Source organism: Rhodanobacter sp. BL-MT-08, from assembly GCF_054161255.1.
Window position 1 is genome coordinate 1,988,432 of sequence record NZ_CP167872.1, and the last position, 57,058, is coordinate 2,045,489.

Genomic DNA, 57,058 nt, shown 5'->3' on the forward strand with positions numbered 1-57,058 from the left:
CGTAGGTGTCGCCCGCGGCAAGCGACGGATCGAGATAGCCGCCGGCTACCAGTCGCGCACGCAGTGCGGCCACCCGCGGATCCTGCCTGCCTGGTTTCAGCGTGGCCCCAGCCGCCATGACCGGCCAACCGCCACTTTTCTGGATGGCCCGCAACTTTGCCAGCCCGTCGCGCAGGCGGCCGTAGATGACATTCTGCGGCGGCGCCTGCCGAAACGCCTGGCTGACGCGATGCGTGTTCACCGCATCCTCGATGAGTGCCAAGTCCTGCTTCGGATCAATCGTGGCTGGATCGAAATTCCACTGCATGTCGAGCTGCTTCGGATCGACCTTGCCGCGCCTGAGCTGCAGTAACGCGCTGATATAGGCGTGCGTGGCAGCGATATCGAAACGCGCGCGCTGCTCTGGCGCCGCTGGTGAGGCCTGCAGCGCTGCCTCGCCACTGGCCAGTTCATCGACGTGATAGTCGGCGGGGTAGAGCCCATCGAGCGCGGTGGCGCGAAGGCTGGCGATCAACTGCCGCGCGTTGTCGGGATCGGCCCATGCCGGAGCGTAATCCCGCTGCGCATAGAAATCCGCTTCGGCGACCGCGGGATCGATCGGCCGTACCGCAACTGCGCTGGACGACGGTTTCGCCGGTGCTGCAGCGCCTGCTCCTGCTAGGTACTGCCGGATCAGCATTGCCACGGGATCACCGGGCATGGGGCTGACGGCTGCGCCGGCTGGTGAGGTCTGAGCGGTTGGCGCGGCAGTGACGTCGCCAATGCCGGCCGACGCCAGGACGCAACACACGGCACGAAGCAGAGCTCGGCTCGGCATGGATACCTCCCGGATGGATGGCATCAGGCCGCTCTTTCGTCCCGATGTACCGAATTGCTTACGCCGCAGATGCTAGGGTGACCCATCTTCTGGATCGGCGGATCGACATGCCCACGGCGCGCTCTGCATTCGTCATATCGGTAATCATGTTGTTGGGGGCGGGCTTCTGCACACCAGCATGCGCTCAATCGCTGGAGAGTGCACTGGCCAAAGCGGCGCCGGGCGCGAACCCGCGGGTCATTGCGCTGGCGCTGCAGGCGTCACGTTGTACGGTGGCGCGTGGCATGCCTCCGGCCAGTCGGCTCGCGGTGATCGATTACTCGTTACCGTCTACCAAAGAGCGCTTGTGGGTTTTCGATCTGAATCACCGCACGCTGCTTTTCAACGAGCTGGTTGCCCATGGCCGCAACAGCGGCGACAACTTCGCCACGCGTTTTTCCAACGCGGATGAAAGCCTCTCGACCAGCGTCGGCCTTTATCGCACCACGAGTTCCTACAGCGGCCACAACGGCTACTCGCTGCGCATGCAGGGGCTGGAGCCGGGCTTCAACGATCACGCCATGGAACGGGCCATCGTGATTCACGGTGCGTCCTACGTCAGCGCCGACATGGCCAGGCAGCACGGCCGCATCGGCCGCAGCTGGGGCTGCCCGGCCGTACGTACCGCGGTGGCGCATCGCCTGATCGATACCTTGAAGGAGGGGCAACTGGTGTTTTCCTATTACCCCGATCCGCGCTGGCTCGGCTCGTCGGGCTATCTCAACTGCGGCGGCTCGGCCTCGGTGCAGACGGCCAAGGCCATCTAGCCTGCGTGGTGGTCAGTTCGAAACAGGCGGCTAGACCGCCAAAAAAATCCCGACTTTCGTCGGGATTTTTTCCTGAGAGTCGGTGGATATGACTCAGATGACGTAGAGATCCATGTATTCGTTGACCGGCAGCGCTTCCAGTTTTTCCTGGTCGAGCGACACGTCCAGAATGGTCTTCTGCTGCTTGGCCGGAAAGCGCCGCGCCAGGTTGATGCGGAATTTCTTCTCCAGCAGCGGAATGCCGTCAGCGCGGCGACGGCGGTGGCCGATCGGGTATTCGACCACGACTTCATCCAGCGTGCTGCCGTCGTTGAACTCGACGGTCAGCGCATTGGCGATGCTGCGCTTGTCCGGGTCGTGATAGTCCTTGGTGAACTGCACGTCTTCCACGCAGTCGATCTTGTCGCGCAATGCGTCGATGCGTGGATCGGCGGCGACGCCGTCTTCGTAGTCGCTGGCGGTGAGGTTGCCGAAAATCAGCGGCACGGCCACCATGTACTGGATGCAGTGATCGCGATCGGCCGGATTGTTCAACGGGCCTTTCTTGTCGATGATGCGGATGCAGGCTTCGTGCGTGCGGATGGTGATCTTCTTGATGTCGTCGATCGTCTTGCCCGCCGCCTTGAGCTGGCCGTGTAGAGTAACCGCGGCTTCCACCGCGGTCTGGCTGTGGAACTCGGCCGGAAAGCTGATCTTGAACAGCACGTTTTCCGATACGTAGCTGCCGTACGGGCGCTGGAAGGCGAACGGTTTGCCCTTGAACAGCACGTCGTAAAAGCCCCAGGTCGGCGCCGTCAGCACTGAGGGGTAACCCATTTCGCCGGTCTTGGCGATCAGCGCCAGACGCACGGCGCGGCTGGTGGCATCACCGGCCGCCCAGCTCTTGCGGCTGCCGGCGTTCGGCGCATGGCGATAGGTGCGCAGGCTCTGCCCATCGACCCAGGCCAGCGACACCGCGGCCAGGGTTTCCTCACGCGTCAGGCCGAGCATGCTCGACACCACGGCGGTGGAGGCCACCTTGACCAGCACCACGTGATCGAGGCCGACGCGGTTGAAGGAGTTTTCCAGTGCAATCACGCCCTGGATTTCATGCGCCTTGATGATGCCGGTGAGCACATCGCGCATCAGCAGCGGCGGCTTGCTCGCGGCGATGTTGTTGCGGCTGATCCAGTCGGCTACGGCGAGAATGCCGCCGAGGTTGTCCGACGGGTGGCCCCATTCGGCGGCCAGCCAGGTGTCGTTGAAATCCAGCCAGCGAATCATCGCGCCGATGTTGAAGGCGGCCTGGATCGGATCGAGCTGGAACTGCGTGCCGGGCACCTTGGCGCCGTTCGGCACGACCGTACCGGGAACGATCGGGCCGAGCAATTTGGTGCAGGCCGGGTACTCGAGCGCTTCCAGGCCGCAGCCGAGCGTGTCGATGAGAATGTTGCGCGCCGTGTCGTAGGCCAGCGTGGAGTTGACGGTGTAGTCGAGTGCGTAGTCGACGATGTCGACCAGGACCTGATCCCAGGCGGGTCGGACGTTGCTGATGTGGCTGGTCATGGGTGTCCTTCGGATACGGGGAAAAGTTGATGCATCTGCACAAAGCGCGGCGCGGCGCGTAAAGAGAGCTGGATGAGCTGCGCCGACGGTGAAGTGGAAGGGAGCGTCCGGCGTTGACCGCCACAGGGGGCATCCACACTCGGTACCTGCCAGCCGACACGCAATTTTGCCATTGATGCGTGGCTCAATACAGAGCAAACCCGAGATGGCTTCGAGATGTCTCCCTCACGAAGCGCGAGGACGACGCAGACCGTTAGCTTCCCGAACAGCTCCTGCCCGATATGCAGACCGGCGCCATTCACTCGCTTCTTGGCTGCGCACTCGCTAATCTTGCCATTCCGAGCGAAAAACCCGGGGTGCCGAGCGCTTCTTGGCGTTTTACCCGTTTGGAAAACAACCCAAGCTGTCCTACATTGCGCTAGCCGCAAAAGTGGCTCATTGAACCTAATAAATCCCGGGGAATTACATGGCAAAAGCTAAGAAAGCTGCACCTGCAAAAGCCGCGTCCAAAAGTGCGTCACCGGCGGCTGCTCACAAACCGATCAAGGAAGTGCTGAACAAGACGAGCTTGGTCGCCCATATTTCCGAAACCAGCGGCGTGGTGCCCAAGGACGTTCGCGCGGTGCTGTCGGCGCTCGAGGGTGCGGTGGCCGGTTCGGTGCACAAGAAGGGTGCCGGTTCGTTCACCTTGCCGGGCCTGCTGAAGATTTCTGCGGTGCACGTGCCGGCCAAGGCCAAGCGCAAGGGCATCAATCCGTTCACGAAGGAAGAGCAGTGGTTCGCTGCCAAGCCGGCGTCGATCAAGGTCAAGGTGCGTCCGCTGAAGAAGCTGAAAGACGCGGCAGCCTGAGAAATCCGGCTGCGCGGCTGACCTGCATTTCGACGAAGCAGGGTACAGGCGATACGCCTAGTCTGATTATCGGTCACCACAAACGAAAAGAAGGGCCGCTTGCGCGGCCCTTCTTTTTTGCAACGTGCAACGACTTACTTGAACGCGTATGTGCCGGTCAGGCTGACCACGTCGCCGTGGTCCTTGAACTTGCCGACCATCGTGCCCGCGCCGAACGCGACGGGATTGACCAGATTGACCGGTACGTCGCTGACGAACTGGTGCTGGTAACCGAGGTCAAAGGACACGCGCTGCGTCGCCTGGTAGCCAACGCCCAGGCCCACGATACGGCGCGAGCCGTCCGGAATACGCGGGTCGCGGCTGATGATGTTGGTCGGCGTTTCGTCATAGCCAAGACCTGCACGTAACGTCCACTGGTCGTTGAGCTTGTAATCGCCGCCGATCGAGTAGGAGAACGTGTCCTTGTATTTTTCTGGCAGGGCTACGAGGGCCTGTCCCTCAGACACCAGGGCGAGCTGCTGGAAGTTGGACCAGTCGGTCCACATCACGCTGGCGGCCAGGCTGAACTGATCATTGAACTTGTGCAGCCAGTCGATGCCGGCGGTTGCCGGCGTATCGAAGACGGAGCTCGCCGAGGCACCGTTGGGATTCAGCGTCGGCAGTCCGGCCGTCGGGAAAACCGTGGGAGCCAGCGTCAGCAGAGCGAGGCTTGCACTTGGACCGTACAGTTTGTAATCGCCGCTCAGCGTCTGCTGGATGCGCGAGTGGTAGTTCATGTCCACGCTGTCCTGCTGCGTGGGTTTCCACTCGAAGCCACCGAAGTAGCCAAATGCGAAGTTCTTCTTGACGTTGACGTTCAACTGCACGTCGCCGCTCTGCGGAGCGCCGAGAAGCGGAGCGCCGAGCAGCGCCGCGGCCGAACCGTAGGGATCCAGTACGGTGTTGAGCTGAGCCTTGGTGTGACGACCCTCGATACCGGCACCGATGGAGAACTCGTCATTGACCTTGAAGCCGGCCGAGATGCTGGCGGAGATCGATTGCACGCTGGTCTTGGTGCCGAAGTAGCGCCCTTCCCAGGTCGGGTTGTATTTGCTGACGAGGCCGTAAGGCACGGTGACGCTGCCGCCGATCACCAGACGATCGTTGACGGGAAGCGCCCATGCGACATCGGGGAAGGGGATGAACTTGCCGAAACCGTTGGGATTGCCACCTGTGGTCGGGTTGCCCTGCTGATCCTTGAACTGGCCCTGGAATTCCGAGCTCGGGCGAATGCCGGTACCGGTGACCTGCACCATCGGCGCATCGAAGAAGGCCATGGCCGCCGGGTTGTTGTAGGCGGCCGTGACGTCGTCCGGAAACAACGAGCCGCCGGCCCCGGCGCGGCCCCAGCCGGCAGCGTTGGTGGTCGGCAGCTGGAAGGAGCCAGCCTGCGCGCAGAGCGGCAGTGACAGTGCGGAAACGACGGCGAGGGCGAGACTGGCCTTGGCGCCGAAGCGGGTGAAACCTTGCGAGGTTTGACGGTTCACGGTGGTTCTCCTGTGACGACAAGCTGAAGTGATGCTTCAGAACAAAAGTCGTGTGGTGGGACTGAAACGATTGGGGAGTAGGCGACTGGGTCAGTGATGACCCGGTCGCTTACAAGCGTTCGAACTATTGTTGTTATTTAGAGGGCCAGCCTCCCTTCCTTGAGCCATTCCAGAATGCCCGGCACGGCACGCGTTTCGTCGACGGGTTCCGTAACTGTCCTGCGGCCGTTTTCAGCCGTCGCGTTATCCAGCTGCAGCACCTGCTCGATCACGCGAATCTGCTCCTCGCTGCCGAATGGCGCGGTGAGTATCGGCGAGATGAGCGAGATCAACCGGGCCAGCAATTCGCCGTCGCCGATGGTTTGACCCATGCTCAGATCGTCGATCAGTTTTTGCATGTCTTCGCCGGCAAGAATGCCCGACAGCGCCTTCAGGCCGAAATGCAGCCGCAGGCCAAGCTCGTTGCGCGGCAGGTCGGGCAGCGTGCGCGAAAACGCCTCGAAGAAACGCCCGAAGATCGGCTGGTAGTGCTCCTGCAGATAGCCCCGGACAAAGGGCGATCGATCGCTGTAGACCCGGCCCAGCAGCCGCATGAAGGATTTGCCACCGACGCTTTCATGACTGATCCGGAAAGCCGGAATGAAGAGCATGGCAAATACGGCGGTGGCATCCATGTTCTCGGGCCACTGCTTCTCGCAGCTGCTCAACAGATTCAGTCGTTCGAGATTCAGCCGGTCGAGTCGCTGCGAGAGCAGCTCGTGCATCAACGCTTCTTTGCTCCCGAAGTGATAGTTCACGGCGGCAAGGTTGGCGTGCGCCCTGGCGGTGATCTGCCGCAGTGACATCGCCTCGTAGCCGCATTCGATGAATAACGACTCTGTCGCCTCGAGCAGGCGCCTGCGCGTGTCGCCCGCACCGGCCCGCAGCGGCGTGCTCACGCGATGCAGTCCCAGATGGGGTGGAAGCCGTACAGGAGCATCGTATTCAAATCCGGGATTCAAACATGTGTGTGAACGTTAAATCCCGCATCAACTTGCGGCAAGCTGCACTGCACTAAAATTGTGGAAAGCGTCGTTTAAGGTACTGTCTGTGCGATGATTTCCGCCGGAACGTGGCTGCATCAAGCGATGCACCGCCAACGGTGGCCTCTTCATTTTTCGATCAAAAGCAAAAAGGGGCGAGCCGATGCCCGCCCCTTGCTGCAATGCAGCGACATGTCCGTTCAGTTACAGGCGAATCCGACTCATCCGGCCTTCTTTTTGGCCAGCCGCAGCCAGGTGTCGACGACGGTGTCCGGGTTAAGCGACACCGACTCGATACCCTGATCCATCAGCCACTCGGCCAGGTCAGGATGATCGGACGGACCCTGGCCGCAGATGCCGATGTACTTGCCCTTGGCGCGCGCCGTCTTGATCGCCATGGCGAGCAGCTTCTTGACCGCCGGATCGCGCTCGTCGAACAGGCTGGCGACGATGCTGGAGTCGCGATCGAGGCCGAGCGTCAGCTGGGTCAGATCGTTCGATCCGATCGAGAAGCCGTCGAAGATGTCGAGGAATTCATCGGCCAGCAGCGCGTTGGACGGCACCTCGCACATCATGATCACCTTGAGGCCGTGTTCGCCCTGGACGAGTCCGTTTTTCCTCAAAACCTCGATAACCTTCTTGCCTTCGTCCAGCGTGCGCACGAACGGAATCATCACCCAGACGTTGTCCAGCCCCATGACTTCGCGCACGTGCTTGACCGCCTTGCACTCCAGGCCAAACGCATCGGCGAAGCTTGGGTCAACGTAACGGCTGGCGCCGCGGAAGCCGATCATCGGATTCTCTTCGTGCGGCTCGTAGCGCGAGCCGCCCAGGAGGTTGGCGTATTCGTTCGACTTGAAGTCGGACATGCGCACGATCACCGTCTTCGGGTAAACCGACGCGGCAATGGTGGAAATGCCTTCGGCCAGACGATCGACATAGAAGCTCACCGGGTCCGCATAGCCGGCGATGCGCTCGTCGATCTTGGCTTTGGTGGCGGCATCCTGTTTGGCATATTCGAGCAGCGCCTTGGGATGCACGCCGATATGGCTGGCGATGATCATCTCCAGCCGCGCCAGGCCGATGCCGGCGTTCGGCAGCATGCCGAAGTCGAATGCGCGATCGGGGTTGGCCACGTTCATCATGATCTTCAGCGGCGCCTCGGGCATCGCACCCAGATCGGCGGTGACCCGCTCGAACTTCAGAATGCCCTCGTAGATCGTGCCGGTATCGCCCTCGGCGCAGGAGACGGTGACGTCGGCACCGTCGGGAATCTTCTCCAGCGCGTTGCCAGTACCGACCACGGCCGGCACGCCAAGCTCACGCGCGATGATCGCCGCGTGGCAGGTACGGCCACCGCGATTGGTGACGATGGCCGCGGCGCGCTTCATCACCGGCTCCCAGTCGGGATCGGTCATATCGGCGATCAGCACGTCGCCGGGCTGCACCTTGCTCATGTCGGCGAGTGTGCGGATCACGCGCGCCTTGCCGGCGCCGATTTTCTGGCCGATCGAACGGCCTTCGGCCAGCACCTTGCCCTTTTCGCCGAGGTGGAAACGCTCCAGCTGGGTGGCGTGCGCGCGTGACTTCACGGTTTCGGGCCGGGCCTGCACGATGTACAGCTTGCCGGTGTTGCCGTCCTTCGCCCACTCGATATCCATCGGGCGGCCGTAGTGCTTTTCGATGATCAGCGACTGGCGCGCGAGTTCTTCAACGTCGCTGTCGGCGATGCAGAACTTGCTGCGCATGTCGGCTGGCGTGTCCTCGGTGCGCACGCGCTCGCCGGCCGCGCTGGAATAGACCATGCGCAGCGCCTTGGAGCCGAGGTTGCGACGCAGCACCGCCGGCTTGCCGGCATTCAAGGTCGGCTTGAAGACGTAGAACTCGTCGGGATTGACCGCGCCCTGCACAACCATTTCGCCGAGGCCGTACGAGCCGGTGATGAACACCACGTCGCGGAACCCCGACTCGGTGTCCAGCGTAAACAGCACGCCCGACGCGCCCACGTCCGAGCGCACCATCAGCTGCACGCCGGCCGACAGAAACACGTCGTCGTGCTTGAAGCCCTGGTGCACGCGATAGGAGATGGCGCGGTCGTTGTAGAGCGAAGCGAAGACTTCCTTCACCTTGTGCAGCACGTCGTCGATGCCGACCACGTTGAGAAAGGTTTCCTGCTGGCCGGCGAACGAGGCGTCCGGCAGATCTTCGGCGGTGGCCGAGGAGCGCACGGCGACGGCGATGTCGTCGCTGCCGGCGTCCCTGCACAGCTTGATGTACGCGTCGCGAATCGCCTGCTCGAGTTCGGCGGGTAGGGCGGTGTCGACGATCCAGCCGCGGATTTCCTTGCCGGCGGCGACCAGCGTGTCCACATGGTCGACATCCAGACCGTCCAGGCGCTGCTGGATGCGTTTGGCCAGCCCGCTCTTTTCCAGGTACTGCTGAAACGCATCGGCCGTGGTCGCGAAACCACCCGGCACCGAAACGCCGAGCTTGGCGAGATTGCCGATCATTTCGCCAAGGGATGCGTTCTTGCCGCCGACCTTGCCCAGGTCGGTCATACGCAGTTGGTCAAGCCATAGCACCAGATCGTTCAAGGGTGTCTCCTCAAGAGCGCGGTAAAAAAGTGGGATTGGTGCAGGATGCAGTGCCAAAGCGGTCTGCAAAGAACTGGTATTGTCCGCTGCCGGTGATGCGCAGCACAAGAAGACCATTGCGTTGCGTGGGCACTCCACCTGCATACCAGTCAGCCCAGAGTCAATCGGCGACAGCCATTGGCGCTTGCGCTAAGGTGCGGACAAGCTCATCAAAACGATCAGGCGCGGCCATGCAGCGAACCGTTTTCTTCATCTCCGACTCTACTGGTATCACGGCAGAGACGATCGGCAACAGTATCCTGGCGCAGTTCGAGGGCGTGCAGTTCGACAAGCATCGACTCGCGTTCATTGACGATGCGCGCAAGGCCGAAGCAGCGTCGCTGCGCATCAAGACCCACTACGCGCAGACCGGCGAGCGGCCGATCGTGGTCAACACCATGGCCGACCGGGCGCTGTGCGAACTGGTTGCCGAAAGCGGCGCGCTGATGCTTGACGTGTTTGCGCCATTTATCGGCCCGCTGGAGGAAGAGCTCGGCGCGAAGCGCTCCGGTGCGGTCAACCGTTCGCACGGTATGGTCGATTTCGAAAAGTACGAGGCGCGCATCAACGCGACCAACTACGCGTTGACCCACGACGACGGCAGGGACTTCGACTACAGCAAGGCCGACCTGATTCTGGTGGGGGTGTCGCGCTCGGGAAAAACGCCGACCTGTCTCTACATGGCCTTGCATTACGGCGTCAGCGCCGCCAACTATCCGCTCACCGACGATGATCTAGATAAGCTCGAGCTGCCGAGAAGGCTTGTACCGTATAAAAGCAAACTCTTCGGTCTCACCATCGATCCACAGCGACTGGCGCAGATTCGCGAGCAGCGACTCGCCGGCAGCCAGTACGCCACGCTGAAGCAGTGTCGCTGGGAGCTGGAGCAGGCCGACAAGCTGATGCGAGATGCCGGCATCTCAAGCCTCAATACGACGCACGTGTCGATCGAGGAAATCGCCAGCAAGATTTTCTCCCGCTTCGGCATTGAGCGGACCATGTTCTGACCAGGCTGCATTCATGGCAGCCACTGAGGAGTTTCCGATACCGATGATCGTTTCACCCCGTCGACCCAACCTGCTGCCCGGGCGCTTCGAGTTCCTGATGGGGCTGTATGCGGAAAATTATCATCGGCTGGCGCGACTGTTCGGGCCGCAGGATCTAAGCCCCGGCCACTACATCTCCAATGTGGACGACCACCTGGACGTGCATCTGCATCTGCAGGAAGTGCACCCGTATACGATGGAGCTTGAGCTCACCTACGACTTTGTCGACGCGCATACGGGCCAGCGCTCACCGTCGGCGCAGCTGCGCATGTATACCGATGCACATGTCGCCGAAGCGCTGCATTGCCATTCGGGAAGGCATCTGTGGCAGGTGCTCGGTCCGTTTCCCGCGGCGACTACGGTTTTCCAGCATCGCCTGCGGATGAACAGTTTTCTGTCGCGCTGGCTGGAATATCTGGGCGAACAGGGGCACTCGATCGGGACGCTGGTGCGTCAGGAGCCGGAGGCCTGACGAAGTGACGTCGGGCAGATTCGCAGCGGTCAAATGACGCCCAACAAAAAACCCGCACTGGGCGGGCTTTCCATTGGTGGCGGAGCGGACGGGACTCGAACCCGCGACCTCCGGCGTGACAGGCCAGCATTCTAACCAACTGAACTACCGCTCCCCAGTTTCCAACACTTACTTTCCAGCAACAGCGTTTACAACATCTTCCAGCACTTGCGGGTCAACTTGGCGTCCCCACGGGGATTCGAACCCCGGTCGCCACCGTGAAAGGGTGATGTCCTAGGCCTCTAGACGATGGGGACAATTCAAGTTGGTGGAGCCAGGCGGGATCGAACCGCCGACCTCCTGCATGCCATGCAGGCGCTCTCCCAGCTGAGCTATGGCCCCGCTGCTGGAAGCCCGGAAGAATAGGTCCGAGTCACATATCCGTCAAGACTTTTTTGCGTCTGGCGACGAAGAAATCCGAATCAGCCGACCGGCGTGTCGATCCATCAGCGCCGCCGCCGGCGCGGCAAGTAAGACCCGAGCGCGAGCTTCGTTTAAGCTGCCTGTGACTTATGGATGTTGCGGACGAGGCATGCACGAAATCGGTTTTATTCGCGACCTTGCCATGGTGATGCTCGTGGCCGGCGCCACGACCATTCTTTTCCAGCGCCTGCGGCAACCCGTCCTGCTGGGCTACATTCTGGCCGGCGTGCTGATCGGCCCACACACGCCGGGCATGCTGGTTGCCGACCCGCAGGCGATTGACGACATCTCCAATCTCGGTGTGGTGCTGCTGATGTTCACGCTGGGACTCGAGTTCAGCGTGCGCAAGCTGCGTGAAGTCGGCATCAGCGTGCTGGCGGTCGCGGTAGCGGAAGTCGGCCTGATGATGTGGATCGGCGTCGGCCTGGGTGGCCTGTTCGGATGGAAGGGGATGGACGCGCTGTTTCTCGGTGCGATCATCGCGCTGTCGTCGACCATGGTGGCGACGCGCACCTTGTCCGAGAGCGGCCAGCGGCACAAGCCGTTTGCGCGGCTGGTGGTCGGGCTGCTGGTGGCCGAGGACATGCTGACCATCGTGATGCTGACACTGCTGACTGCCGTGGCTATCGGCGGTTCCGTCAAAGCAGAGACGGCGTTCACGCTGATTGGGCATCTGGGGCTTTTCGTGGTGGTCGGCATGATTCTCGGCCTGCTGCTGCTTCCGCGGCTGGTGGACTACGTGGCCGGTTTCGGGCGCAACGAAACGCTGCTGGTCAGTGTGCTGGGCATCTGTTTCGGCGCGAGCCTGCTGGCGGTGTGGATGGGCTTCAGCGTGGCGCTTGGCGCGTTTCTCGCTGGCGCCGTGGTGGCGGAGTCGCAGAGCGTCAATCGGGTGATGCGGCTGATCGAGCCGCTGCGCGACATGTTCGCTGCGCTGTTTTTCGTGGCGATCGGCCTGAAGATCGATCCGGTGATGCTGGTGCAATACGCGGTGCCTGCACTGATCATTGCCATCGTTGTCATCGTGGGCAAGACGCTGACATGCAGCCTGGGCATCTTCATCGTTGGTCACGACGCGCGCACCTCGCTGCGGTCAGGGCTGGGCATGGCGCAGATCGGCGAGTTTTCCTTCGTGATCGCCACGCTTGGTTTGTCGCTGCATGTCATCAGCGATTTCATCTACCCGATCGCGGTTGCCGTTTCGGTGGTCTGCATGGGGGCGTCGCCGTACCTCACGCGCTCGGCCGACGGTCTGGCCAATGGCCTGCGTGCGGTGACGCCGCGCTCCATGCGGCTGCTGGCGACCAGCTACAGCGGCTGGCTGGAGAATCTGAAGCCGGTCAATGAAAACGCCGCGATCGCGGCGATTTTTCGCCGACTCCTGTGGCATATCGCGGTCAATGTGCTGTTGGTGGTGGCGCTTTTCATCATCGGCGCCTATATCAACGCACATAACTGGGACTGGTTTTCCATGCTCGGCATCGGGCGCGATCTGCGGCATACGGTGATCTGGGCCTGCGCGCTGTTTCTGTCGCTGCCGATGCTCATCGCGGTTTACCGCAAGGCTGAGGCGCTGGGCATGGTGCTGGCGGAGCTCGGCATACGCGAGCGGTTTACCGGTTCGTATACGCAGGCGATTCGCGGCGTGCTGGCGCGGATCATTCCCTTGGCAACCCTGTTTGCGCTGGCTCTGCTGGTCAGTGTGCTGGGTTCGGCCATCCTGCCGCCCCGGGGAGTGGCCGTCCTGCTGATACTGGTCGGGCTGGTGCTGGCAATCGTGCTGTGGCGTGGCATGGTGAAGATGCATGCGCGGCTGCAGGCGGCGTTGAAGGAAACCCTTGAGAAGCCCGCACCGCCGTAAAGACAGGCGGCTGTCATCGTTGCCAGATCCACATCTATGGCCGCGAAGTGAACCTTTATGCCGACTGACGGTCTGTGCATAGCGACATTGCCAAGATCGGAAGAGCGCCTCACAATGTGTGGCCTGCCTCCATTGGGGGGGCCCGGTTGGCAAGGCCGGCAAAACCAAACACGAGGGAGTTACGAATGAAGCAATTTCTGCGTCCCACGCTGACAGCAGCCGCGATGGCTGTTGCGCTGGGCATGACTGCGAGCGTGTACGCCCAGGCTGCCAAACCCGGCGCCGCCGCCACGGGCACGGTCGACAAGGCAAAAGCCAGCTATGTTGTGGGTTGGGAGATCGCTTCCCAGGTGCCGCCGATCATGCGCGATGAGCTGGATCCGGCAGCTGTCGGTCGTGCCGTGCAGGCCGCACTGTCCGGCGGCAAGCCGACCATGAGCGACGCCGAGGCCAAGCAGGTGCATGACGCGTTCATGGCCAAGATCCAGGCCAAGTACAAGGAAGAGATGGCTCGCGTCGGTGCCAAGAACAAGGCCGAAGGCGATGCTTTCCTCGCCAAGAACAAGTCAGCTCCCGGCGTGAAGACCACGGCCTCGGGCCTGCAGTATCAGGTCATCAGCCAGGGTACGGGCGCACGCCCGGGTCCGAACGACACCGTGCAGATCGATTACACCGGCACCTTCGTCAACGGCCAGGTGTTCGACGCGTCGTCCAAGCACAACCCGCCGGGCCCGGCCTCAATCCCGCTCGCTGGCGTTATCCCCGGCTTCCGTGAAGGTCTGCAGCTGATGCAGGTTGGCGGTCACTACAAGCTGTTCATTCCTTCCTCGCTGGCTTACGGCGCCGAGCCGCAGCCGCCGATGCCGCCGAACGCCACGCTGATTTTTGACGTGACCCTGGTCAAGACCGGTCCGACCCCGGCGGGCGCTGCACCGGGTGGCGCCGCTCCGGGTGGTCCCGGCGGTCAGTAACAAAGCGAATCGAGTTTGACCAAACTCGAGACGGTAAAGGGCGCGAAGCGATTCGCGCCCTTTGCTTTTGGCCGACGGCGATGCGACGCGTTAGCAGCGGCTGGGTAGAATGTCGGACTGATACTTTGGAGAAGTTGTCCCATCCATGATGAAGATCACCATTTTTGGCACCGGCTATGTGGGGCTGGTCACCGGCGCCTGCCTCGCGGAGATGGGCAACCAGGTTGCTTGCGTCGACGTCGACAGCGCGAAGATCGAACGTCTGAAGCGCGGTGAAATTCCGATCTACGAACCCGGCCTGGAAGCCATCGTCAGGCGCAACCACGCCAGCGGCCAGCTGGATTTCACCACCGATGCGGCGGCTGCCATTGCCCACGGCGATATCATTTTCATCGCGGTGGGCACGCCGCCGGATGAGGACGGCAGCGCCGATCTGACCTATGTGCTGGAAGTGGCCCGTTCGATCGGCAGTCATCTGAATCGATACGCGGTCGTCGTCAACAAGTCGACCGTGCCGGTGGGCACCGCCGAGCGCGTGCGCGCTGCCGTTGGCGCTGAGCTTGCCAAGCGCAATGCCAGGGTCGAGTTCGACGTGGTGTCCAACCCTGAATTTTTGAAGGAAGGCGCGGCGGTGGAAGACTGCCTGCGGCCGGATCGCATCATCGTGGGCGCGTCGAGCGAGCGCGCCGTGGCCGTGCTGCGCAAGCTGTATGCGCCGTTCAATCGCAATCACGACCGCATGGTGGTGATGGACGAGCGTTCGGCCGAGCTGACCAAGTACGCGGCTAACGCGATGCTGGCGACCAAGATCAGTTTCATGAACGAGATCGCCAATATCGCCGAACGCGTCGGCGCCGACGTAGAGCTGGTGCGCCAGGGCATCGGCTCGGATCCGCGCATCGGCTATCACTTCATTTACCCCGGCGCGGGATACGGCGGCTCGTGTTTTCCGAAGGACGTGCAGGCGCTCGAGCGCACCGCCCGCAGCTATGGCTATGATGCGCAACTGCTCACAGCGGTCGAAGCGGTCAATCGGCAACAGAAGGACAAGCTGTTCGAGTTGATCACTCGGCATTTCAACGGTGCGTTGAGCGGACGGACCGTCGCCCTGTGGGGGCTGGCGTTCAAGCCCAATACCGACGACATGCGCGAAGCGTCGAGCCGTTTTCTGATGGAGGCCTTGTGGAAGGCAGGTGCGAAGGTTCGCGCGTTCGACCCGCAGGCCGGCGACGAAACGCAGCGGCTCTACGGCAATCGGCCCGATCTGGCGCTATGCCCGAACGCGTACGATGCGCTGCAGGGCGCCGACGTGCTCGCCGTTGTCACCGAATGGAAGGCGTTCCGCAGCCCGGATTTTCAGCGCATCGGCAGTCTGCTCGCCGAGCGGGCAATCTTCGATGGACGCAATCTCTACGACCCGGCTACGGTGGAAGATGCCGGCGTCGCGTATTACGGCATTGGCCGCGGCCGCAGTTTGCAATTGAACGCGCAGGTATGACCCGATGAATGCCTCGATCGATACGCTTGAACAGCGGCTGACCGAAATGGAGGTCAAGCTCACTTTCATCGACGACACGGTGCAGGCGCTGGCCTCTGCCGATGCCGACCAGTCCGTGCGTATTGCCTCGCTGGAGCGCGCGCTGCGCGATTTGCGCGGCGAGCTTTCATCGATGCGCATCGGCAACGCCGACGATCCGCACAGCGAACCGCCGCCGCCGCATTATTGATGCTCAAGACCACCGACCTCGATCACGGATAGCCAGCATGGCCGATTCTCTCCGCGACCTGCTGCTGAAAAGCGGCATCGTCAAACAGCTGCATGAAAGCAAGCCCAAGCCGCCGCCGCAAAGCAGCGGGCCGGCGTACAAAGGTGCGAAGCCGTCGAATAGCGGAGGTCAGCCGCATTCGTCGCAAAATAAAAAATCGCCGCGACCGCCGCGCAAGGATCAAGGCGAAATCGATCTGGCCAAGGCATATGCGATCCGCGCACAAACCGAGGCCAGCGAGCGCAAGCGCATCGAGCAGGAGGCGGCCGAGCAGGCGCGACTCAAGCGCGAGCGCAAATTGAAGATTCAGCAGCTGCTCGAAGGCAAGACGCTCAACAAGCCGGACGCCGATCAGCCGCGCAACTTCGAGTACGGCGGCAAGATCCGGCGCGTGCATGTGGACGAGGCGCAGTTGGTGGCACTCAATGCCGGTGAGCTTGGTGTGGTGCAGCAGGCGGGCCGCTATTTTCTGGTCACGCGCGACATCGCCGAACAGGTGCGAGCCATCGACGCGCAGCAGCTGGCCTTGCTGGTTGAACCGGGAAGCACCGGCGGCATGGGCGACGACGGCGTGCCTGATGATCTGATGTGGTAACCGGCAGCGGTTAGGCGGTACTCATCACCGCGCAATAGAAGCCCGACGCACGATCGGGCTTTTTATTGGATGATCGACGCCAATCAGGCAGCGGCTGCAGCAAACGACGCAGCCTGCTGATCCAGCGTTTGTGCGGCGAGCGCGGGGTGATCCCAGCCCTGCTTGGGGCGGAAGCGATCGCCGTAGCGCTTGGCCAGCTGTTCCAGCCTTTGCCTGAGCTGGTCCGCGCCTTCGGTGCGAACGTACTGGATCGGGCCGCCGCGGAACGGCGCAAAGCCGGTGCCGAAAATCACGCCGGCGTCGAGCAGGTCCGCGTCGTCCACCACGCCCTCGGCAAGGCATGCAATCGCCTCGTTGACCATCGGCAGAATCATGCGCTCCTGCAGATCCGGCGGCATGATGTAGTCCTTGTCTACTTCGGGTTTCTGCGGCTTGCCCTCGCTCCAGGTGTACAAGCCCTGGCCATCTTTCTTGCCGCGCTTGCCGACTTCCATCTTGTCTTCCAGTCCCGGGGGTACTTCCAGTCCCAGGAACGGTGCGAGCTCCTTGCCGACCGACGCGCAGACGTCCAGGCCGACGGTGTCGGCCAGTTCGATCGGACCCATCGGCATGCCGAATTTCTTGGCTTCGCGATCCAGCACCGGGCCCGGCACACCTTCGCTGTAGAGCCGCATGGCTTCGAGCAGATAAGGCATCAGAATGCGATTGACCAGAAAGCCCGGCGTGCCCTTCACGGCGACAGGCAACTTGCCAATCGCCTTGCAGAATGCCAGCGCGCGTTTCTCGATGGTCGGATCCAGCTGGTCGTGCCGCACCACTTCGACCAGCGGCATCTGCGCCACCGGATTGAAGAAGTGCAGGCCGAGGAAGCGCTGCGGCGCGGTGAGCCCCGTGCGCAGTTGGTCGAGCGGAATGCTGGAAGTGTTGGTGGCGAGAATCTGGCTTGCCTGGAACTGCGGCTCGATCTTGCCGTAAAGCTCGCGCTTGGCCTCGGCATTTTCAAAAATCGCTTCGATCGCCAGATCGGCGCCGGCCACGCCTGTGCCGTCGACGTCGGCGCGCAGGCGTCGCGTGGCCTGCTCGACTTCCTCCGGCGTCTTGAGCTTCTTCTCGTACAGCTGACGCGCGCGATCCAGCGCGGGCTGGATGAATTTCATCTCGCGATCCTGCAGGGTCACCTCGAAGCCACGAAATGCCGCCCAGGCGGCGATGTCGCCACCCATGACGCCGGCACCCACCACATGCACGTGATTGATCGCCGCATCCACGCCGGCGCCCTGGCTCTTGAGGCGCTCCTGCAAAAAGAAGATGCGGATTAGGTTCTGTGCGGTCGACGTTTTTGAAAGCTTGGCGACCGAGCGCGCCTCCAGTTTCAGCCGCTGAGCGATGTTCGGGCCGCCGCGCTTCCACACGTCGATCATGGCGAACGGCGCGGGGTAGTGTTCCTTGCGCACCCTCGCGGCGGTCTGCTTGAGCATCATCGGCGCGAGAATCTGACGGGCCAGCCAGGTGTTGGTTGCCCATGCCTTGGCGCGCAGCGCGAACGGCCGTTGCTGCGGCCGACGCAGCAAGTGCTTGGCCTCGGCGAGCAATTCCTCGGGCCGGCACAGGCGATCGACCACACCCATGTTGAAGGCCCGCTTCGCGGACAGTGCGCGGCCGGTCAGCATGATCGGCATCGCTTCGGTTGCGCCGATCAGCCGGGGCAGTCGTGCGGTACCACCCCAGCCGGGGTGGATGCCCAGCATCACTTCGGGCAGGCCGATCTTGGTCTTTTCATCGTCCGCCGCGATGCGCTGACGGCAGGCGAGGATCAGTTCGGTGCCGCCGCCCATGCAGGCTCCGTGGATCGCCGCAACCGTCGGACAGGGAAGTCGCGCCAGCGACTCGTACACGCGCTGGCCGTGTTCGATATTCTCCTGCACCGTGTCGTGCTTGGCGTATTCCAGGAACGCCTTGATGTCGGCGCCGACCGCGAATCCTGATGGCTTGGCCGAATGAATGATCACACCCGCCGGCTTCTCGATCGCCAGACGCTCGACGATCTGCTCCAGTTCGTTGAGCACGGCGCGAGAAATCGCGTTGACGCTGCTGCCTTCGCGATCAAGGCTCAGGGTGACAATGCCGTCGTCGCTCTGGCTGGTCTTCCAGTGGTTGAAACGCAGTCCTTCGAACATAAGCATGCAAACGTCAGTGGGAGAGATGGGAACCATACCGTTCCGTCGCCTTGATTGCGAGATGTGACCCGCGCACTTGACCGTAAAGTAAAGGCGGTGTGAAATCGCAAATCATCCCTGTCGGTTCGAACGCTGAAATTCCCGCGCAAGCGGTTCCGCGCGGGTACGGGTGCAGCCATTGCCTCCTCCGGGCTATTGAAAAAGAAGAACGCCTCGATGTGCCGTGTTTTGACAGCTCAAGCGCGATATCCGGCCGTGTTTTTGGACGATGCCCGATTCAGCGCGGCGCCTGCCGAGACTCTCGCGGCCGGTCGAATGGCGCGCCACCCATGCCGCCCGTCATGACCGCCTCGACACCGCAGGCGGCGGCGGAAATTCTCGACCGTGTCATGGAAGCCTCCAGCGGACTGGTGCTGCTGGACAGTGCCGATCCGCTGAGCCTGGTCGCGCAGTTCCGTGCCGTCGCGCGCAGTACCGGCCAGGCCATGTACCTGTGGCAACCCGACACCGGCCTGGGCAGCCTGCGCGAAGCGCATGTGCGCGTGCCGGACTGCCAGCGTCTGGGCAACGCGCTGCGGTACATGCAGCAGAGCATCCATTTCGGCATCTACTTTCTAGTGGGCCTGGAGCTGCCGTTGTCGGCAATGGATGCCACCTTGCTGCGTCAGCTGGCGCGCATGCCGAAGGAACACCTGCGGCGCGTCGTGCTCGTCGATGCGCCGGCAGCGCTGGCCGAGCACCTGGGCGAACTGGCCGTGCGCCTGAGCAGCGTCGACAGCTCACCGCGCCGACTGCGCCTGCGTGACGGCCGCTGGCTGGTATGAGGCCACCGTCGTGAATCTGCATGCCGGCATTCTGGTGGTTGCGGCCGAGCGCAATCTGCGTCGCCAATTGTTCGATGCGCTGGATCAGGCGGGTTATCCCTGCATCCATAGCGCACGCGATGCGACGCACGCGGCGATCCTGCTGGAAGGCCGAACGGCACTGCAGCTGATCATTACCGTATTTGATGGTGACGAGCAGCAGGCGCTGCTGACCTGCGCGCAGATGCAGGCCTTGCCCGGTGGGTCGGACACGCCCCTCATCGCCGTGCTGTCCGATGGCGTGTCGTTCGATCCCAGCGAGCTGCCTTCCTGCGTTTGCGACTGGCTGCACGCATCGCAAATTGCCAGCGAGCTGGCTACACGCTGGCGGCGTCTGCAGAGCCGTCTGCCAGCCAGCCCACCCGACCATCTGCACGTCACGTCGTCGAGCGACAGCGGGCAGGGCGATTATCGCTATCTATTCGACGAAAGCGACAGCGAATGGCTGATCGTCGATCCATCGTCGCAATGCGTGCTGGAAGTCAGTTCCACCGTGGTGCGGCACAGCCGTCTGCATGCCAGCCAGTGGGAAGGCATGCCGCTTGCCGAAGTGCTCCGTTTTGAAGGCGTCGCGATGGAGCAGGTACTGCTCGATGCCGACCGGCGCTGGTACCCGTGCCAGCGAAAGTCCGCGCAGGGTGACGATACCGGCCAGGCCAGCGCGCGCCGCATTCCCCACGCGGGGCGCGGCGCGCTGGCGCTGATGTTTCGCAGCGATCGCGCCGATCTGCGCGCCGAAGCGGCGCTGTCGCTGCTGTCGCGCATGTTTGTTTCAACCATCGGTGTCGACACGCAGATTGCCGCGGCCCGCCTGCTCTTCGACGAACTGGGCCTGGATTACCTCACCGTATGGTCGGCGCGTACCGGCGCCATCGATGCACCGAACCAGCTGCTGCAGCTGTGGAGCGGCGATGATCTGGATTGGCCGACGGCGCAGTGGCAGACGTCGCTGCAGTCGGTACTGTCCGGCAAACCGTTTCTCTATCGCACCGATGCAGTGAGCCTCGCTCCGGCGGATCCGCTGCTATTGCAGCTGGGCCTGACCGGATTTGCCGGACTGCCTTTGTACGACGAGCGGCATACCGTGCTCGGTGCCATGCTGGCCGGCAGCCGCAAAGCCTTCGGCGAAATGGCCATTGTTGAACCGGTCTTGCGCTGTGCGGCGGCGCGCTTCGCGCAGGCGATCGAACTCAATCGCACGCGTGCGCAGGGGCGTGCCGAGGGCCTGGTCGACGCGTTGACCGGTTTGCCCAACCGTCTGCTGTTCAACGACCGGCTCGACACGATCATCCATGAGGCGACGCGCAGCGGCGAATGTTTCGCCGTGCTCTTTGTCGACCTCGATCACTTCAAGTCGATCAACGACAGCCACGGGCATGCGTCGGGCGATCAGGTGCTGCGCGTCGTTGCCCAGCGCCTCAGCGCCAGCGTGCGTGCCTCCGATACGGTAGCGCGCTACGCCGGTGACGAATTCATCGTGGTGCTTCGGCACATCGTCAAGAACGACGACGTGCAGCGCGTGGCGGAAAAAATCGTGCAGGTCATGGGCACGCCGCTGAGCCTGGATTCGGGCATGGCGCTGCAGGTCACTGTGTCGATGGGCTTGAGCTTCTTCCCCGACGATGCCGGCGACACGGAAACCCTGCTGCGCCACGCGGACGAGGCGATGTACGCAGCCAAGAAGCAGGGGCGCAACACCTTCAAGATTTACGAGATGAGTCCGGAATACGCCAGGCAGCACGGTACCGTGCTGCGTTCGCGCCTGCGTCATGCCGAGAGCAACGGGGAGCTGCGCGTGGTCTACCAGCCGCAGGTCGATACCGCGAGCGAGGACATCGTCGGCATGGAGGCGCTGGTGCGCTGGGAGCATCCGGAGCTTGGCATGATCAGCCCGGCGGTCTTCATCCCGCTGGCCGAGGAAACCGGTTTGATCGTGTCGATCGGTGAGTGGGTCATGCGCACCGCGTGCCGGCAGGCGCGGGAATGGGAGCTTCGATACGGCCTGCGCCTGCGCCTGGGCGTGAACCTGTCCGCCGTGCAGCTGATCGAGCCGCATCTGCTGGATACCGTGGCGCGGGTGCTCAGCGATACCGGGCTCGATCCGGACCTGCTGGAGCTGGAGATTACCGAGAGCATCAGCATCAAGGCGGCGCCCAACCTCATCGAGAACCTCAACGCGCTGCATCGGCTCGGCTGCCACATCGCGATCGACGATTTCGGCACCGGCGCGGCCTCGCTGGATTATCTGCGGCGGCTGCCGGCGGACCGCATCAAGATCGACCAGAGCTTCGTGCGCAATATCGGCGTCGACCCGGACGACGAGGCGATCGTGCGCGCCACGATCGACATGGCGCACCGGCTCAAGCGCGCCGTGGTGGCCGAGGGGGTGGAGACCGAACAACATTTCGAGTTTCTACGCGAACACCAGTGCGACGAGTTGCAGGGCTATCTTTTCTGCCGCCCCCAGCCGCCGCTAAGCTTCGGCAGCTTGCTGGCCGAACGTCAGCGACTGCTCGGCGAACGCTCCACGGCGGCGGCTTGAGCCTGGTTCGGCGGTCCCCATAATCTGCCGAGCCCGAACCGGGTCTGACAATCTTCCAACAGGCGGTGCGCTATGTTTGACGGAATAATCACGCACACGCTGAACTTGGCTGACGGGTTGCTGTCTGACCCGCGTGTCCAGTTTTAACCCAGTTCCCGCAGCGGATGACGGCATTGACGATGGATACAGCCCGAATGGGCGAAAACGAACTGGATCGCGCGCTGGTCGAGCGCGTTCAGGGCGGGGACAAGCGAGCTTTCGACCTGCTGGTGCGCAAGTACCAGCACAAGGTCATTGCCCTGGTATCCCGCTACGTGCGCAGCCATGCCGAGTGCGAGGATATTGCGCAGGAATCGTTCATCCGCGCATGGCGGGCCATCGGTTCATTTCGCGGCGACAGCGCGTTTTATACCTGGCTGTACAAGATCGCCGTCAACACGGCCAAGAACCACCTGGTGGCGATGGGCCGGCGTCCTCCCACCGACGATGTCGACGCGGACGATGCCGTTTTCATGGCCGGTGCCGAACGCATGCATGACAGCGCCACGCCGGAACGCGAAATGATGCGTCAGGAAATTGAACAATCCGTATTTTGCACTGTCCAAGCCTTGCCCGAAGAGCTGCGTACCGCCATCACGCTTCGCGAAGTGGACGGTCTGAGCTATGACGAAATCGCAGAGGCGATGGGTTGCCCGATCGGAACGGTGCGTTCGCGCATCTTCCGGGCACGTGAAGCGATCGATGAAAAGCTGCGGCCCCTGTTGTCGGACCGCGAGGACAAGAAATGAACCAGCCTGACATGACTCCGAACGCCAACGAAGACCTTTCCGCCGGCCTCGACGGCGAGCTGTCCAGGGAAGCCATGCGCTTCCTGTTGCGCCGGCTCGATCACGACGCCTCGCTGCAGGACACCTGGACGCGCTACAACGTGGCCCGCGACGGACTGCGCCGGCAGCTGCCGCCGCTGGCATCGTCGAGTTTCGCGTCGCGGGTGATGCTGGCGATCGAGCAGGAGGCGGCGCCTGCCGGCGCAAGACGCAATCACTGGCTGCGCTGGTCTGCCGGTGGCGCCATCGCTGCCAGTGTGGCCGCGGCCGCTTTGATGATCGGTCAGCCTGTGGCAGATGTGGACAGGACTGCCTCGACCTCCAGCCAGCGGGCTGGCAGCCATGCCGTGGCCGACGTCGTGGCGGCGCCAAAAACGGCGATTCCTGCCACCGTGCCGTCCTGGTTGAGTGGCAATTCGGCGGGCATGTTGAGCCAGCAGGCGTCTGCCACCAGCGAGATTTTCCCGGCCGGCAGTCAGCCGGTGTACGGCAGCAAGCGTTTCTCGACCTATCCGTTGATGCACCGCTATCGCACCCTGAACAACGACGACGGCAGCTATCTGTTGCTGCTCGACCCGCAGCAACAGCCGGTTTCGGAAAACCCGACGCGCCAGGCGGCGGCTGCGGTGCACTGAATTTGTCGTTTCGCCAGTGACGGGTGCGGCCGCCGCTCGTGTTTGTACCCGAACCGTCGGCCATCCGGACCGGCGGTTTTTTATTCGCGCACGTTGCGGCATCGTTTCCCGGCAATTCGCCAGCGGTACGTTCAGGCCAGTGATCCGATCGCGCGCCCCCATGGTTCATCCATCCAACAAGCCAAACCTACTAGGAGGAGTCATGAAATTTCCCGTCTTGCGCACGCTGGCGTGCGGCGTGTTGTTGAGCCTTGCGGTGGCCAATCCGGGCGCTTGGGCACAGGCTACAACGGGCGCGGCTGGCGGCCTGCCGGACTTCACCGGCATTGTCGAAAGAAACGCGCCGGCGGTGGTGCATGTCGAGGCCAAGTACACCGGCAAGAGCCGCAAGCCGTCACGTGCGTCAACCGATCCGTCCAGTCCGGATCAGGGCGGCAGCCAGGACGATCCGCAGGCGGAAATGCTTCGTCGCTTTTTCGGCATGCCAATGATGCCGTCGCCGGAAGATCAGAAACACATCTCGCTGGGTTCGGGCTTCATCATTTCGCGCGATGGTTACGTGCTCACCAACAACCACGTGGTTGATGGTGCCGATGAGGTGACGGTGCGCCTGCAGGATCGACGCACGTTTACCGCCAAGGTGGTGGGGACCGATCCCAAATACGATATCGCTGTGCTGAAGATCAGCGACGGCAACAATCTGCCGATGGTCAGCATCGGCGATTCGCGCACGCTCAAGGCCGGTCAGTGGGTGCTGGCGATCGGCTCGCCGTTTGGCTTCGATTACACCGTGACGCAGGGTATTGTCAGCGCCGTCGGCCGCAACCTGGGCAGCAGCGATCAGCCTTACACCTCGTTTATCCAGACCGATGTGCCGATCAACCGCGGCAACTCCGGCGGCCCGCTGTTCAACCTGCAGGGTCAGGTAGTCGGCGTCAACTCGCAGATCTATTCCAGCACCGGCGGCTACCAGGGCGTGGCTTTCTCGATTCCGATCGACGTGGCGATGAATGCTGTCGACCAGATCAAGCAGCACGGCTTTGTCACGCGCGGCCAGCTCGGCGTACATGTGGGTCCGCTGAGCGACGACGTGGTCAAGGCGTTCAAGCTGCCCAACGCGAACGGTGCCATCGTTTCCGAAGTCGACGCCGGCAGCGCTGCCGGCAAGGCAGGAGTACAGGCCGGTGACATCATCATTGGTTACAACGGGCAGTCCATCAGCCAGGCGCCCGACCTCCCGCCGCTCGTCGGTCTGACCAAACCAGGCACCAAGGTGCCGCTGGACATCATCCGCGATGGCAAGAAAATCACGGTTCCGGTCGTGGTGGGTGCCGCACCGCGTGACGGTACGGCGGTGTCGAACATGGCCGATGGACAGCCGTCGGCGCCGGCCGGGTCGACTGCCCTCGGTCTCACGGTGCAGAACATCGACACCGCCACACGTCAGCAGCTGGGCCTGAAATCGGGCGAGGGCGTGCAGATCAGCGCGATCACCGGGCAGGTGGCCGCAGGCGCCGGACTGCAGCAGGGCGACGTCATCTTGATGGTCAACCAGCAGCGTGTCGGCAGCGCCGCCGCCTTTCAGGCGGCCACCAAGGGCGTGAAGGCAGGCGACACGGTGCTGCTGCTGGTGCGGCGCGGCGACCAGAGCCAGTTCATCGGCCTCACGGTGCCGGACGGCAAGTAAGCACCCAGCCTCGCTGGCGTCATGCCCGGTCCGATGCCGGGCTGGCGCCAGCTCGCGTCACGCTCGCGCCAGCCCGAAAGCTCCACTGAGCTTGCGCACCGGGGCAGGCAGGTTCCATGCGATAATGCCGGGTTAGTATCGCCCGCCGGTGATGCGCTGCCTGCGCGCCGCGCATGGCGGCAGACCCACGTTCGACAGGCCGCCAGCGCTCCATGGAATTGATCCGCAACTTCTCCATCATTGCCCATATCGATCATGGCAAGTCGACGCTCGCCGATCGCATCATCCAGCTGTGTGGAGGCCTGGCCGACCGCGAGATGGAAGCGCAGGTGCTGGACAACAATCCGATCGAGCGCGAGCGCGGCATCACCATCAAGGCGCAGTCGGTGTCGCTGCCGTACACGGCGCGCGACGGCAAAACCTATCGGCTGAATTTCATCGACACGCCCGGGCATGTGGATTTCTCCTACGAGGTCAGCCGCTCGCTGGCCGCATGCGAAGGCGCGCTGCTGGTGGTCGATGCCGCGCAGGGCGTCGAGGCGCAGTCGGTCGCCAACTGCTACACCGCGGTGGAGCAGGGGCTGGAAGTGATTCCCGTGCTCAACAAGATCGACCTGCCGACGGCCGACATCGAAAAAGTGAAGCTCGAGATCGAGGCCGTGATCGGCATCGACGCCACCGACGCGGTGGCGATCAGCGCCAAGACCGGCCTCAACGTGATCGAGGTGCTGGAAGCAATCATCGCCCGCATCCCGCCGCCGAAGCCGCGCGACACGGATCGGCTGCAGGCGCTGATCATCGACTCGTGGTTCGACAATTACCTGGGCGTGGTGTCGCTCGTGCGGGTGATGCAGGGTGAGATTCGCCCCGGCGACAAGCTGCTGGTCATGTCGACCGGCCGCACCCACGAAGTCGGCGACGTCGGCGTGTTCACGCCCAAGCGCAAGAAGCTCGACCATCTGGGCGCCGGCGAAGTGGGCTGGATCAACGCCTCGATCAAGGACGTGCACGGCGCGCCGGTCGGCGACACGCTGACCCATGCGGGCAAGCCGGCCGACAAGGCGCTGCCGGGTTTCCAGCACATGCAGCCGCGTGTATTCGCCGGCCTGTTTCCCGTGTCTTCCGACGATTACCCGGCCATGCGCGAAGCGCTGGACAAGCTGCGCCTCAACGACGCCGCGCTGTTCTTCGAGCCGGAGTCGTCCGAGGCGATGGGCTTCGGTTTTCGCTGCGGCTTTCTCGGCATGCTGCACATGGAAATCGTGCAGGAGCGGCTGGAGCGCGAATACGATCTCGACCTGATCACCACCGCGCCCACCGTGATCTACGAGATTCTGAAAACCGACGGTACCATCATGATGCTGGACAACCCGTCCAAGCTTCCGTCGTCACCGCAGGTGCAGGAAATCCGCGAGCCGATCATCGTGGCCAGCATCCTCACCCCCGAGGCCTACATCGGCAACATCGTCACACTGTGCCAGGACAAGCGCGGCGTGCAGCGCTCGATCCAGTACCTGGCCACGCAGGTGCAGATCGTCTACGAAATGCCGCTGGCCGAAGTCGTGATGGATTTCTTTGATCGGCTCAAATCCGTGTCCCGCGGCTATGCGTCGATGGACTATCACTTCGAGCGCTTCGAAGCCGGCCCGTTCGTTCGCACCGACGTGCTGATCAACGGCGATCGCGTCGATGCGCTGAGCCTGATCCTGCACCGCAGCCACGCCGACCGCAAAGGCCGCGAGCTGGTGGAGCGCATGAAAGACCTGATTCCGCGCCAGCAGTTCGACGTGGCGATCCAGGCGGCCGTGGGCGCGCAGATCATTGCGCGCTCCACCGTGAAAGCGCTGCGCAAGAACGTATTGGCCAAGTGCTACGGCGGCGACGTGAGCCGCAAAAAGAAGCTTCTGGAAAAGCAGAAGGAAGGCAAGAAGCGCATGAAACAGGTCGGGCGCGTGGAAATTCCGCAGGAAGCCTTTCTTGCGGTGCTTAGGGTAGATAAATAATGCTTTGGGGAGCTAGCTGCAGGAAAGCGGAAACGGACAAGGCAAAGCCCGGCGCGTCGCTCCGTTTGTTCCCCATTCCCCGTTCCCTGTTCCCCGTCCCATCTGGAGCACTCCATGGATTTTGATTTTTCGGCGATTCTGCTTGGCCTCACCGTGCTGTTCGGCGTGGTGTGGGGCCTGGATCGCCTGTTTCTGTACAAAAAGCGCAAGGCGCGCCTCGATGCCGCCGGCACCGAGTACACCGATCCGGTGGCGGTGGACTGGGCGCGCTCGCTGTTTCCGGTGGTGCTGGTGGTGCTGCTGCTGCGTTCGTTCGTGGCCGAGCCCTTCCGCATTCCCTCCGGCTCGATGATGCCGACGCTGGACGTCGGTGACTTCATCCTGGTCAACAAGTTTGCGTACGGCCTGCGCATGCCGGCCTTCAACACCAAGTTTCTTAGCGTGGGTGAACCCAAGCGCGGCGACGTGGTGGTGTTTCGCTTTCCCGGCTATCTCTGCCGTGACGCCAGCGGCCAGATGATCCGCGTGGGCGGCGACGAGGGCGGCGAGCCGCCGCTGGGACCGGACGATGCCTGCCCGATGCCGCATCTGCCGGTGCAGAGCCAGAACTGGATCAAGCGCATCATCGGTCTGCCTGGCGATACCGTCGAAGTGCGCGACAGCCAGATCGTGATCAACGGCAAACCGGTGGTCGACGAAGAAATCGGTCCCTTCAAGGGCAATCCGCAGCGTGAGGAAGATGCCCAGCTGCTGAATTTCGATGCTACCGTGTGGAACGAACACCTCGGTACGCGTGACCATCTGATCGCGCGCATGCCGCTGCGCATGCCGACCCGTTCGATCCCCAATTCGAAAGTGCCTTCGCTGGTGCCGCAAGGCTGCTATCTGGTGATGGGCGACGATCGCGAAAACAGCCTGGACAGCCGCTGGTGGGGCTGCATGCCGGAGAAGAACCTGGCCGGCAAGGCGTTTCTCATCTGGATGAGCTGGAAGGGTCTGCACACCGGCGGCGTGGATTTTTCGCGCATCGGCACGCTGATTCACTAGGGTGCGACGATTTCTCCCATGCGGCCCGATGCCTGGCTCCCGCGATCGGATTGAACACAAGCGCGCCGGCCGTGCGAGAATCCGCGGGCGCGAGCGGCGTTCCGGCGATACCGGCGGCGGCTTGAGGTGTCGAAGGGACGAGTGAACCAGCGCGGGCCGTTTTCAGGCGGGCTATCTTTCAGGCAACGCGGCGACATGCATCGCGCCGCATTTTCGATACGCGATACGCAAACCACAAGCACGCCACCTGGCGGCATAGTGAGGGGACTATGAAATCGAAGCAGTCGGGCGTCACTCTGATCGGATTTTTGTTCATCATCGTCATCGTCGGCTTCTTTGCCTTCATGGCCATGAAGCTGTTTCCGTCGTACTCCGAAGCGATGGGCGTCAGCAAGGCGATGAACCAGATCGCCACGGCGGGGACCAACGGCAAGACGCTGGACGATATCCGCCGCGATCTGATGTTCAAGCTGGGCTTTCAGTACGTGGATGATTCCACCATCAAGCCGAGCGACATCACCATCAAGCGTGACGCCGGTGGCGCCAATACGCTCAACGTCGATTACGACAAGCGCATCCCGTTCATGTACAACATCGACTTTCTGCTGCACTTCAACAAGAGCGTGCCGCTGCAGGGCAACGTAGGCCAGTAAATGCTGCAGTTGTCCTATCGTTTTCGCGATCCGGCGCTGGCGCAGCTGGCACTGACCCACCGCAGCGTCGGCAAGCCGAACAACGAGCGACTGGAGTTTCTGGGCGACGCACTGCTGGGTGCTGTCATTGCCGAGCTGTTGTTCGAGGTTCACCCCAAGGCCAGTGAAGGCGAACTCTCGCGGCTGCGCGCGCAGCTGGTGAACGGCCAGGCCCTCGCAACCGTGGCACGCGAGCTGGCGCTGGGCGATGAGCTGAAGCTTGGTCCCGGCGAGCTGAAAAGCGGCGGTTTTCGGCGCGATTCGATTCTGGCCGACGCGTTCGAGGCGCTGGTTGCTGCGGTGTATCTGGACGGTGGTTTCGACGCCTGTCGCGAGCTGCTGCGCGGCCTGTTTGGCGAACGCGTCACGGCCCTGCGGCGGTCCTCCAAGGATGCCAAGACCCGCTTGCAGGAATACCTGCAGGCCGGCGGCTGGCCGCTGCCGCAATACGATCTGCTCGCCAGCCATGGCGAAGATCACGCCAAGACGTTCGATATCCGCTGCTCGATCGAGCAGCCGCTGGCGCTGAGCGCACAGACGCGCGGCGACAGCCGGCGCGCAGCCGAGCAGGACGCGGCCGACAGTGTGCTGAGCGAGCTGCTGGAAAAGCAGCGTAAAAAATCCTGACGCCTCGCGCCGGCCGGTTTTTGAACTGCTTGGCGCGACCGGCCGAGCGACCGCCGCATGCGCGCCGGCCCTCTTTCCATGCTGTTTGCGGCGAAGCACTACACTTGCCGTCCGACTTGTCGAGCAATTCACTACATGAACCACGAACTGGAACACACCGACGACACCGGCCCCACGCTGCCGCACGACGATTTTCGTTGCGGCACGGTGGCCCTGGCCGGCCGCCCCAACGTCGGCAAGTCCACGCTGTTGAACGCGCTGATCGGTTTTCGCCTGTCGATCGTCAGCCCGCGGCCGCAGACCACGCGCCACCGCATTCTCGGCATCGCCACCAGCGAGGCGGGGCAGATCCTGTACGTCGATACGCCTGGCCTGCATCGCGGCGCCAAACGGGCGATGAACCGCAGCCTGAATCGTGCGGCGCGCTCGGCCATCAACGACGTGGATCTCGTGGTGCAGGTGATCGAGGCCGGCCGCTTCACCGATGAAGACGAGGCGCTGTACGCCGCGCTCGTCGAACAGTCGTCGCCGCGCATTCTGGTGATCAACAAGGTCGACCTCAACAAGGACAAGACGGTGATGCTGCCGTTCGTCACCGAGCTGGTGGCCAAGCACAGCTACGACGAAATTCATTACATCAGCGCGCTCAAAAAGCAGGGTTTGAGCGAGCTGGAGCAGGCCATTTTGAAGCGTCTGCCGGTGCAGCCGCCGCAGTACGCCGATGACGAAGTCACCGACCGCAGCGAGCGCTTTCTCGCCGCCGAAATGGTGCGCGAACAGCTGATGCTGCGGCTCGATCAGGAGCTGCCGTACGCCACCACGGTGGAAATCGAGCAGTTCAGCGATCGCCCCGACGGCATCGCCGAAATCCACGCCATCATCTGGGTCGAACGCGACGGCCAGAAAGCCATCGTCATCGGCAACGGCGGCGCCCAGCTTAAAGCGATCGGCAGCGGCGCCCGCCGCAACATGGAGCGCATGTTCGAGCGCAAGGTCTTCCTCAAGCTGTGGGTCAAGGTGCGCGAGGGCTGGGTGGACGACGAGAACATGCTGAAGAAGTTCGGGTATACGGATTAGGAGCAGGGAACAGGGAACGGGGAATAGGGAACGGTAAAAGCGGCGCTCCGTTTTGCTGGTTAACTCGCGAAGTGCGACGCTCTTGATTTCCCGTTCCCCGTTCCCCGCCCCCCGCCCCCGGCAAAGCCATGCGCATCGAACAGCAACCAGCCTACGTGCTGCACGCGCGGCCTTACCGCGAGACGTCGCTGTTGCTGGAATGCCTGACGCGTGAGCATGGCCGCATAGGAGTGATCGCGCGCGGCGTGCGTGGTGAAAAGGCCCGCCTGAAGCGGGCGCAGCTGGAGCCGTTTCAGCCGATCGTGATGGATCTGCTGCTGCGCGGCGAGCTGGCCACCCTGACCGCGGTCGAGCCGGTCGGCGTACCGCTGCGCATGATCGGCGACGCCGCGCTGGCGAGCCTATACCTCAACGAGCTGGTGGTGCGGCTGACCGAGCGGCAGGATCCGTTTCCCAGTCTCTTCGATGCCTACGCGAGGACGCTGGCGCGACTGGCCGGCGGCGAGCCGCTGGCGTGGACGCTGCGCCGGTTCGAGCGCGATCTGCTGGAAGCCATCGGTTATGGCCTGCAGCTGGAGTTCGACGCCGAAAGCGGCGAGCCGCTGGAATCGGACGGGCACTACCGCTATCGGGCCGATCAGGGCGCCGTGCGCAGCCTGGCCAGCCATTCGCGGGCGATTCGCGGCAGCGACCTGATCGCGCTCCAGCACGATGAGATGCCGGACAACATGGGCCTGCGCACCCTGCGTGACCTGATGCGCGAGATCATCCGTTTCCACCTCGGCGGCGGCGAGCTGCGCGCCTGGCGCGTGCTGGCGATGGCTAGCTCGCGCCGCTGATCAGCGATCCAGCGCCTGGATCGTCGCCAGCAGCGCGCGGCGAAAACGCACCAGCGACACCGGCGCGGCATCGGCACGGGCTAGCTGTCTTTGCAGCAACGCCGTCTGCGTCGAGAGCGTGGCGGCGCCGCAGAATCCGCACGATGAGCGCAGCCGATGCAGGCGTTCGCCGAAGTCGACGCGGTCCAGCGCGATCTGGTCCAGCTCGCGTTCCAGCACCGCCAGCTCTTCGCGCAGCAGCAGGCGCAGCGCACGCATCGTGGTGGTATCGCCGGTGGTCATCAGCGCCGCGCCGTCGTCGAGTAATGCGGTGCTGCCGCGATCCACCAGCGCCAGCACGCGCTGCAGATCGCTCAGCGTGCAGGGCTTGAGCAGGATATCGTTGAAGCCGGCCTCGAGCAGCGCCATCCGATCCGCCGGTGCCAGCTCGGCAGTCGTGGCGACGGCGGTGCTGTCCGCGGAGCGCGCTTTCGTGCTTTCGCGCAGCAACGTGACGATTTCCAGCGCACCGGCGCCAGGCATGCGGCAATCGAGCAGCAGCAGATCGAAGCTCTCGGCCTGCGCGCGCTCCAGCGCTGTCAGCCCATTGCTGCAGGCTTCGGCGCGCGCGCCCATTGCCCGCAATCCATCACACAGGAAGCGACAGCTGCCCGGATCGTCGTCGGCGACCAGTACGCGTAAATGACTGGCATGCAGGGGTTTGGCTTGCTCGGCGGCTGGCATGTTGACGGGCGCGGCCGCCATCGAAGGTGAGTCGGAAAACCATCGGTGCATGACGAAATCCATATCGTTCAGCTGAGTTTGGCAGAATGGCGCGACATGCGTTCGACATCAAGCCATCTATTGCTGTACTGCCTGCTGCTGGTCGGCGGCGTGTGGACGATGCCCGCGCGTGCGGATATCGTGCTGAGCGCCAAGGCCATCAGCGTGCCTGGCGTTCGGCTGCAGTCGGTGAACGTGCGCATCGGTGAGGACGGCAAGGGCGGCCTGCGCATGCAGCTGCGTGCCGCGCAGGCGGACATCGCGGCGATGGGTTGGCACCGGCTCGGCCTGACGATGGATGGCAGCCTGCAGCGTGATGCCCAGCTGCGCTGGATTTTTGACAGCGTCGTGCAGTTGGCCAACGCGCCCGGGGGTGCGTTGAGCAAGGCGCACGCGGTCATGCAGCTGAGCGAAGCGGCCAATACCCTGCAGATCGACGTCACTCAGGGCAACGCAAAGGCCAGCACCGCGATGCCGCTGGATCAGCTGAGCCACGTGCAGATCAGCCTGAAAAACCTGCCGGCCGGCTGGCTGCAGGGTCTGCTCGGCACGGTCTGGTCGGGCCATCCGACCGGCGGCAAACTCGACGCCGAGCTGGCGCTGGACATGCGCGACGTCGGGCTGCAGTCGTCCGGCCAGTTCAGTCTGAGCGAGGTGGGTTTCGACACGCCTGCCGGCACCCTGGCGGCGCGGCGGCTCAGCAGCAGCGGCCGGTTCGATCTGGACACTACCGAGGGGCCGGCGCAGATCGGCCTTGAAGCCAGCCTGCGTGGCGGCGAGATCCTGCTCGGGCCGATTTACGCCAGGTTGCCAAACCATGTCGTGCCGCTGAGCCTGCAGGCGACCGCGCAGAACGGTGCCGTTGCCTTGACGCATCTTCGGGTCAACGACGCCGACGCGCTGCAGCTGGAGGGTGCGCTGGCGTTCGATGCGAAGGGTGCACTGAAAAGCCTGAGCCTGGATCGCTTTCACGCCAGCTTTCCAGCCGCGTATCAGCGCTACGGCGAGGCGTGGCTGGCCACGATGGGCCTGCGCAATCTCACCAGCGCGGGGCAGCTCAGTGGCAGCATGGATATGCGCGCCGATGGGCTGCGTGCCTTCGCCTTCAGCGTCGACAACCTCAATCTCGCGGATGCCGACGGCCGCGTGGCGATCAGTAATCTTCGCGGCGGCATGGACTGGACGGCGCAGGGCGACCGGCCAGCAACCACGCTGGGCTGGAGCGGTCTGACGTTTTACCGCATCGCCAACGGCGCGGCGCAGTCGCACTGGCAGAGCCACGACGGACTGCTGAGCCTGCAGAAGCCACTGGACGTGCCCGTGCTCAAGGGCCAGCTGCGGATCGGCCAGTTCGACTGGCGGCCCGCCGCCGTGAAGGGCCAGCGTCTGACCACCTCGCTGGTGCTGCTGGGCATCGACATGAGCGCTTTCAGCCAAGCCATGGGCTGGCCGGCGTTCCCCGGTACGCTCGCCGGCGCGATTCCGTCGCTGCGTTTGGTGGATGACCGCATGGAACTGCAGGGCGGACTTTCCGCCAGCCTGTTTGGCGGCTTTGTCGACATCACGCGACTGTCCTTGCAGCATCCGTTCGGGCCGAGCCCGGCCTTGAGCGGCGACATGAGCCTGCGCCAGCTCGATCTGGGCGCGATGACCAGCGTGTTCGACTTCGGCAGCATCACCGGCCGCATGGACGGCTCGGTCAACAACCTGCAGCTGGTCGACTGGAAGCCGGTGGCGTTCGATGCGCGCCTGCTTGCCGGCAGCGGCGGTCGGATCAGCCAGCGCGCGGTCAACAATCTCACCACGGTCGGCGGTGGCGGTATCGCGGCCGGCCTGCAGGGCGTGGTGCTCAAGCTGTTCAAGACTTTCGGCTACAAGCGCATCGGGCTCAACTGCACGCTGCAGGCGTCGGTCTGTCGAATGAGCGGGCTGGAGTCCGGTGGCGACAGCTACACTATTCTCGAAGGCAGCGGGCTGCCGCGTCTGCAGGTCGTCGGTCATCAGGCGCAGGTGGACTGGCCGACCCTGATTGATCGATTGCAGGCGGCCATCAACGGTGCCGCGCCGCAGGTGCGTTGACACGTTTCGTTCTCTTCCATTTTTTAATTCAACGTTGGAATGCTCATGCGCAAACTCGTCGTCGGACTCCTGGCTACGCTCGCTATCGCCCTGGTCGGCTGCGTCACCATCAACGTGTATTTTCCCGAGGCCGCGGCGCAAAAAGCGGCCGATCAGTTCATCGGCAACGTGATCGACAGCGCCGCGCCGGCGAAGCCCGCGCCGAAGGATCCGCCGCCGGCAGCGGACAGTGGCCAGCACCCGTCGGCCATGCTGCTCGATTTGCTGATTCCGACTGCGGCCGCGGCCGATGTGCCCAATATCCGCGTGCAGACCGCAGCCACCGAAGCCATCAGTGCCCGCATGAGCGCACGCTTCAAGGGCCCGCTCGGAGCGCTGCTCGACAGCGGCGCGGTGGGCTTTACCCGCGATGGCCTGGTCGCCATGCGCGACGCCTCGAAGGTGCCGCTGAGCGCCCGCGCGCAGGCGTCCGCCACGGTGACCGATGAAAACCGCGATCGCGCCGCGCTGTATCGCGAAGTGGCCAGCGCCAACGGTCATCCCGAGTGGCAGGCGCAGATCCAGGCGACCTTTGCCAAGGGCTGGATCGATCGGGCCAGGGCCGGCTGGTATGTGCAGAACGCGTCAGGCGCCTGGCAACAGAAATAAGTGCCTCGGCGCCGCGCCTGGGCGGGGCGGCAATCGATCTGTGATAATCGGCGGCTAATGTGGCCTGCATCCGTCGATGCGCCGATTCCCTGGCTTGCTGATTACCTATGTCCCGATCCAACTCCGTATCCGCCACGCCGTTCGAAGCGGTGATCACCGACCTCAGCCACGACGGCCGCGGCGTCACCCGCGTCGACGGCAAGGCGGTGTTCGTCAGCGGCGCGCTGCTGGACGAGCACGTGCTGCTGCGCCTGCGCAAGCGCCACCGCCATTTCGACGAGGCCGAGGTAGTCGAGCTCATTACTCGCTCGCCGCATCGGGTCGAGCCGCGCTGCCGACATTTCGGCGAATGCAGCGGCTGTTCGATGCAGCATCTGGACGTCGATTCGCAAATCGCTACCAAGCAGCGCGTGCTGACCGAAAATTTCGAGCGCATCGGCAAGGTCACGCCGCAGCTGTGGCTGCCGCCGCTGACCGATCAGTCGTGGGGCTATCGGCGCAAGGGCCGCTTGTCGGTCCGCAACGTGGTCAAGAAGGGCCGCGTGCTGGTCGGCTTCCGCGAAGAAACGAATCATGCCTTTGTCGCCGACGTCCAGCAGTGCGAGGTGATGCATCCGGCGCTGGGCCCGAAGATCGGCCTGCTGGCCGAGTTGATCAACGGCATGGACGCGGCCAGCGACATTCCGCAGATCGAGTTCGCTGCAGGCGACGACACTATGGGACTGGTTTTCCGGCACATGCAGCCCTTGAGTGAGTCCGATCTGGCCAGGCTCATCGCGTTCGGCCAGCAGCACGATCTGGCTATCTTTTTGCAGCCCGGCGGCAACAGCAGTGTGCATCCGCTGTGGCCGGAGAACCCGCGTCTGGCCTTCCGTATTCCCAGCGGCGAGGTGGCCGTCGATGACGTCGAGCTGGAATTTCAGCCGCTGGATTTCGTCCAGGTCAATGCCGGCATGAACGTGCGGATGATGGCGCGCACCATGGAACTGCTCGATCCGCAGCCGACCGATCGCGTGCTCGACCTGTTCTGCGGCCTGGGCAATTTCACCCTGCCGATCGCCCGCCGCGTCGCCGAAGTCGTCGGCGTGGAAGGCGAGCACGGGCTGGTCGAACGGGCGGCGCAGAACGCCGTCCGCAACGGCATCGGCAACGCGCGCTTTCAGGTGGCCAACCTGTTCGAGGATAAGCGCAGCGCCGACTGGGCACGCCAGCCGTGGGACAAGATGCTGCTCGATCCGCCGCGCGCGGGCGCGGACAAGGTGCTGGAATACCTGCCGCACAAGCAGACGCGGCGCATCGTCTACGTGTCGTGCCATCCCGCGTCTCTTGCGCGCGATGCCGGCATCCTGGTCAACCAGCATGGGTTTACGCTGAAGTCCGCCGGCGTGATGGACATGTTTCCGCACACCTCACACGTCGAATCCATTGCTGTATTTATGCGTTAGTCCTTCAACGCGAAGATCAAAAAGCGGCCGTCCATAGCCGCACTTTTCAACTAAAAGTCATGGCCATCGAAATCGAACGAAAATTTCTTTTGCGCGACGACAGCTGGCGTGCCGGGGTTTCGCACAGCGAGACCATCGCGCAAGGCTATCTGGTCGGTGCGCAGGCGCTGCGCGACGGCAACGCGCGCGCGTCGGTGCGCGCGCGCATCGCTGGCGACAAGGCATGGTTGAACATCAAGGCCGCGGTCGCGGGCATCGAACGGGCCGAGTTCGAATATGCCATTCCGTTGGCCGACGCGCAGGCGCTGCTGGCCACGCTGTGCGATGGCGTGCTGGAAAAGATCCGCCACCATGTATACATCGGCGACGCGCTGTTCGAGATCGATGAATTTCTTGGTGATAATCAGGGCCTGATCGTGGCGGAGATCGAATTGTCAGCGGTGGATGCCACGTTTCCAAAACCCGACTGGCTGGACGCGGAAGTCAGCGCGCTGACGCGCTACTACAACGTCAACCTGATCGCCCATCCCTATAAGCACTGGACGCCGGCCGAACGTGCCGCGGAGGACGCCGCATGCTGATGATCGGTATTGCCGGCCTCGAACTGGCCGAGCATGAAAAGCCCTGGCTCACGGCGCCGGGCGTGGTCGGCGTGCTGCTGTTCTCGCGCAACTACGCCAGCCGTGAGCAGCTGGTGGCGCTGTGCGATGCCATCCGCGAGGTCGGTGGTGACGAGCTGCTGATCGCGGTTGATCAGGAAGGCGGCCCGGTGCAGCGCTTCCGCGACGGTTTTACCCGGCTGCCGGCGCTGGCGCGCATCGGCGATGTTTACGATCGCGATCCCGTCGAAGCGGTGCGGCTGGCTGAAGAGCATGCCTGGGTCATGGCCAGCGAGCTGCGCGCCAGCGGCGTGGATTTCAGCTTCGCGCCGGTGGTCGACTTGGCGCGCGGCAACGCGGCCATCGGCCTGCGCGCGTTTCATGCCGATCCGGCGATTACCGCGGAGCTGGCGCAGGCCTATGTGCGCGGCATGCATCTGGGCGGCATGGCGGCGGTGCTCAAGCACTTCCCCGGCCACGGCTCGGTTGCCGCCGACACGCACAAGGCGCAGGCGATCGACCCGCGCGATCTGGACACCATCCGCCGCGACGATCTGCTGCCGTTCGCCGAATGCATCGAAGCCAAGGTCGAGGCGGTGATGATGGCGCACGTCACTTATCCGGCCATCGACGACAAGCCCGCCGGCTATTCGCGCGTGTGGATCGAGAAGATCCTGCGCGGCGAACTGGGCTTTGCCGGCGCGGTGATCAGCGACGACATCAGCATGGCCGCCGCCGGTGCCGCCGGCAGCGTGGAAGAGCGCGTGCGCGCCCATCTCGACGCCGGCTGCGATCTGGTGCTGGCCTGTTTCCCCGACGTGGTGGAGCAGGCGATCGCCGCCGTGCAGGATCGCGCAGCCGACCGAGCGAGCCTCAGCAGCATGTCGCCCGAACTTGCCGCGCTGCGCGGTGCCATCGGCGCCAGCTGGGCCGGTCTTCTCAACAATCCACAGCGCGATCGTTTCGTCGCGCGCATCACGGCGTTGAACGCCGATCGGGAAAACGCATGAACACGCCCACACCGTCGCTCGCCGACGCGCTGGCTACTGCCGACCTGCTGCATGAGCGTCAGGAAATCGACAGCGTCATCGCCGAGATGGCGAACAGGATCGATGCGGCGCTCGACGGCGAGCGCCCGGTGTTTCTTACCGTGATGAACGGTGCACTGATCTTCGCCGGTCAGCTGGCCCTGGCCATTCGCACCGATCTCGAATTCGACTACGTGCACGCCACGCGCTACCGCGGCGAAACCACCGGCAGCGAGCTGCACTGGCTGCGCGAGCCGCAGGTGTCGCTGGTCGATCGGGTGGTGCTGCTGGTCGACGACATTCTCGACGAAGGCCACACGCTGAAAGCCGTACGCGACGATTGCTACCGGCGCGGCGCAAAAAAAGTGCTGATCGTCAGCCTGTGCACCAAGCGGCACGATCGCCTGGCCGAAGGCATCACCGCCGACTTCCACGGCATCGAACTGCCCGATCGCTACGTGTTCGGCTTCGGCATGGATTATCACGAGCAGGGCCGCAATCTGCCGGCCATCTATGCGTTGGGTGAGTAAGAGCAGGGAACGGGGAATAGGGAACGGGGAACGTCGAGTTCTCGCTCTGGTTATGGTCATCTTTGATCGTTCGTAGCGCTATTTGCTTTCTTTTTTGATTTTGCCGTTTACGCTTTTCCCCGTTCCCCGTTCCCCGTTCCCCGTTCCCCGTTCCCCGTTCCCCGTTCCCCGTTCCCCGGACTCGCCATGACCTCTTCCGCAACACAACGCATCGACCTCGCCGTGATCGGTGGCAGCGGCCTGTACAAGTTTCCCGGTCTGGAAAATACCGCGCGGCATGCGGTAGATACGCCATACGGTCCGGCCTCCGGTGACGTGGTGATTGGCGATTTCGCCGGCAAGCGCGTGGCTTTTCTGGCCCGTCACGGCGAAAGCCACAGCCTGCCGCCGCATCGGGTGAATTACCGCGCTAACCTGTGGGCGCTGCACAGCCTGGGTGCGCGCAAGGTCATCGGGGTCAACGCGGTCGGCGGCATTCGTGCCGACATGGGGCCTCGCGTCATCGTGGTGCCCGATCAAGTCATCGATTACACGCACGGTCGCTACACCAGCTTCTGCGACGTCGACGGCGCCGAGGTAAAGCACATCGATTTCAGCGAGCCGTATACCGAGTCCCTGCGGCAGATCTTGCTGACCGCCGCGGCAAAGGCCGGCATCGCGGTGATCGCCGGAGGCTGCTACGGCGCCACGCAGGGTCCGCGGCTGGAAACCCGCGCCGAGATCGCGCGCATGAAGCGCGACGGCTGCGATCTAGTCGGTATGACCGGCATGCCGGAAGCCTCGCTGGCGCGCGAGCTGGAGCTGCACTACGCCTGCCTCGCGCTGGTGGCCAACTTTGCCGCCGGCTGCGGCGACGAGGCAGAAATCAGCATCGACGAAATCTTTGCGCACCTGGCAGCCGCCACGGCCGAGGTGCCGCGCATCCTCGCGGCGCTGCTCGAAAGCTCAGGAAGTGGTCGGGGTATACGGTAATTTCCTAGGCCGTGGATATTGCGCTTAGGCCTGACATGTTGATATTTTTCGACGGGTCGGGGGCGGCGAACCGGGGGAACGAAGGTGGTTCTGCGCGCGCCTGGCGCACCCAATCCATGTTCAGAGGTTCACGCAATGCGTTTCGGTACGGTCAAGTGGTTCAACGATGCCAAGGGTTTCGGTTTCATCGCGCCCGAGGACGGTGGGGATGACGTTTTCGTCCATTTTTCGGCCATCAACACCAAGGGCTTTCGCAGCCTGCAGGAAGGCCAGCGTGTGCAGTTCGAAGTGACCCAGGGGCCGAAGGGTGCCCAGGCGTCGGCGGTCGAGGCAGCAGCCTGATCAACGGCCTGCGTTGTGAGGCCTAAAGGAACCCCGCACACTGTGCGGGGTTTTTTATTTTTCGCTGATGGAGCACCGCATGACCGACCGCAGACATTTCCTCAAGGCCTCGCTATTGGGTGCGTCCGCCTCGGCGCTGGCATGGGTCGGCAAGCTGGCGGCAAACCAGGCCTCGACGAGCCAGGCTTTCTCCGGCGCGCGCGTGGTCTCGACCTGGGATTTCGGCGTGGCCGCCAACAAGGCCGCATGGACGGTGCTGGGCCAGGGCGGCCACGCGCTCGATGCGGTGGAAACCGGCGTGCAGGTGCCCGAGTCCGATCTGAAAAACCATAGCGTAGGCAAGGCTGGCTATCCGGATCGCGACGGCCACGTCACGCTCGACGCCAGCATCATGGACGCCGACGGCAACTGCGGTGCGGTCGCCGCGCTCGAACATATCGAGCACCCCATTCGCGTGGCGCGTCTGGTGATGGACCGCACGCCGCACGTGCTCCTGGTCGGCGAAGGCGCACTGCAGTTTGCGCTGGCGCAGGGATTCAAAAAGCAGGAGCTGCTGACGCCCGAATCGGACAAGGCCTGGCACGAGTGGCTGAAGACCGCGCACTACCAGCCGTCGATCAACAGCGAAGTGCACGACTACGGCCACGGCGGCAGCACCGGCATGCCCGGCGGCGCCGGCAACCATGACACCATCGGCATGCTCGCCATCGACGCGCAGGGCCGCCTCGCCGGCGCCTGCACCACCAGCGGCATGGCCTGGAAAATGCGCGGCCGCGTCGGCGACAGCCCGATCATCGGCGCCGGCCTGTACGTGGATGGCGAAGTCGGCGCGGCCACTTCCACCGGCGTGGGTGAAGAAGTGATCCGCAACGCCGGCAGCTTCCTCGTAGTCGAATTGATGCGCCAGGGACGCACGCCGCAGGAGGCCTGCAAAGAGGCGGTAATGCGCATCATCCGCCGCCGTCCCACACAAACGAAAGAGCTGCAGGTCGGCTTTCTTGCCATGAACAAACACGGCGACACCGGCGCCTGGGCGATCCAGCATGGCTTTTCCTACGCCATCTGCGATGCCAAAAAACAGGACGGCCTGATCGCGTCGCAAAGCGTCTACAGCACGAGCTTTTCGTGATCCTGGAAATCGCCGCCAACTCCGTCGCCTCCGCGCTGGCCGCGCAGGAAGGCGGCGCAGGGCGCGTCGAACTGTGCACGGCGCTAGAACTGGGCGGCCTCACGCCCTCGTACGCGCAGATCGCGCTGGCGCGCGAAAAACTCTCCATTCCGCTGTATGTGCTGATCCGTCCTCGAGCCGGCGATTTTCTCTACAGCGATCTCGAATGCGAAACGATGCTTCGCGATATCGAGACGTGCGCGCAGGCCGGATGCGATGGCGTGGTGCTCGGCGTACTCGATGCCGATGGTAACGTCGATCTGCCGCGCTGCCGCTCTTTGATTGCCGCCGCAGGTAACATGGGCGTCACGTTTCACCGCGCGTTCGATCTGACGCGCGATCCGCTCTCGGCACTGGAGGACGTCATCGCACTCGGCTGCGAGCGTGTGCTGACCTCGGGTGCGCAGGCGACGGCGATCGAGGGAGCCAAGTTGATTCGTCAGCTGGTTGAGCTGGCTGCGGGACGTATCGCCGTGATGCCGGGGGCAGGGGTAAGTGCCGGAAATCTCAGTGAGCTGATCGCGCTGACCGAAGCGAGCGAGTTTCATGCGTCGGCGAAGCGGCTACATGCGTCGGACATGCGGTGGCAGCCACCGTCGCTGAAGGATATGCAGGATGGCCAGCTACGAAGCGATGTCGAGATGGTAAAAGCGATTGTTGCGGTCTTGAGCGATCGTCGGTTTGATGCGCGTAAAGTTTACTGAGGGTATTTACGGCAAACTTTTTCACAGAACCTATTTCAACTTTGGCGCTAAGCAGGGGAAATTATGAAGGGGATGCGCGAGATCATCGCAGGGATTGTTTTGGTCATGCTTCTCGCCAGCTGCGCCACCGCTTATCAGAAGTCGGGTCTTACGGGCGGGTACGGCGAAACCAGGATCGATGACAGTCACTACGTGGTTTATTTCAACGGCAATGGCTACACCAACAAGGATCGCGTATGGTATTTCTGGGTGTATCGCTGCGCGCAGTTGACCATGGAAAAGGGCTTCTCGTATTTTTCGATTGAGCCCATTCAGGGCGGTATGAAAAAGACGGCCTCCATCCCGGAGCAGGGCGAGCGCCTCTATGCCGCGGTGCTTGATGGCGATGCTGACGGCCGTCTCATAAACGTATCCCATGGAGGCGGCGGATACAGAACCATTTACATACCTGGGTCAACCATTGTCACGTGGCATTCAAAAGCCATCGTGGCTATGTACAACGTGGCGATACCGCAACGAACAGTGGTATGGCGCGCGCAATCGGTACTCGACACTCTCGCCGACTACATCAAAGCCAATGGATCATCCACGCCGCCGCTGCGGAGCTCGATAATGGAACAATCTGCATATGCAGTTGGGCCTGACAAGCAAGTCGTCAATATCCACCAATACCTTCTCGCACATCCTTCCGGATCGCTTGTCGCCGCTGATCCAGATGCCATCCGGCAAGGCATTGCACCATCGCCTGCTGTTTCGTCCGAAGCGCCCGCGGCCTTGCCTGCAGTATCTTCTCCCGTTGTCCCTATCAATGCCGCTACGTCGTCGATGGCCCAAGCGGTGGCAAATCAATCGGGCTGCGGTACGGTTCGTGCTGACGCAGATGCACGCTTTGTCGCTTCTTGTGGCGCGTACGGTCTATTGATCGGTTGCGATGGCGGTCAATGTCGCCCGTTGCATACCGTCAAAAACATACCAGACGAATAGGGAATGGTACGAAAGTCAGACTGTAATCTGAAACTACCTAGCATCGGATGGCGGAGCCATGTTGCAACCTCGCGCAATTACAGTTCGAGCATTCGAAGGGGAGGAATTTTTGGTTTATCGAAGCCTGCGTTTGGCGGCGCTCGAAGAATCACCAGATTCTTTTGAAAGCACTCTCGCTTCAGAGCAATGGCGCGCCGATGATGAGTGGGCCTCGCGGCTTCATGTGGCATGCAGCTCGGGTTTTGACCTGCCGTTGATCGGTTACCTCGGTGCGGAAGCGGCGGGTCTTGCCTGGGGTAAAGTCGATATTTCGACAGCGCCTATAGTCAACCTTTACCAAATGTGGGTGGCGCCGGCATGTCGAGGTCACGGTTTGGCGCGTATTCTATTGCGAGCCATCGTGGCGTGGGCGGCGTCGCTGCAGGCTCGCTCGGTACAGCTTGGCGTCGTCTGTGGTAACTCACCGGCCATGCGCTTGTATATCAGCGAAGGTTTCGTGCCGGTGGGACAAATCGCGCCATTGCGCTCCGGCTCCATGCTGATGGTCCAAAATATGCGGCTGCACATTCCTCAGTCCGCTGTTTGAATGCGCCGGCCAATACAGAACTATCCCTGTCGCCCTTTTGGCGGCCCGTGGAAAATCATGCCGTTGCAGCGAATGGGACGTGACTGTGTCCGCGTGAAGTCTTAAAAGTGTCCGCGGACAGAGTAGACACGCCTCTGTGAAAACGTAACCTTCTGAATTCATAAGCTCATTTTGATATTCCGGTTTGGCATGTGGTTTGCGTCCACTTATGAATATCGACTTGCACGCCCTGTCTTGCCGGACAGGCGACAGACTTTGAAGATTGACGTCATAGGGCGTGCTTATGTGGGGTTACTACGTGGGGTTGGCGTTACGCAGCAGTCTGCGAAGCAAGGCGTTGACTGCGCTGGTGATCGTACTGCTGGGTTTCGGGTTATCGGCGTGTATGGTGAGCTATGCCGTATTCCGTGCGACGACGAGCGACCCGCTTCCCGCCAAGTCGTCCCAGCTTTACGTGCCGCTGATCGACAATGTTGGTCCGTCCTACAACGATCGGGGCGAACCAATCGAAACGCTGAGCTACATCGATGCGATGGCGTTATGGCAGGCACGTAGCGCGAGCTCGCTAGCTTTGCTGTATGCCACAAAGTGGCAAGTGGAATCGGATAATCCCCTGTTCCCAGCGCTGTCGATGGGTGGCGACGCGGTGACTGCCGATTTCTTCTCGATGTTCGATGTGCCTTTCCGTTTTGGCGGAGGATGGACGGTGGATGATGATGCCCACGACGCCACGGTCGCGGTGATCAGTCGGCACTTGAACGAAACGCTGTTTGGCGGAAAAAACAGTGTCGGGCAAGAGATTCGATTGGATGGCCAACTCTTTCGGATCAGTGGTGTATTGGAGGACTGGAACCCGCGGCCGCGTTTTTTTGACGCAGGCAGTCATGGGACTGCCCACGCGTTCGATGACGCAGGAGATATCTACATTCCGTTCAGCCGCGCAAACGATATGAAGAAGGACAGCACATTCTCTTTTTGCCCGACTGCTTCATCGAGATCAGATACATCCCACTGGGATGCTTACCTGCACGGCGAGTGTGACCGGATCGATGCCTGGGTGGAGCTGGCGACGCCCGCCGATTCCGATAAGTACCGCGAATACCTGCGTCACTATGCCGGGGAGCAGCAGCGTCTCGGGCGTTTCTCGTGGGGGCCCAACATACGGCTTCGGAATCTGACGGACTGGATGGCGTATCTGGACGTCACTCCGACTGCATCCACCTTGTCTATGCTGGTCTCCGCCAGCTTTCTGCTGATTGTTCTGGTCAACGTCGTCGGGCTCATGCTTGCGCGATTCATGCGACGAGCGCCGGAAATCGGCATACGACGCGCGTTGGGCGCCTCGCGTGCGGTCATCTACCAGCAGTTCCTCATCGAGGCAGCCACAATGGGGCTCGTTGGAGGCCTGCTCGGCGTGGTGCTGACGCTGCTAGGCGTGTGGGGTGCCGGAGGCCTTTTCGAGCCGAACATCGCGCGCCTCGTGCATGCGGATACTTCATTGATAGCGCTGACCGTTCTGCTTGCCATTGTCTCCACGGTGGCTGCCGCCCTGTACCCGACCTGGCGCGCGGCGCAAACCCAGCCTGCCTGGCAAATCAAGATCAATTGAGGCTACCTTCATGGCGCTAACCAGATCATTGATGCAGTTGCGCCCGATCGTGGCCGCTCTTGGTCGACACAAGGTAGCCACCCTGCTCATCGTTCTACAGGTGGCGCTGACGTTGGCCGTGGCATCCAACGCACTGTTTATCGTGGCAACGCGTATCGTCCACCTGTCTCGCCCTACCAGTACGGACGAGGCCCATCTTTTCGTCATACGCAACGGCTGGAAGTTGGGACAGACGGAGGCCGAGATCGATGCGAATATTCGTGCCGACCAGGATGCTCTGCGTCATGTCGCAGGCGTGCGCGACGCCTTCTCCAGTCAGGGTATTCCGCTGGGTGGTTACAACGCCAATATCATTGTGCACCTGAAGCTTAAGCCGGATCAGAAGACACGCGCGCAGCTGGCCACGTTCTTTGCTTCCGACGAGCACGCCATCAACACATTGGGCATATCACTTGTGGCGGGGCGCAATTTTCGCCCTGATGAAATTACCGCCATCGGCCCCAACGACAAGATGTCTCCCCCGGGGGTCATCGTCACCCGTGCTCTTGCCGACAAGCTGTTTCCCGATGGTTCGGCTCTGGGCAAGACGGTTTATCTGCCGGATGGGCCTGCTGCGATCATTGGCATCCTCGCCAGTCTGCAGGGGCCGCTCAGGAATTCGAAATCCATGGACGGATTTACCGTGCTGGTGCCGACGCGCTATCTCGATCCAGCGGGCGTCTCGTATCTGGTGCGGACCGACTCCACCGCCATGACACCGGTGATCGTTGCAGCGCTGAAAGCGCTGCATGAGCGTAGCAATACGCGCATTATCGATACGAACACAGGCGTCACCACCATGGCTCAGGTACGTGCCCACGCTTATGCAGACGATCACAGCGTGGCAGTGCTCATGAGCACCCTCAGCGGATTGCTGCTGCTGGCGACCGCGGGTGGCATCGTGGGGTTAAGCAGTTTCTGGGTCAGCCAGCGGCGCAGGCAGATCGGCATCCGCCGCTCGCTTGGCGCGACAACGGGCGACATCCTTGGCTACTTCCATACGGAAAATTTTCTGATCGTCAGCGGCGGCATTATCCTCGGCGCGTTGCTGGCGTTCCTGGCGAATCTCGGCCTGATGCATGTCTATGAACTGCCGCGCATGCCGCTTTACGTGCCTCTGCTGGGTGCTTTGCTGCTGTGGCTGCTCGGGCAACTCGCCGTCTGGGGGCCGGCACGATACGCCGCCAAAGTATCGCCGGTGGTCGCGATTCGCACGGCGTGAATTGAATCGATCCGAGTCCCGTAGCTACCAAACCAGGTTGGGAGCGCAGCGTCAGGAGCGTCTTTTCATGCCGGAATTCGCGTCGCAGGCACCAGTCCCGCTGGGGTAACGGCAATAACACGCTCGCCGGGCGCAGGTGGTGTTTCATGCAACCCCGTCAACGTGCCGAACGCCGGCAGCAGCCCGCTGTGCTCGCCAAAACGAAAGGCCGGCAGACGATGCTTTCGCCAGCCGTCGTGCAGCATGACGCCCGGGTGCACGTGGCCGGCGAGGACGTAGCAGCCGTCGATAGCTGCGGGTTCGTGGCGCAGCAGGATGCTGTCGATGCGCAAGGATTCGGGAATGACTTCGAAGCCGAGGTCGCGCGCGTCGAAGTGACGGTCGTGGTTGCCGGCGATGAGCGTCATGGTGATGGCGGCGTGGCGCTGGCGCCATGCGTTGACCTGCTGGATCCACGGCGCGTCGAGCGGCGCGGCGCCGTGGACCAGGTCACCGAGTACGAAGACGCGCGTAGGCTGGTAATGGGCGATCAATACATCGAGTCGGGCGAGATCGTGAGCCGTCTGGCCTGTCGGGACCGCCACGCCGGAACGCCGCAGAACGGAGCCTTTGCCGAAGTGCACATCGGTGACCAGTAGCGCCTTGTGCCGCGGCCAGTACATGGCCCGGTCGGCGTGCAGGGTCCAGCTATCGCCGGCGAGGCGGATACGCGATTCGATCATCGGTCGGCGGCTTTTTCGAGGGTGGCCAGCATACGCTCGACGCGGCTTTTCCAGTCGTCCGCGTGTACGCCGCCGCGCAGGCGCTCTACCCACAGCGGAAACGACAGCGGCGTGAGGCGCGGCGGTTCAATATAGAGGATGGTGCCGCGCGCGATACGGATCAGGCAGTCGCGCAGGCGCGGGTAGTCGAGCTGCTGATCGAGCACTTCGCGCTCGGCCTGCCACAGCAGCGGATGTTCGGGATCGTGCTGGCGCAGCACGTCGAACAGCAGGCCGCTGGATACCTGCAGCTGGCGCAGCGTCTTGTCCTGGCCGGGGTAGCCGTTGAACACAAGGCCGGCCACGCGCGCCACTTCGCGAAACTGCCGCCGTGCCAGTTCGGTGAGGTTGATGCTGGCGCGGATATCGCGACGCACGCCCCACGGGTGCAGCAGTTGGCGCATGGTCTCAGCGTCGAGTGCGGGCAACTTGCGCGCGGTGATGGCGAGGCCGTAGTCGTTGACTGCGTAGCCGTAGTCCGCCTTGGCGATCTGCGCCAGCCGATAGCCGAGCACGGCGGCCAGGCCTTCGTGCGCGAGTCGGCCGGCGAACGGATAGACGAAGAGATGCTCGCCGTCGCGCGTATGCGTGCGTTCGATCAGCACCTCGTCGACGTCCGGCAGGCGCGACTGCGCACGCTGGATTGCCAGCAGCGGATGCAATGCGCGCATCTCGGCTTCGGGCGCGTCGGCGTCGGCCAGGGTGCGGCGTAGTTCGGTCGACAGCTCGTTGGACAATGGCATGCGCCCACCCATCCAGCGCGGCACGCCACCCTGGCGATTCGGCGCTGGCCGCACGTAGGCATTCATGTCGCGCACGCGCACCAGCTCCAGATGCTTGCCGGCAAACAGAAATCGGTCGCCCGGTCGCAGCCGCGAAACAAAACTTTCTTCCACGGCGCCCAGCCGCGCGCCTTTCATATACCGCACCTGCAGGCTGCCGTCGGCCGTGATGGTGCCGATGGAAAGGCGATGCAATCGCGCGACGCGCTTGCTTTCGACGTGGAAATGGCCGTCCAGATCGCACTGCAGTTTTTGATATTCCGGATAGCCGACCAGCGCCGTGCCGCCGTTTTGCAGATAGGCCAGCACGGCATCGAACTGCGCGCGCGGCAGCTGCGCATAGGCGCGCGTGGAGCGCACTTCGGCATACGCCTGGTCGGCCTGAAAACCGCCGCCGAGCGCACGCGTCAGCAGGTGCTGGGCCAGCACGTCGAGACAGCCGCGCAGCGGATGCCGCGGCTCCAGATGGTGGGCGGCCAGCGCGCGCCGCGCGGCGGCGATCTCGGCCAGCTCCAGCAGGTGCGTGGGCACGCACAGAATTTTCGACGGCAGGCCGGGCGAATGGCCGCTACGGCCGGCGCGCTGCAGCAGCCGCGCCACGCCCTTGGGGCTACCGATCTGGATCACCCGATCGACGCTGGAAAAATCCACGCCCAGGTCTAGGCTAGACGTGGCGACCACGCAGCGCAGCGTGCCCTGGCGCAAACCTTCTTCCACCGCGAAGCGCAGCTTGGGATCGATCGAGCCGTGGTGCACGGCCAGCGTTTCCGGTGCCTCGGGCCACACGGCGGACAAGGCCTCATGCCACAGCTCGGCCTGCGATCGCGTGTTGGCGAACACCAGCGCCGAGCGTACGTCGAGTACGGCGCGTAGCACACGTGCCAGCTGTTTCAGGCCGAGATGGCCGGCCCAGGGAAAACGTTCGCCGGCATCGGGCAGGGTGGTCTGGATCTGGATTTTCTTGTTGCCGCTGCCGCCGATCAGCACGCCGTTGCCTGCCAGCGTCTGCATCGCTTCATCGAGATTGCCCAGCGTCGCCGACAGGCCCCACACGCGCAGCTCAGGCTTCAGCGCGCGCAGGCGCGACAGGCCCAGCTGCAGCAGCGTGCCGCGCTTGTTGCCGATCAGCTCGTGCCACTCGTCCACCACGACGCCGCGCAGATGGCGAAAGCGCTCGGCAACATCGGGGTAGCTCAGCAGCAGGGCCAGACTCTCCGGCGTGGTGACCAACAGCTCGCAGTCGCCGCGGCGCAGTCGCGCGCGCTCGGCGCTGCTGCTGTCGCCGGTGCGGCGAAGCACGCGCCACGGCAGTTCCATCGCGTCGACCGCGGTCGTCAGATGCTGCGCCGTGTCCGTGGCCAGCGAGCGCAGCGGCGTGATCCACAAAAGCTGTAGCCCGCGCGCGGGATTGAGCACCGCATCGATCAGCGGTCCGCCGACCGCCGCCAGCGTTTTGCCGGTGCCGGTGGGCGCATGGATCAAACCGTTGTGGCCTTCCGCCCATGCTTTCCACGCCGCGCGCTGAAACGGCGCGGGCTTGCGATCGAGCGTGGCGAACCACGCGCGCAGGCGGGCTTCAGCCCGACGCCAGGCGGCGGAGGTCGTCGAGCTTGTCGGCATCAGCAATGCCCTTGTCAGTGCGCCAGCGCAGGATGCGCGGAAAGCGCGTGGCCACGCCGGATTTATGCCGTGTGGAAAGCTGCACCGCTTCGAACGCGAGCTCGAACACGTGCGTGGCTTCTACCGCGCGCACCGGACCAAAACGATCGGTGGTGTGCGCGCGAATCCAGCGGTCGAGCTGGCCGATCTCCTTGTCGTCGAGGCCCGAATAGGCCTTGGCCACCGGCACCAGCGTATCGCCGTCCCAGACGCCGAAGGTGTAGTCGGTAAACAGGCCGGAGCGGCGTCCGTGGCCCGGCTGCGCGTACAGCAGCACGGCGTCGAGCGTGTACGGGTCGACCTTCCATTTCCACCAGTCACCGCGCTTGCGGCCCACGCGATACGGCGAGTCGAGCCGCTTCAGCATCAGGCCTTCGGTCTGGCGCTCGCGCGACTGCTGGCGCTCGACGGTGAGCGCGGCCCATGAGTCGGCGACCACGGGAGGCGACAGCATCAGCGCCGGATCGACACCGTCGATCATTGCGGCGAGCATGTCGCGGCGTTCGCGCAGCGGCTGTTCGCGCAGATCGCTGCCGTTGTACTCGAGCAGGTCATACGCCATGAAGCACACGGGCGCACTAGCGAGCAGCTTGGTGCCCGGCTTCAGTTTGCCGATGCGCTTTTGCAGCGCGGTGAACGGGCGCGGCAATTTTTCCTGCGCATCCCAGGCGAGGATTTCGCCGTCGATGACGCCGTCGGATGTCAGCGCCGCGGCGGCCTCTTCGATTTCGGGGAAGCGGCCGTCGAGACGCTCCTCCCCGCGCGACCACAGGCCGACGTGGCCGTCGCGACGCATCAGCTGCGCGCGGATGCCGTCCCACTTCCATTCGGCCATCCATTCGGCCATGTCGCCGAGGGTTTCCACCTCGTGCTCCAGCGGCGAGGCGAGAAAAAAAGGGTAGGGGCGATCGGCCAGATGTTCGTCGTCACCGGCGGCGTGCGTCAACGCGGTGAGCGCATCGGCGGCGGGTTTCCATTGGCCGCTCATGCGATGGGCAATCAGGTCGGTCGGCTGGCCCGACCACTGCGCAATCGCCTGCACCACGAGGCGATGCGATACGCCGACGCGCAGCGAGCCGGTGATCAGCTTGTTGAGCAGAAACACCTGCGCCGGATGCAGCGCGCGCCACCACGTCTGCAGCTGCGCGACGCGATCGGCACTTTCCAGTTTCGCAAGCGCCGGCAGCTTTTGTTCCATCCACGTCTGCAATGGCTCGTCGGCGAGCGAGCCGTCGCCTTCGGGCAGCATCAGCGCAATGGTCTCGGCGAGGTCGCCGACCTGCTCGTAGCTTTCGTCGATCAGCCAGTCGGCGTAGCCCGTGCTGGCGGCCAGCGCCTGACGAAGTTCGGTCGAGGTGGCCAGTCGGCGCAGCTTGCCACCGCCGAGCACGTACACCGCCCAGGCGGCGTCGCCCGCGGGCGCGTCGCGCAGGTAGCTGGCGATGGCCTCGCGTTTGGCCAGGGTCGAGGCGGTGCGATCGAGTTCGGCGTACAGCGCGGCGAACCGATGCATCAGCCGCCGCTCTCGTTGTCGGTGCCGCGCAATACGCGCAGCGACTGCGCATCGTGGCCGAGATCGCGCAGGTGACGAATCAGCGTATCGCCATCGCCGTGGGTGACGTAGATGCGGCTGGCGCGGCTGTCTTCGACGCTGCGGATCAGGCCGGGCCAGTCGGCGTGATCGGACACCACGAAACCGCGATCGTAGCCGCGGCGGCGACGGTTGCCGCGTATCCGCATCCAGCCCGAGGCGAAGCCGGTCGAGGCCTTGCTGAAGCGCTTCATCCACGGCGAGCCGGCAGCGGAGGGCGGCGCAAGGATCAGTTCACCGGCAAAGTCGCGTCCGCGCGCGGACTCGCTCACCGGCTCGGTCGGCATCATGCGCACGCCGGCCTCGCGATAGCTCTCGACCAGCCGCAGCATTGCGCCGTGCAGATGCACCGTGCGCTCGGTGCGCACGGCAAGCTCGGCCAGAATGCGCTGCGCCTTGCCCAGCGCGTAGCAGAAGAGCACGGCAGGGATTTGTTTCTGCGCGCAGTCGTCCCACCACGCCAGCAGTTCGTCGATCACCTGCGCCATCGGCGGCCAGCGGTACACCGGCAGGCCGAACGTGGACTCGGTGACGAAGACATCGCACGGCACCGGTTCGAACGGCACGCAGGTGGGATCGGGATCGCGCTTGTAGTCGCCCGAGACCACGACCACGCGCCCGCCGTAGGCCATGCGCACCTGCGCCGAACCCAGCACGTGGCCGGCCGGATGCAGCGACACTTCGACCTCGCCCATGCGAAACGTTTTGCCGTAATCGTGCGCGTCGATCAGCGCATCCTGGCCCAGCCGCTCGCGCATCAGCCCGATACCCGCCGCCGCGACCTGATACCGCCCGCTGCCCGAACGCGCATGGTCGCCGTGCGCATGCGTTACCACCGCCCGCGCCACCGGCAGCATCGGGTCGATAAAGAAATCGCCGGCTGGACAGTAAAGTCCTTCGGGACGCGGCTGGAGCAGGGGATCGGACATCGGGAAAGGATAGCGAGTGAGCTGTCAAAGTCGTGGATAGGCAATGATGTGTGTGTTTGGGAATTCAGGGCCTTTGGCTCGCGCCTCGAAGAGACGGCAGCGCCCGCTTTTCTGTGCTATTTCAGCATGCATTTTGCCTTCAGTGTGTATGATACACACGACAAAGAGCCATGACCTTCTAAAACTGTTGAAGTCGAATGGCTTTGCTGTCATCAGCATTCGCGGTAGCCATCACAAGCTGCGCAATGCGGCGGGCGTGACGATTATCGTTCCGCACCCAAAAAAACATCTCGGCAAAGGTTTGGTCGCCGCGATTCTGAAGCAGGCTGGGTTGTGATCCAGCCACAACGGAGTGAATAGCCATGCGTTACGCGGTAGCGATCGAAACCGGGAATGACAAGCAGGCTTATGGTGTCGTCGTTCCGGATCTGCCTGGCGTGTTCAGCGCCGGCGATACGTTGGACGAGGCCTTGGCGAACGCCGAGGAAGCGATCTTGTTTGCGCTGGAAGATTTTGTGGATCGCGGTGAGCGTATTCCCGAAGCTACCGAGCTTGCCGCCTTGATGGCTGGCAGGGACGGGAAGGGTGGTCCGAAGAAATTCCCCAGCAGCAAATGGGGTTGGCACGTGGTCAACGTAGATACCAGCAAGCTGACCACGAAGGTTGTTCGGGTCAACATCACCATGCCCGAGCCACTGTTGAAGATGATCGATGCATATGCCGGCAGTCATGGTGAAAGCCGCAGCGGTTTTCTGGCGCGTGCTGCGCAGTCCGCGATGAATGGTTGATGCTTTCCGCCGCCATGACAAATGCACTTCGACCATTGGGTGATGCTGGATTTACGCAGTGGGTCGGCAATATCTGTCGGCATTTTGGCTTCTCGCTCTTTTAGGCCGTCTATTCAGCGTCGCGATAACGCAGCGCATCGAGCAACACGGTGAATGCCTGAGTCGGCTGGCGTCGGTTCGGGTAGTACAGGTGATAGCCGGTGAAGGAGGGTGTCCAGTCGGCGAGCAGTTGGACGAGTGCGCCGCTGTCGAGGTGCGATTGCACCTGCGTCTGGGACAGGTAGGCGATGCCGAAGCCGTCCAGCACGGCCTTGAGCATCGGCAGGATGCTGTTGAAAATCAGCTGCCCTTCGACGCGCACGCGCAGTTCCTTGCCGTTCTTTTCGAACTCCCAGGCATAGAGGCCGCCGTAGGTCGGCAGGCGCAGATTGATGCACGCGTGATGGGTGAGATCCTGCGGCGTTTTCAGTTTGGCTCGGCCCTTCAGATACGCCGGCGCGGCGACCACGACCATGCGCATGGCCGGGCCGATCGGCACCGCGATCATGTCCTTGGCGACCATGCCGCCCAGGCGGACGCCGGCATCGAAGCCCTCCGCCGCGATGTCAGCCAGGCCGTAATCGGTGACGACTTCGACCTTGATGTCCGGGTAGTCCGGCAGAATTCGGCGCAGCGCTGGCCAGAGCACCGAAGCCAGCGCGTTCTCGTCGGCGTTGATGCGGATGGTGCCGGCGGGCTTGTCGCGCAGGTCGCCGAGCGCGTCCAGTTCCGCTTCGATTTCGTCAAGCCTCGGGCCGACCGAGCGCAGCAGGCGCTCGCCGGCCTCGGTCGGCGTCACGCTGCGCGTGGTGCGGGTGAGCAGGCGAATGCCCAGGCGCTCCTCGAGCCCGCGCATGGTGTGGCTGAGCGCCGATGGCGACACGCCCAGCTTCGCGGCGGCACGGGTAAAGCTGCGTTCGCGCGCCACGCTCAGAAAGGCGACCAGATCGTTGGTGTTGACGCGTGCCATTGCTGAGATTTTCTCACAACTTCATACGCATATTGGCATCTAGTCGCATGTGTCGTCGGAGACTACCTTGAACGCCGGACCTCGACGCTGGCGACGAGGTTCGCTCTTTCCACGCCAGCGACGAGGAGCATCACCATGGAACTGAAGCGCGCGGGCTCGCAGCTTTCCCAGAAAGGCCAGGACGACTATTTCACCGGCACGGTACGCATCGACCCGTTGAACAATCCGCCGGCGCCGGCGCGGGTTTCCTGTGCGGCGGTGACGTTCGAACCGGGTGCCCGCTCGGCCTGGCATACCCACCCGCTGGGCCAGACGCTGATCGTCACCGCCGGCTGCGGCTGGACGCAGTGCGAGGGCGAGCCGATCGTCGAAATTCGTGCCGGCGACGTGATCTGGTGCCCGCCGGGCCATAAGCACTGGCACGGCGCCACCTCGACCACCGCGATGACACATATTGCCGTGCAGGAGGCGCTGGACGGAAAGAACGTCATCTGGCTCGAGAAAGTCACCGACGAGGAATATTTGGCCGGTGCGGCGCAGGACTAGCTTGATTCCAGTTTCTGGCAGGGCCGTTCGTCAATCGCTGCAGCGCTAGCAGGGCGCGCCGCGATACATCAAATCACACACTTAGAATCCGAGGAATCCAACCATGAATCCGACCTACGACTTCAAGGGCCAGGTCGCCCTTGTCACCGGCGCCAGCTCCGGCCTGGGGCTGGCGACGGCCAAGGCATTTGCCCAGGCGGGCGCGGCAGTCGTGCTTGCCGATCGCAACGAGGCGGCATTGAGGGCTGCCACCGACGCGCTGACGGCGGACGGTCATCAGGCCATCAGCGTTGTCTGCGACGTCACCGACGAAGCGCAGGCCGCTGCGATGGTCGAGCGCACCGTCGCCACGTTCGGCCGGCTGGACATGGCGTACAACAACGCCGGCATTCTCGGCCCAATGGGCGACGTCACTGACGAAACTTCGGAGGCGTTCGACGAAGTGAATGCCGTCAATCTGCGTGGCATCTGGACCTGCATGAAGCACGAGTTGCTGCAGATGCGCCAACAGGGCAGCGGGGCGATCGTCAACTGCTCCTCGCTGGGCGGGCTCGTCGGACTGGCCGGTCGCTCGGCCTACCACGCCAGCAAGCACGGCGTGATCGGCCTGACCAAGAGCGCCGCGCTGGATTACGCCACGCGCGGCATTCGCATCAATGCCGTGTGCCCCGGTTGCATCGATACGCCGATGGGCGACGGTATCGACCCTGCGGCGATGAAAGAATTTCTGCGCGACCAGCCGATCGGCCGCATGGGCCGTCCGGAAGAAATCGCCGCGGCGGTGCTGTGGCTATGCAGCCCGGGCGCGAGCTTTGTGCTCGGCGTCGCTTTGCCGGTCGACGGCGGTTTCGTCGCCCACTGATCGTCGATCGCTGATCCACGATCATCCCAACGACCGAGCGAACGCGCTTGGCACCTACCGGAGAAATGCATGGCTGACGAACCCACCAACGCACGCCGATCCTTTGGCGATATCGCACCCCACCTGGCCGAGATCACCGACAAGGTGCTGTTCGGCGATGTCTGGGAGAACCCGGCGCTGTCGGCGCGCGATCGCAGCCTGGTGACGATCACCAGCCTGATCTCGCTTTACCGCACCAACGAGCTGCCGTTCCATTTGAAAAAGGCCCTGGACAACGGCATCACGAAAGACGAGATCATTGCCACGATTACCCATTTGGCCTTCTATTCCGGCTGGCCGCCGGCGATGACTGCATTGCAGATCGCACGGAAGGTATTCGAGGAAAACAACGGGTAGAAAGCGATCAAAGCGGATCAACGAGGTAAAAAAAGAAGCCCCGCGATGCGGGGCCTCTTCCTTTTCAGCGGCAGTACGATCAGCCGCCGTTCTTCTTCAACCACGCATCGATGGCCGGAAGGCGCTTTTCGCGAATCATCAGGCGATAGCGGATGCCGGCGATGGCGGTGTTGGCTGCGCGCCTTGAGCTCACGGCGATATGGGCCTGGGAGTAGGCCTCGATCTTGCCGATCATCGCCGGGTCCACCGACGCCGCGCCCAGGCCTGGGTAGTAGCGGCTGCTGGAGGTGGAGTCGACCAGCTTGTCGACCTGGTCACGGTGGGCCACCGCGAAGTCGAACGCCAGGTCCGGATGGCGGCGCGAGACGCCGGAAATCATGCCGGCGCTGCTGGTGGCGCCGGGCTCGGGCGTAAGCGAGAGATCCAGCGCGCGCCTGGCCAGCGTTTCATCGTCGCTGGTGGACAGCAGTCCGTAGAGTTCGTCCTTGATCAGCGGCGTGGTTTCGGCCTTGGCCTGGGCATGCAGCTTGTCCCAGGTTGCCGCGTCGGCGTGGCTGGCGACCACGTAGAGAATGGACTTGCGCAGTTCCGACGGCATCGTGTCCGGGTGGGCGTAGTAGTCGCGCGCCTTGTCGATGACATCCTGGTCGCCCAGCTGTGACAGCGTGGCGATCAGGCTGGTGCGCAGGATCTTGGTCGGGCCGCTTTCATCGGCTTTCGGCGTCCAGCCGACGCGGGCGAAGGCGGGCGACAGACGCGCGATGGCGAACTTGCGCAGCAGGGCCTGACGCGCCGGGTAGCCCTTGTAGTAGTTGTCCAGCGCGGCAAAGGTGCCGGCGACTTCTTCCCACATTTCCGGGCTGGCGTCGGTGGCCACGTGCTGGTCCAGGTCAAGCACATCGGACGCCGGCTGCAGGCCGGCCATGCCGAGCGACCAGGTATCGTTCATCAGGCCCAGCCCGTCGATCTCGGGCAGCTTGGTGAAGGAATCGCTCAGCGCCTTGAACGCCGTCGGCGTGTACAGCGTGCGGTAGTAACCGCTCTGGCCGGCATTGACCACGATCGGGCCGCAGCCGGGCACATTGAGCGTTCCCTGGCCGTCGACCAGGGTGCTCACTGGCGCGCCGCCAAGCGACTGCGCGATGACCGGCACGTGCCAGCGCAGCGGTTTTTTGTCGGGGCGATCGCGGGTGAACTCGCCCTGCGTCAGGTTGACCGTGGTCGTGCCCGACTGGCAGCTGGCCGCTTCCACCTTGATCAGCGGAATGCCGGGCTGCAGGGTGAAGTCGTGCGCGATGGCGGTGATCGGCTTGTTGCCTTGCGCGTCCATCGCCTTCCACAAATCGTCGGACACCGTGTTGCCGTAAGCGTGCGCCTTGATATACCGCTGAACGCCGGCGCGCCAGGCGTCTTCGCCCACGTAGCCTTCGAGCATGCCGATGACGGCCTCACCCTTGGAATAGGTGATGGTGTCGAAGGCCTGGCTGGCCTGCTCGACGGTGGCGATGTTTTGCACGATGGGATGCGTGGTGACGACGGCGTCGACGCTCATGGCGCCTTCGCGCACGCCCACGGCGTAGAGGTGGGTATGCCACTCCGGATGCAGCTTCTCGGTGGTGCGGCTGGCCAT

General features: G+C 63.4%; 52 protein-coding genes and 3 tRNA genes (2 of these 55 cut by a window edge). 39 read left to right on the forward strand and 16 right to left on the reverse strand.

What is annotated here, in order from left to right; translation table 11 throughout:
• On the reverse strand, nt 1–817 hold the beginning of the coding sequence (locus tag ACDK93_RS08775; RefSeq protein ID WP_458072198.1) for a L,D-transpeptidase family protein. The gene continues 896 nt to the left of window position 1, outside the view; 817 of the gene's 1,713 nt are visible here — the first part of the coding sequence; its start codon is at nt 815–817; its stop codon lies off the left edge, out of view.
• Nucleotides 818–894: 77 nt separating this feature from the next.
• Here ACDK93_RS08775 and ACDK93_RS08780 point away from each other — a divergent pair, with 77 nt between their 5' ends.
• Entirely contained in the window at nt 895–1,623 is a 729-nt protein-coding gene (locus tag ACDK93_RS08780) for a murein L,D-transpeptidase catalytic domain family protein (protein ID WP_458072199.1), read from the forward strand.
• Between the two features lie 93 nt (nt 1,624–1,716).
• Here the strand turns inward: ACDK93_RS08780 and ACDK93_RS08785 are convergent, their stop codons facing one another.
• Nucleotides 1,717–3,168: a bifunctional 2-methylcitrate dehydratase/aconitate hydratase gene (locus ACDK93_RS08785; protein ID WP_458072200.1), complete on the reverse strand. Its 1,452-nt coding sequence runs from the start codon at nt 3,166–3,168 to the stop codon at nt 1,717–1,719.
• Nucleotides 3,169–3,634: 466 nt separating this feature from the next.
• Here ACDK93_RS08785 and ACDK93_RS08790 point away from each other — a divergent pair, with 466 nt between their 5' ends.
• The gene (locus ACDK93_RS08790; RefSeq protein WP_458072201.1) at nt 3,635–4,018 is read left to right on the forward strand and encodes an HU family DNA-binding protein; all 384 of its coding nucleotides are present in this window, start codon (nt 3,635–3,637) and stop codon (nt 4,016–4,018) included.
• Between the two features lie 134 nt (nt 4,019–4,152).
• Here the strand turns inward: ACDK93_RS08790 and ACDK93_RS08795 are convergent, their stop codons facing one another.
• The 3 genes from ACDK93_RS08795 to ppsA form a co-directional block, all read right to left on the reverse strand.
• Nucleotides 4,153–5,544 carry an OmpP1/FadL family transporter gene (locus ACDK93_RS08795; RefSeq protein ID WP_458072202.1) on the reverse strand — a complete coding sequence of 464 codons (1,392 nt, stop codon included), beginning with the start codon at nt 5,542–5,544 and terminating at the stop codon, nt 4,153–4,155.
• Between the two features lie 137 nt (nt 5,545–5,681).
• Nucleotides 5,682–6,482 (reverse strand): TetR/AcrR family transcriptional regulator, encoded by an 801-nt coding sequence (locus tag ACDK93_RS08800; protein ID WP_458072203.1) that lies wholly within the window; start codon nt 6,480–6,482, stop codon nt 5,682–5,684.
• Between the two features lie 305 nt (nt 6,483–6,787).
• The gene (gene ppsA / locus ACDK93_RS08805) at nt 6,788–9,160 is read right to left on the reverse strand and encodes a phosphoenolpyruvate synthase (RefSeq protein WP_458072204.1); all 2,373 of its coding nucleotides are present in this window, start codon (nt 9,158–9,160) and stop codon (nt 6,788–6,790) included.
• 230 nt (nt 9,161–9,390) lie between these two features.
• Here ppsA and ppsR point away from each other — a divergent pair, with 230 nt between their 5' ends.
• Both ppsR and ACDK93_RS08815 read left to right on the forward strand, forming a co-directional pair.
• The gene (gene ppsR / locus ACDK93_RS08810; protein ID WP_458072205.1) at nt 9,391–10,206 is read left to right on the forward strand and encodes a posphoenolpyruvate synthetase regulatory kinase/phosphorylase PpsR; all 816 of its coding nucleotides are present in this window, start codon (nt 9,391–9,393) and stop codon (nt 10,204–10,206) included.
• Between the two features lie 13 nt (nt 10,207–10,219).
• Complete coding sequence (locus tag ACDK93_RS08815) at nt 10,220–10,717, forward strand: DUF1249 domain-containing protein (RefSeq protein ID WP_458072206.1); 498 nt, start codon at nt 10,220–10,222, stop codon at nt 10,715–10,717.
• Nucleotides 10,718–10,794: 77 nt separating this feature from the next.
• Here ACDK93_RS08815 and ACDK93_RS08820 read toward each other — a convergent pair.
• The 3 genes from ACDK93_RS08820 to ACDK93_RS08830 all read right to left on the reverse strand — a co-directional run bounded on the left by ACDK93_RS08820 (nt 10,795) and on the right by ACDK93_RS08830 (nt 11,098).
• A tRNA-Asp gene (locus tag ACDK93_RS08820) sits at nt 10,795–10,871 on the reverse strand.
• Nucleotides 10,872–10,937: 66 nt separating this feature from the next.
• Nucleotides 10,938–11,013, reverse strand: a tRNA-Glu gene (locus ACDK93_RS08825).
• A gap of 9 nt (nt 11,014–11,022) precedes the next feature.
• Nucleotides 11,023–11,098, reverse strand: a tRNA-Ala gene (locus ACDK93_RS08830).
• Between the two features lie 190 nt (nt 11,099–11,288).
• Between ACDK93_RS08830 and ACDK93_RS08835 the strand changes: the two genes are divergently transcribed.
• The 5 genes from ACDK93_RS08835 to ACDK93_RS08855 all read left to right on the forward strand — a co-directional run bounded on the left by ACDK93_RS08835 (nt 11,289) and on the right by ACDK93_RS08855 (nt 16,372).
• Complete coding sequence (locus ACDK93_RS08835; RefSeq protein ID WP_458072207.1) at nt 11,289–13,040, forward strand: cation:proton antiporter; 1,752 nt, start codon at nt 11,289–11,291, stop codon at nt 13,038–13,040.
• Nucleotides 13,041–13,225: 185 nt separating this feature from the next.
• The gene (locus ACDK93_RS08840; protein ID WP_458072208.1) at nt 13,226–14,011 is read left to right on the forward strand and encodes an FKBP-type peptidyl-prolyl cis-trans isomerase N-terminal domain-containing protein; all 786 of its coding nucleotides are present in this window, start codon (nt 13,226–13,228) and stop codon (nt 14,009–14,011) included.
• Nucleotides 14,012–14,159: 148 nt separating this feature from the next.
• A complete protein-coding gene (locus ACDK93_RS08845) occupies nt 14,160–15,509 on the forward strand; it encodes a UDP-glucose dehydrogenase family protein (RefSeq protein ID WP_458072401.1) in 1,350 nt (449 codons plus the stop codon).
• A gap of 4 nt (nt 15,510–15,513) precedes the next feature.
• Nucleotides 15,514–15,738: a SlyX family protein gene (locus ACDK93_RS08850; protein WP_458072209.1), complete on the forward strand. Its 225-nt coding sequence runs from the start codon at nt 15,514–15,516 to the stop codon at nt 15,736–15,738.
• A 37-nt stretch (nt 15,739–15,775) separates the two neighbouring features.
• Nucleotides 15,776–16,372, forward strand: coding sequence for a DUF2058 domain-containing protein (locus tag ACDK93_RS08855; protein WP_458072210.1), 597 nt, complete (start codon nt 15,776–15,778; stop codon nt 16,370–16,372).
• Nucleotides 16,373–16,455: 83 nt separating this feature from the next.
• Here ACDK93_RS08855 and ACDK93_RS08860 read toward each other — a convergent pair whose 3' ends face one another.
• A complete protein-coding gene (locus ACDK93_RS08860) occupies nt 16,456–18,549 on the reverse strand; it encodes a 3-hydroxyacyl-CoA dehydrogenase NAD-binding domain-containing protein (protein WP_458072403.1) in 2,094 nt (697 codons plus the stop codon).
• A 341-nt stretch (nt 18,550–18,890) separates the two neighbouring features.
• Between ACDK93_RS08860 and ACDK93_RS08865 the strand changes: the two genes are divergently transcribed.
• The 11 genes from ACDK93_RS08865 (at nt 18,891) to recO (ending at nt 31,388) form a co-directional block, all read left to right on the forward strand.
• Nucleotides 18,891–19,373, forward strand: coding sequence for a hypothetical protein (locus ACDK93_RS08865; protein ID WP_458072211.1), 483 nt, complete (start codon nt 18,891–18,893; stop codon nt 19,371–19,373).
• 16 nt (nt 19,374–19,389) lie between these two features.
• A complete protein-coding gene (locus ACDK93_RS08870) occupies nt 19,390–21,954 on the forward strand; it encodes a putative bifunctional diguanylate cyclase/phosphodiesterase (protein WP_458072404.1) in 2,565 nt (854 codons plus the stop codon).
• 194 nt (nt 21,955–22,148) lie between these two features.
• Complete coding sequence (rpoE, locus tag ACDK93_RS08875; protein WP_458072405.1) at nt 22,149–22,742, forward strand: RNA polymerase sigma factor RpoE; 594 nt, start codon at nt 22,149–22,151, stop codon at nt 22,740–22,742.
• On the forward strand, nt 22,739–23,416 hold the full coding sequence (locus ACDK93_RS08880; protein WP_458072212.1) for a sigma-E factor negative regulatory protein: 678 nt from the start codon (nt 22,739–22,741) through the stop codon (nt 23,414–23,416). The genes rpoE and ACDK93_RS08880 overlap by 4 nt, the downstream gene beginning before the upstream one ends.
• A gap of 202 nt (nt 23,417–23,618) precedes the next feature.
• Nucleotides 23,619–25,103 carry a DegQ family serine endoprotease gene (locus ACDK93_RS08885; protein ID WP_458072213.1) on the forward strand — a complete coding sequence of 495 codons (1,485 nt, stop codon included), beginning with the start codon at nt 23,619–23,621 and terminating at the stop codon, nt 25,101–25,103.
• 212 nt (nt 25,104–25,315) lie between these two features.
• Entirely contained in the window at nt 25,316–27,106 is a 1,791-nt protein-coding gene (lepA, locus tag ACDK93_RS08890) for a translation elongation factor 4 (protein ID WP_458072214.1), read from the forward strand.
• 114 nt (nt 27,107–27,220) lie between these two features.
• Entirely contained in the window at nt 27,221–28,153 is a 933-nt protein-coding gene (gene lepB, locus ACDK93_RS08895; RefSeq protein ID WP_458072215.1) for a signal peptidase I, read from the forward strand.
• 269 nt (nt 28,154–28,422) lie between these two features.
• Nucleotides 28,423–28,806 (forward strand): DUF4845 domain-containing protein, encoded by a 384-nt coding sequence (locus ACDK93_RS08900; RefSeq protein ID WP_458072216.1) that lies wholly within the window; start codon nt 28,423–28,425, stop codon nt 28,804–28,806.
• Between the two features lie 3 nt (nt 28,807–28,809).
• On the forward strand, nt 28,810–29,472 hold the full coding sequence (rnc, locus tag ACDK93_RS08905) for a ribonuclease III (RefSeq protein WP_458072406.1): 663 nt from the start codon (nt 28,810–28,812) through the stop codon (nt 29,470–29,472).
• Nucleotides 29,473–29,607: 135 nt separating this feature from the next.
• Nucleotides 29,608–30,549 carry a GTPase Era gene (gene era / locus ACDK93_RS08910; protein ID WP_458072217.1) on the forward strand — a complete coding sequence of 314 codons (942 nt, stop codon included), beginning with the start codon at nt 29,608–29,610 and terminating at the stop codon, nt 30,547–30,549.
• Nucleotides 30,550–30,677: 128 nt separating this feature from the next.
• Complete coding sequence (gene recO, locus ACDK93_RS08915; RefSeq protein ID WP_458072218.1) at nt 30,678–31,388, forward strand: DNA repair protein RecO; 711 nt, start codon at nt 30,678–30,680, stop codon at nt 31,386–31,388.
• Here the strand turns inward: recO and ACDK93_RS08920 are convergent, their stop codons facing one another.
• The gene (locus ACDK93_RS08920; protein WP_458072219.1) at nt 31,389–32,162 is read right to left on the reverse strand and encodes a response regulator; all 774 of its coding nucleotides are present in this window, start codon (nt 32,160–32,162) and stop codon (nt 31,389–31,391) included.
• 45 nt (nt 32,163–32,207) lie between these two features.
• Here ACDK93_RS08920 and ACDK93_RS08925 point away from each other — a divergent pair, with 45 nt between their 5' ends.
• From ACDK93_RS08925 to ACDK93_RS08990, 14 genes are all read left to right on the forward strand, one after another.
• Nucleotides 32,208–34,229 (forward strand): hypothetical protein, encoded by a 2,022-nt coding sequence (locus tag ACDK93_RS08925; protein WP_458072220.1) that lies wholly within the window; start codon nt 32,208–32,210, stop codon nt 34,227–34,229.
• Nucleotides 34,230–34,274: 45 nt separating this feature from the next.
• Nucleotides 34,275–34,877, forward strand: coding sequence for a YdbL family protein (locus ACDK93_RS08930; RefSeq protein ID WP_458072221.1), 603 nt, complete (start codon nt 34,275–34,277; stop codon nt 34,875–34,877).
• Nucleotides 34,878–34,984: 107 nt separating this feature from the next.
• On the forward strand, nt 34,985–36,322 hold the full coding sequence (gene rlmD, locus ACDK93_RS08935) for a 23S rRNA (uracil(1939)-C(5))-methyltransferase RlmD (RefSeq protein ID WP_458072222.1): 1,338 nt from the start codon (nt 34,985–34,987) through the stop codon (nt 36,320–36,322).
• Between the two features lie 59 nt (nt 36,323–36,381).
• Nucleotides 36,382–36,903, forward strand: a complete 522-nt coding sequence (locus tag ACDK93_RS08940) for a CYTH domain-containing protein (RefSeq protein ID WP_458072223.1) — start codon at nt 36,382–36,384, stop codon at nt 36,901–36,903.
• Complete coding sequence (gene nagZ, locus ACDK93_RS08945; RefSeq protein ID WP_458072224.1) at nt 36,897–37,931, forward strand: beta-N-acetylhexosaminidase; 1,035 nt, start codon at nt 36,897–36,899, stop codon at nt 37,929–37,931. Before ACDK93_RS08940 ends, nagZ begins: the two co-directional genes overlap by 7 nt.
• Nucleotides 37,928–38,479, forward strand: a complete 552-nt coding sequence (locus tag ACDK93_RS08950; protein WP_458072225.1) for a hypoxanthine-guanine phosphoribosyltransferase — start codon at nt 37,928–37,930, stop codon at nt 38,477–38,479. Before nagZ ends, ACDK93_RS08950 begins: the two co-directional genes overlap by 4 nt.
• A gap of 186 nt (nt 38,480–38,665) precedes the next feature.
• A complete protein-coding gene (locus ACDK93_RS08955) occupies nt 38,666–39,451 on the forward strand; it encodes an S-methyl-5'-thioinosine phosphorylase (protein WP_458072226.1) in 786 nt (261 codons plus the stop codon).
• Nucleotides 39,452–39,586: 135 nt separating this feature from the next.
• Entirely contained in the window at nt 39,587–39,793 is a 207-nt protein-coding gene (locus ACDK93_RS08960) for a cold-shock protein (RefSeq protein WP_179476822.1), read from the forward strand.
• 79 nt (nt 39,794–39,872) lie between these two features.
• A complete protein-coding gene (locus tag ACDK93_RS08965) occupies nt 39,873–40,922 on the forward strand; it encodes a N(4)-(beta-N-acetylglucosaminyl)-L-asparaginase (RefSeq protein WP_458072227.1) in 1,050 nt (349 codons plus the stop codon).
• Entirely contained in the window at nt 40,919–41,665 is a 747-nt protein-coding gene (locus ACDK93_RS08970; RefSeq protein ID WP_458072228.1) for a copper homeostasis protein CutC, read from the forward strand. Before ACDK93_RS08965 ends, ACDK93_RS08970 begins: the two co-directional genes overlap by 4 nt.
• 63 nt (nt 41,666–41,728) lie before the next feature.
• Entirely contained in the window at nt 41,729–42,649 is a 921-nt protein-coding gene (locus ACDK93_RS08975) for a CC0125/CC1285 family lipoprotein (protein WP_458072229.1), read from the forward strand.
• 58 nt (nt 42,650–42,707) lie between these two features.
• Nucleotides 42,708–43,235, forward strand: a complete 528-nt coding sequence (locus ACDK93_RS08980; RefSeq protein ID WP_458072230.1) for a GNAT family N-acetyltransferase — start codon at nt 42,708–42,710, stop codon at nt 43,233–43,235.
• Nucleotides 43,236–43,518: 283 nt separating this feature from the next.
• Nucleotides 43,519–44,844, forward strand: coding sequence for an ABC transporter permease (locus ACDK93_RS08985; RefSeq protein WP_458072231.1), 1,326 nt, complete (start codon nt 43,519–43,521; stop codon nt 44,842–44,844).
• Between the two features lie 31 nt (nt 44,845–44,875).
• On the forward strand, nt 44,876–46,105 hold the full coding sequence (locus ACDK93_RS08990) for an ABC transporter permease (protein ID WP_458072232.1): 1,230 nt from the start codon (nt 44,876–44,878) through the stop codon (nt 46,103–46,105).
• A 65-nt stretch (nt 46,106–46,170) separates the two neighbouring features.
• Here the strand turns inward: ACDK93_RS08990 and pdeM are convergent, their stop codons facing one another.
• From pdeM to ACDK93_RS09010, 4 genes are read right to left on the reverse strand one after another with little or no spacing between them, the layout of a single operon-like run.
• On the reverse strand, nt 46,171–46,827 hold the full coding sequence (gene pdeM, locus ACDK93_RS08995) for a ligase-associated DNA damage response endonuclease PdeM (RefSeq protein ID WP_458072233.1): 657 nt from the start codon (nt 46,825–46,827) through the stop codon (nt 46,171–46,173).
• On the reverse strand, nt 46,824–49,268 hold the full coding sequence (locus ACDK93_RS09000) for a ligase-associated DNA damage response DEXH box helicase (protein ID WP_458072234.1): 2,445 nt from the start codon (nt 49,266–49,268) through the stop codon (nt 46,824–46,826). The genes pdeM and ACDK93_RS09000 overlap by 4 nt, the downstream gene beginning before the upstream one ends.
• Complete coding sequence (locus ACDK93_RS09005) at nt 49,225–50,820, reverse strand: ATP-dependent DNA ligase (RefSeq protein ID WP_458072235.1); 1,596 nt, start codon at nt 50,818–50,820, stop codon at nt 49,225–49,227. Before ACDK93_RS09005 ends, ACDK93_RS09000 begins: the two co-directional genes overlap by 44 nt.
• Nucleotides 50,820–51,827, reverse strand: a complete 1,008-nt coding sequence (locus tag ACDK93_RS09010) for a ligase-associated DNA damage response exonuclease (RefSeq protein ID WP_458072236.1) — start codon at nt 51,825–51,827, stop codon at nt 50,820–50,822. Before ACDK93_RS09010 ends, ACDK93_RS09005 begins: the two co-directional genes overlap by 1 nt.
• Before the next feature lie 148 nt (nt 51,828–51,975).
• On the opposite strand from ACDK93_RS09010, the gene ACDK93_RS09015 reads away from it, so the two are divergent.
• Together ACDK93_RS09015 and ACDK93_RS09020 are read left to right on the forward strand one after the other, a co-directional pair.
• Nucleotides 51,976–52,164, forward strand: coding sequence for a type II toxin-antitoxin system HicA family toxin (locus ACDK93_RS09015; RefSeq protein ID WP_458072237.1), 189 nt, complete (start codon nt 51,976–51,978; stop codon nt 52,162–52,164).
• A 25-nt stretch (nt 52,165–52,189) separates the two neighbouring features.
• Complete coding sequence (locus tag ACDK93_RS09020; protein WP_458072238.1) at nt 52,190–52,615, forward strand: type II toxin-antitoxin system HicB family antitoxin; 426 nt, start codon at nt 52,190–52,192, stop codon at nt 52,613–52,615.
• A 109-nt stretch (nt 52,616–52,724) separates the two neighbouring features.
• On the opposite strand, the gene ACDK93_RS09025 is transcribed toward ACDK93_RS09020, so the two are convergent.
• A complete protein-coding gene (locus ACDK93_RS09025; RefSeq protein WP_458072239.1) occupies nt 52,725–53,624 on the reverse strand; it encodes a LysR family transcriptional regulator in 900 nt (299 codons plus the stop codon).
• A gap of 135 nt (nt 53,625–53,759) precedes the next feature.
• On the opposite strand from ACDK93_RS09025, the gene ACDK93_RS09030 reads away from it, so the two are divergent.
• The 3 genes from ACDK93_RS09030 (at nt 53,760) to ACDK93_RS09040 (ending at nt 55,428) form a co-directional block, all read left to right on the forward strand.
• Nucleotides 53,760–54,170: a (R)-mandelonitrile lyase gene (locus ACDK93_RS09030; protein ID WP_458072240.1), complete on the forward strand. Its 411-nt coding sequence runs from the start codon at nt 53,760–53,762 to the stop codon at nt 54,168–54,170.
• 103 nt (nt 54,171–54,273) lie between these two features.
• Nucleotides 54,274–55,032 carry an SDR family oxidoreductase gene (locus tag ACDK93_RS09035; RefSeq protein WP_458072241.1) on the forward strand — a complete coding sequence of 253 codons (759 nt, stop codon included), beginning with the start codon at nt 54,274–54,276 and terminating at the stop codon, nt 55,030–55,032.
• Between the two features lie 69 nt (nt 55,033–55,101).
• The gene (locus tag ACDK93_RS09040; protein ID WP_458072242.1) at nt 55,102–55,428 is read left to right on the forward strand and encodes a carboxymuconolactone decarboxylase family protein; all 327 of its coding nucleotides are present in this window, start codon (nt 55,102–55,104) and stop codon (nt 55,426–55,428) included.
• Nucleotides 55,429–55,507: 79 nt separating this feature from the next.
• Here ACDK93_RS09040 and ACDK93_RS09045 read toward each other — a convergent pair whose 3' ends face one another.
• A protein-coding gene (locus ACDK93_RS09045; RefSeq protein ID WP_458072407.1) for a M1 family metallopeptidase crosses the window boundary here: on the reverse strand, nt 55,508–57,058 show its 3' portion. The gene runs 1,089 nt beyond the window's last position; only the last 1,551 of its 2,640 coding nucleotides appear in the window; its start codon lies off the right edge, out of view; it ends in the stop codon at nt 55,508–55,510.

Coding starts and splice junctions, on each gene's coding strand:
- ACDK93_RS08785 (WP_458072200.1), bottom strand. CDS start 3,168: ATGACCAGCCACATCAGCAACGTCCGACCCGCCTGGGATCAGGTCCTG.
- ACDK93_RS08790 (WP_458072201.1), top strand. CDS start 3,635: ATGGCAAAAGCTAAGAAAGCTGCACCTGCAAAAGCCGCGTCCAAAAGT.
- ppsR (WP_458072205.1), top strand. CDS start 9,391: ATGCAGCGAACCGTTTTCTTCATCTCCGACTCTACTGGTATCACGGCA.
- ACDK93_RS08815 (WP_458072206.1), top strand. CDS start 10,220: ATGGCAGCCACTGAGGAGTTTCCGATACCGATGATCGTTTCACCCCGT.
- ACDK93_RS08835 (WP_458072207.1), top strand. CDS start 11,289: ATGCACGAAATCGGTTTTATTCGCGACCTTGCCATGGTGATGCTCGTG.
- ACDK93_RS08840 (WP_458072208.1), top strand. CDS start 13,226: ATGAAGCAATTTCTGCGTCCCACGCTGACAGCAGCCGCGATGGCTGTT.
- ACDK93_RS08845 (WP_458072401.1), top strand. CDS start 14,160: ATGAAGATCACCATTTTTGGCACCGGCTATGTGGGGCTGGTCACCGGC.
- ACDK93_RS08850 (WP_458072209.1), top strand. CDS start 15,514: ATGAATGCCTCGATCGATACGCTTGAACAGCGGCTGACCGAAATGGAG.
- ACDK93_RS08855 (WP_458072210.1), top strand. CDS start 15,776: ATGGCCGATTCTCTCCGCGACCTGCTGCTGAAAAGCGGCATCGTCAAA.
- ACDK93_RS08860 (WP_458072403.1), bottom strand. CDS start 18,549: ATGTTCGAAGGACTGCGTTTCAACCACTGGAAGACCAGCCAGAGCGAC.
- ACDK93_RS08865 (WP_458072211.1), top strand. CDS start 18,891: ATGACCGCCTCGACACCGCAGGCGGCGGCGGAAATTCTCGACCGTGTC.
- rpoE (WP_458072405.1), top strand. CDS start 22,149: ATGGGCGAAAACGAACTGGATCGCGCGCTGGTCGAGCGCGTTCAGGGC.
- ACDK93_RS08880 (WP_458072212.1), top strand. CDS start 22,739: ATGAACCAGCCTGACATGACTCCGAACGCCAACGAAGACCTTTCCGCC.
- ACDK93_RS08885 (WP_458072213.1), top strand. CDS start 23,619: ATGAAATTTCCCGTCTTGCGCACGCTGGCGTGCGGCGTGTTGTTGAGC.
- lepA (WP_458072214.1), top strand. CDS start 25,316: ATGGAATTGATCCGCAACTTCTCCATCATTGCCCATATCGATCATGGC.
- lepB (WP_458072215.1), top strand. CDS start 27,221: ATGGATTTTGATTTTTCGGCGATTCTGCTTGGCCTCACCGTGCTGTTC.
- ACDK93_RS08900 (WP_458072216.1), top strand. CDS start 28,423: ATGAAATCGAAGCAGTCGGGCGTCACTCTGATCGGATTTTTGTTCATC.
- era (WP_458072217.1), top strand. CDS start 29,608: ATGAACCACGAACTGGAACACACCGACGACACCGGCCCCACGCTGCCG.
- recO (WP_458072218.1), top strand. CDS start 30,678: ATGCGCATCGAACAGCAACCAGCCTACGTGCTGCACGCGCGGCCTTAC.
- ACDK93_RS08920 (WP_458072219.1), bottom strand. CDS start 32,162: ATGCACCGATGGTTTTCCGACTCACCTTCGATGGCGGCCGCGCCCGTC.
- ACDK93_RS08925 (WP_458072220.1), top strand. CDS start 32,208: ATGCGTTCGACATCAAGCCATCTATTGCTGTACTGCCTGCTGCTGGTC.
- ACDK93_RS08930 (WP_458072221.1), top strand. CDS start 34,275: ATGCGCAAACTCGTCGTCGGACTCCTGGCTACGCTCGCTATCGCCCTG.
- rlmD (WP_458072222.1), top strand. CDS start 34,985: ATGTCCCGATCCAACTCCGTATCCGCCACGCCGTTCGAAGCGGTGATC.
- ACDK93_RS08940 (WP_458072223.1), top strand. CDS start 36,382: ATGGCCATCGAAATCGAACGAAAATTTCTTTTGCGCGACGACAGCTGG.
- nagZ (WP_458072224.1), top strand. CDS start 36,897: ATGCTGATGATCGGTATTGCCGGCCTCGAACTGGCCGAGCATGAAAAG.
- ACDK93_RS08950 (WP_458072225.1), top strand. CDS start 37,928: ATGAACACGCCCACACCGTCGCTCGCCGACGCGCTGGCTACTGCCGAC.
- ACDK93_RS08955 (WP_458072226.1), top strand. CDS start 38,666: ATGACCTCTTCCGCAACACAACGCATCGACCTCGCCGTGATCGGTGGC.
- ACDK93_RS08960 (WP_179476822.1), top strand. CDS start 39,587: ATGCGTTTCGGTACGGTCAAGTGGTTCAACGATGCCAAGGGTTTCGGT.
- ACDK93_RS08965 (WP_458072227.1), top strand. CDS start 39,873: ATGACCGACCGCAGACATTTCCTCAAGGCCTCGCTATTGGGTGCGTCC.
- ACDK93_RS08975 (WP_458072229.1), top strand. CDS start 41,729: ATGAAGGGGATGCGCGAGATCATCGCAGGGATTGTTTTGGTCATGCTT.
- ACDK93_RS08980 (WP_458072230.1), top strand. CDS start 42,708: ATGTTGCAACCTCGCGCAATTACAGTTCGAGCATTCGAAGGGGAGGAA.
- ACDK93_RS08985 (WP_458072231.1), top strand. CDS start 43,519: ATGTGGGGTTACTACGTGGGGTTGGCGTTACGCAGCAGTCTGCGAAGC.
- ACDK93_RS08990 (WP_458072232.1), top strand. CDS start 44,876: ATGCAGTTGCGCCCGATCGTGGCCGCTCTTGGTCGACACAAGGTAGCC.
- pdeM (WP_458072233.1), bottom strand. CDS start 46,827: ATGATCGAATCGCGTATCCGCCTCGCCGGCGATAGCTGGACCCTGCAC.
- ACDK93_RS09000 (WP_458072234.1), bottom strand. CDS start 49,268: ATGCCGACAAGCTCGACGACCTCCGCCGCCTGGCGTCGGGCTGAAGCC.
- ACDK93_RS09005 (WP_458072235.1), bottom strand. CDS start 50,820: ATGCATCGGTTCGCCGCGCTGTACGCCGAACTCGATCGCACCGCCTCG.
- ACDK93_RS09010 (WP_458072236.1), bottom strand. CDS start 51,827: ATGTCCGATCCCCTGCTCCAGCCGCGTCCCGAAGGACTTTACTGTCCA.
- ACDK93_RS09015 (WP_458072237.1), top strand. CDS start 51,976: ATGATACACACGACAAAGAGCCATGACCTTCTAAAACTGTTGAAGTCG.
- ACDK93_RS09020 (WP_458072238.1), top strand. CDS start 52,190: ATGCGTTACGCGGTAGCGATCGAAACCGGGAATGACAAGCAGGCTTAT.
- ACDK93_RS09025 (WP_458072239.1), bottom strand. CDS start 53,624: ATGGCACGCGTCAACACCAACGATCTGGTCGCCTTTCTGAGCGTGGCG.
- ACDK93_RS09030 (WP_458072240.1), top strand. CDS start 53,760: ATGGAACTGAAGCGCGCGGGCTCGCAGCTTTCCCAGAAAGGCCAGGAC.
- ACDK93_RS09035 (WP_458072241.1), top strand. CDS start 54,274: ATGAATCCGACCTACGACTTCAAGGGCCAGGTCGCCCTTGTCACCGGC.
- ACDK93_RS09040 (WP_458072242.1), top strand. CDS start 55,102: ATGGCTGACGAACCCACCAACGCACGCCGATCCTTTGGCGATATCGCA.